The organism is Streptomyces sp. NPDC093591 (genome assembly GCF_044764885.1).
Classification (GTDB): Bacteria; Actinomycetota; Actinomycetes; order Streptomycetales; family Streptomycetaceae; genus Streptomyces.
In genome coordinates this window covers 225,523-282,911 of the sequence record NZ_JBIWIY010000003.1, presented here as the reverse complement: position 1 = coordinate 282,911, position 57,389 = coordinate 225,523, and the positions used below count along the sequence as shown (strand labels likewise).

Below are 57,389 nucleotides of genomic sequence, written 5' to 3'. Positions count from 1 at the left end.
GGGCAGCACGGGGTGGACTCCGTCGGGTACGCCGACTGCAACGACCCGGCGCTGTTCCTCGCCGAGGCGGAGGGCACCGTCCAGGTCGTGGTCCCGCTGGACGACCACGTCATCAGCCCGCGCCACTACGACCCGATGACGGCGTTCCTGCTCAGCGAGGCGGGCCTGGCCGAGTAAGGGGGCGAGCAAGGGGGTCCGAAGGGGGTTGTACTCGACCTCGTTGACCGGAACGCCCGGCGGCACGGCTGCTGAAGAGGGGGCTGGACACGTCGTTCGCGCGCCTGCGGAACGCGCGTGCGTGACCGACCGGCCCCGGGATCAGCGAGCCGTCACCGCGGTATGCGGACCACGCCCTCCTGGATCACGGACACCGCCAGCTGCCCGTCCTGCGTGTAGATGCGGGCCTGTCCGAGGCCGCGCCCGCCGTGCGCCGACGGCGACTCCTGGTCGTACAGCAGCCACTCGTCCGCGCGGAAGGGGCGGTGGAACCACATCGCGTGGTCCAGCGAGGCGCCGACCACGTCCCCGACGGCCCAGCCGCCCCGCCCGTGCGCCAGCAGCACCGAGTCGAGGAGGGTCATGTCCGAGACGTACGTGGCGAGTACGACATGCAGGAGCGGGTCGTCGACGGCGCCGTCGAGCTTGCCGTTGGTGCGGAACCAGACCTGGGAGTGCGGCTCGCGGGGCTCGCCGAACCTGCCGTACGGCGGCTCGTCCACGTAGCGCAGGTCGACCGACTGGCGGGCCTCGAGGAACCTCTCCACCACCACCGGGTCGAGATGGCCGTAGTCGCGCAGCCGTTCCTCGGAGGTGGGAAGCGTCTCCGGGTCGGGCGCGGGCGGCATGACGGCCTGGTGGTCCATCCCCTCCTCGTGGACCTGGAAGGAGGCCGACAGGGCGAAGATCGGCTTGCCGTGCTGGACGGCGACGACGCGGCGGGTGGTGAAGGAGCGGCCGTCGCGCATGCGCTCCACGTTGTAGACGATGGGCGCGCCCGGGTCGCCGGTGCGCAGGAAGTACGCGTGGAGGGAGTGGGCGTGGCGGTCCTCCGGGACCGTACGCCCGGCGGCGACCAGCGCCTGGGCCGCGACCTGACCGCCGAAGACGCGCGGGACGACGGCGGAGCGGGACTGGCCGCGGAAGATGTTCTCCTCGATCTGCTCCAGGTCGAGCAGATCGAGGAGACCCTGTAGTGCCTCGTTCATGGCACCTTTTCCACTGTCCGGTAATTTCTTGCCGGTTGACGTCCGGACCTTACAGGCCCATGTCCTTCGCGATGATCGACTTCATGATCTCGCTGGTACCGCCGTAGATGCGGTTGACGCGGTTGTCCGCGTACAGGCGGGCGATCGGGTACTCGTTCATGAAGCCGTAGCCGCCGTGCAGCTGGAGGCAGCGGTCGATCACGCGGTGCGCGACCTCGGTGCAGAAGAGCTTCGCGGACGCGGCCTCGGCCGGGGTCAGCTCGCCGGCGTCGAGGGCCTCGAGGGCGCGGTCGGCGACGGCCTCGGCCGCGTCGACCTCGGCCTGGCAGGCGGCCAGCTCGAACTTGGTGTTCTGGAAGGCGGCGACCGGCTTGCCGAAGACGGTGCGCTCCTGGACGTACTGCTTGGCGAACCGGACGGCGGCCTTGGCCTGCGCGTAGGCGCCGAAGGCGATGCCCCAGCGCTCGGAGGCCAGGTTGTGGCCGAGGTAGTAGAAGCCCTTGTTCTCCTCGCCGAGCAGGTCCTCGACCGGGACCTTCACGTCGACGAACGCCAGCTCGGCGGTGTCGGAGGTCTTCAGGCCCAGCTTGTCGAGCTTGCGGCCGACGGAGTAGCCCTCGGACTTGGTGTCCACGGCGAACAGGGAGATGCCGTGGCGGCGGTCCTCGGCGCTGGGCGCGTCGGTGCGGGCGCAGACGATCACGCGGTCGGCGTGCACGCCACCGGTGATGAAGGTCTTGGCGCCGTTGAGGACGTAGTGCGTGCCGTCCTCGGAGAGCTTGGCGGTGGTCTTCATGCCCGCGAGGTCGGAGCCGGTGCCCGGCTCGGTCATCGCCAGCGCCCACATCTCCTCACCGGAGACGAACTTCGGCAGGAAGCGCTTCTTCTGCTCGTCGCTGGCGAGCATCTTGATGTACGGCAGGCCGAGCAGGACGTGCACGCCGGAGCCGCCGAACTGCACACCCGCGCGGGCGGTCTCCTCGTACATCACCGCCTCGAACTTGTACGAGTCGATGCCGGCGCCGCCGTACTCCTCGTCGACGCGGATGCCGAACACGCCGAGCTCGGCGAGCTTGTAGTAGAAGTCGCGCGGCGCCTGGCCGGCCGCGAACCACTCGTCGTAGACCGGGACGACCTCGGCCTCGATGAAGGCGCGGATGGTCTCCCGGAACGCCTCGTGATCCTCGTTGAACACCGTACGGCGCACCGCCGCCACCTCCACAGGTCCATGTCTAAGCGCTTGCTCACTCAACCGTACCGGCGAGTATCAACAGGCGTCCAGAGGTCAAGGTCCGTAACGCTCGTCACGCTCGTCGCGCTCAGAGCCGCACCTCCTCCTCGCTCCGCCGGACCGGCCGCCGCCGCTCCGCGCGCCTCGCCCGCAGCAGCCGTACGCCCACGAAGGCCAGGCCCGCCACGGCCACGATCGCCAGGATCACCTTGGAGTAGAGCCCGACCAGGTCGGTGACCTCGTGCCAGCGGGCACCCAGCGCGTAGCCGGCGGCGATGAAGGCGGTGTTCCAGATGAGACTGCCCGCCGCGGTGAGGGTCAGGAACAGGGGGAGCCGCATGCGCTCGACTCCGGCCGGTATCGATATGAGGCTGCGGAAGATGGGGATGAAGCGGCCGAAGAACACGGCCTTGGTGCCGTGCCGGAGGAACCACGCCTCGGTCCGCTCCACGTCCGCGACCTTCACCAGCGGCAGCCGCGCCGCCGCCGCGATCAGCCGGTCCCGGCCGAAGAGCGCACCGAGCAGATACAGGGCCAGCGCGCCCACCACCGACCCCGCCGTCGTCCACGCGACGGCACTGACGAAGCCCATCCGGCCCTGGCTCGCCGTGAACCCCGCCAGCGGCAGGATCACCTCGCTCGGCAACGGCGGAAAGAGGTTCTCCAGGGCGATGGCCAGCCCGGCGCCGGGGCCGCCGAGCTTCTCCATCAGGCCGGAGGCCCAGCCGGCGACTCCACCGACGGGCACTTCGGACGCAGTAGCGATGATCATGCGCGCCATTTTACGAAGTCTTGACCTAAAGGCGGCATGAGGAGGCTCTCCCTGCGGCCGCCTCCCCGTGCCTGACTATACGGCTCACTCCACCCCGGCCGCCCCGAACGCCCCCCGAGCCATCCGGTGCAGCAACTCCGCCGTGACTCCCCGCCCCGGCAGCGCCCCAGGCCGGCCGAGATGCGGCGTCGAGTTGAGCAGCCCGAACACCGAGTGCACCGCCGAGCGGGCCGTCGGTTCGGTCAGGGCCGGGTAGACCTTGCGGACCACCTCCACCCACAGCTCGACGTACTGCCGCTGGAGCTGCCGTACGAGCTTGCGGTCGCTGTCGCGGAGGCGGTCCAGCTCGCGGTCGTGCAGGGTGATGAGGGGGCGGTCATCGAGGGCGAAGTCGATGTGGCCCTCGATGAGGGAGTCGAGGACCGCCTCGGCCGGCACCCCGTCGGCCTCCGCCAGGCGCCGCTTCGCGCCGGTCAGCAGCTGGCCGCTGATGCCGACCAGGAGCTCGGCGAGCATCGCGTCCTTGCCGGCGAAGTGCCGGTAGAGACCGGGCCCGCTGATGCCCACGGCGGCGCCTATCTCGTCGACACCGACGCCGTGGAAACCGCGCTCGGCGAAGAGCCGCGCGGCCTCCTTGAGGATCTGTTCGCGGCGGGTGGGGGCGTCGGTTCTGGTGGCCATGGAAGCAATTCTAGACAGGGAGGTTAGCGGTCGTTAACCTGAAGGAAATGCGTTAACGCTCATTAACTGGTGGACCACTGGTGAGGGGACCGCACGATGCACGAGGCACCGGAGCTTGTGAGCGCGGCAGATCCCGCGTCTCAGGCCTGGCGGGCCAACGAGGAGGCCCATCGGGCGCTGGTGGAGGAGCTGCGCGGCAAGCTCGCCGCCGCCCGGCTGGGAGGCGGCGAGAAGGCGCGCGCCCGGCACACCGCGCGCGGCAAGCTGCTGCCCAGGGACCGGGTCGACACCCTCCTCGACCCCGGCTCCCCCTTCCTGGAGCTCGCTCCCCTCGCCGCTGACGGCATGTACGAGGGCCAGGCGCCGGCCGCCGGTGTCATCGCCGGGATCGGGCGGGTCGGCGGGCGCGAGTGCGTGATCGTCGCCAATGACGCCACGGTCAAGGGCGGGACGTACTACCCGATGACCGTGAAGAAGCACCTGCGCGCGCAGGAGGTCGCCCTGGAGAACCGCCTGCCGTGCCTCTACCTGGTGGACTCCGGGGGCGCCTTCCTGCCCATGCAGGACGAGGTCTTCCCGGACCGGGAGCACTTCGGGCGGATCTTCTACAACCAGGCCCGGATGTCCGGCGCCGGGATCCCGCAGATCGCCGCCGTCCTCGGGTCGTGCACGGCCGGCGGCGCCTACGTCCCCGCCATGAGCGACGAGGCCGTCATCGTCCGCGACCAGGGCACGATCTTCCTCGGTGGCCCCCCACTGGTGAAGGCCGCCACCGGTGAGGTCGTCACGGCGGAGGAGCTCGGCGGCGGTGACGTCCACGCGCGCGTGTCGGGCGTCACCGACCACCTCGCCGAGGACGACGCGCACGCCCTGCGGATCGTGCGGAACATCGTCGCCACGCTCCCCGCGCGCGGGCCCCTGCCGTGGGAGGTCCGGCCCGCCGTCGAGCCCAAGGTCGACCCCTACGGCCTCTACGGCGCCGTGCCCGTCGACTCCCGCACCCCCTACGACGTACGGGAGATCATCGCGCGCGTGGTCGACGGCTCCCGTTTCGCGGAGTTCAAGGCCGAGTTCGGCCAGACCCTCGTCACCGGCTTCGCCCGCATCCACGGCCACCCGGTCGGCATCGTCGCCAACAACGGCATCCTGTTCTCCGAGTCCGCCCAGAAGGGCGCCCACTTCATCGAGCTGTGCGACCAGCGTGGGATCCCGCTGGTCTTCCTGCAGAACATCTCCGGCTTCATGGTCGGCAAGGACTACGAGGCGGGCGGCATCGCCAAGCACGGCGCCAAGATGGTCACGGCGGTGGCGTGCACGCGCGTGCCGAAGCTGACCGTCGTCGTCGGCGGCTCGTACGGCGCCGGGAACTACTCCATGTGCGGGCGGGCGTACTCGCCCCGCTTCCTGTGGATGTGGCCGGGCGCCAAGATCTCCGTGATGGGCGGCGAGCAGGCCGCCTCCGTGCTCGCGACCGTCAAGCGGGACCAGTTGGAGGCGCGCGGAGAGGACTGGCCGGTGGAGGACGAGGAGTCCTTCAAGGCGCCGATCCGTGAGCAGTACGAGCGCCAGGGGAACGCCTATTACGCGACGGCCCGCCTCTGGGACGACGGTGTGATCGACCCGCTGGAGACCCGCCAGGTGCTGGGCCTCGCGCTGACCGCCTGTGCCAACGCGCCCCTGGGTGACCCCCAGTTCGGCGTCTTCCGGATGTGAGGGGGACTGTGACGATGACGCAGACCATGTTCGACACGGTCCTCGTGGCCAACCGGGGCGAGATCGCCGTCCGCGTGATCCGTACGCTCCGCTCACTGGGCGTGCGCTCGGTGGCGGTCTTCTCCGACGCGGACGCCGACGCGCGGCACGTCCGGGAGGCGGACACGGCGGTCCGGATCGGTCCGGCGCCGGCGGCCGAGAGCTATCTGTCCGTGGAACGACTGCTGGAGGCGGCGGCCCGCACCGGCGCCCAGGCCGTGCACCCCGGATACGGCTTCCTCGCGGAGAACGCCGCCTTCGCGCGCGCGTGCGCGGAGGCCGGGCTCGTCTTCATCGGGCCGCCCGCCGACGCCATCTCCCTGATGGGCGACAAGATCCGGGCCAAGGAGACGGTGAAGGCGGCCGGCGTGCCGGTCGTGCCGGGCTCCAGTGGCAGTGGGCTCACGGACGGCCAACTGGCCGACGCTGCCCGCGAGATCGGCATGCCGGTGCTGCTGAAGCCGTCGGCGGGCGGTGGCGGCAAGGGCATGCGGCTGGTGCGGGACGCGGCCGTGCTGGACGACGAGATCGCCGCCGCCCGCCGCGAGGCCCGCGCCTCCTTCGGTGACGACACGCTCCTCGTCGAGCGGTGGATCGACCGGCCCCGGCACATCGAGATCCAGGTGCTGGCCGACGGCCACGGCAACGTCGTCCATCTCGGTGAGCGCGAGTGTTCCCTCCAGCGCCGGCACCAGAAGATCATCGAGGAGGCGCCGTCCGTCCTGCTGGACGAGAGCACGCGCGCGTCGATGGGCGAGGCGGCCGTGCAGGCGGCGCGGTCCTGCGGCTACCGGGGCGCGGGCACGGTGGAGTTCATCGTGCCCGGCGGCGATCCCGCGTCGTACTACTTCATGGAGATGAACACCCGCCTCCAGGTCGAGCACCCCGTCACCGAGCTGATCACCGGGCTGGACCTGGTGGAGTGGCAGCTGCGGGTGGCGGCGGGTGAGGAACTGCCGTACAAGCAGGACGACATCACACTCACCGGCCACGCGGTCGAGGCCCGCATCTGCGCCGAGGACCCCTCCCGCGGGTTCCTCCCCTCCGGCGGCACGGTCCTCAGGCTGCACGAGCCCCGGGCCGACGGCATCCGCACCGACTCCGGGCTCAGCGAGGGCACCGAGGTCGGCAGCCTGTACGACCCGATGCTGTCCAAGGTGATCGCGTACGGCCCCGACCGCGCCACCGCGCTCCGCAAACTCCGGGCCGCCCTCGCCGAGACGGTCACGCTGGGCGTGCAGACCAACGCCGGATTCCTGCGGCGGCTGCTCGCGCACCCGGCGGTCGTGGCGGGCGAGTTGGACACGGGGCTGGTCGAGCGCGTGGTGGACGACCTGGTCCGCACCGACGTACCGGAAGAGGTGTACGAGGCCGCGGCGGCCGTACGGCTGGAGGCGCTGCGGCCGAAGGGCGACGGCTGGACGGACCCGTTCTCGGTACCGAGTGGCTGGCGGCTGGGCGGCGAGCCCAGGCCCGTCGGCTTCCATCTGCGGATCACCGACCCCGTGGAGTACGTCCCGCGCGGTGCCCACAGCGTCACGGCCGACCGTGTGGCGGTCACGCTCGACGGCGTCCGGCACACCTTCCACCGCGCCGCCGCGCCGGACGGCACCTGGCTGGGCCGCGACGGCGACGCCTGGCACGTGCGCGACCACGACCCGGTGGCCGCCTCGCTCACCGGGGCGGCACACGCGGGCGCCGACTCGCTCACCGCCCCCATGCCGGGGACCGTCACGGTGGTGAAGGTCGCCGTCGGGGACGAGGTGGCCGCGGGGCAGAGCCTGCTGGTCGTCGAGGCGATGAAGATGGAGCACGTCATCTCCGCCCCGCACGCCGGCACGGTCGCCGAACTGGACGTCACGCCGGGCACGACGGTCGCCATGGACCAGGTCCTGGCGGTCGTCGCCCCTCATGAGGAGGCGGAGGAATGACAGTCGAGGGTCTCCCCATGGCCGTACCGGCAACGGGTCTGCCCGCCCGCGTCCGCATCCACGAGGTCGGCGCGCGCGACGGCCTGCAGAACGAGTCGGCGACCGTGCCGACCGAGATCAAGGCGGAGTTCATCCGCCGCCTCGCGGAGGCGGGGCTCACCACCATCGAGGCCACCAGCTTCGTCCACCCCAAGTGGGTGCCCCAACTGGCGGATGCCGAGCAGCTGTTCCCGCTCGTCGGCGAACTGCCGGTGAACCTGCCGGTCCTCGTGCCGAACGAACGCGGCCTCGACCGGGCCCTGGCGCTGCACGCGTCCCGTGTCGCCGTGTTCGCCAGCGCCACCGAGTCCTTCGCGAAGGCCAACCTCAACCGCACGGTGGACGAGGCGCTGGCCATGTTCGAGCCGGTCGTGACGAGGGCGAAGGCGGCCGACGTCCACGTCCGCGGCTATCTCTCGATGTGCTTCGGCGACCCCTGGGAGGGCGCTGTCCCGGTCCCCCAGGTCGTCCGGGTCTGCCGGGCCCTGGTCGACATGGGCTGCGACGAGCTGAGCCTCGGCGACACGATCGGGGTGGCGACCCCAGGGCATGTGACAGCCCTCCTGACCGCACTGCGGGAGGCCGGCATCCCGACGGCTGCGGTGGGCGTCCACTTCCACGACACCTACGGCCAGGCCCTGGCCAACACCTACGCCGCCCTCCAGCACGGTGTCACCACCGTCGACGCCTCCGCGGGCGGCCTCGGCGGCTGCCCCTACGCCAAGTCCGCCACCGGCAACCTCGCCACCGAAGACCTCGTGTGGATGCTTCAGGGCCTCGGCATCGACACCGGGGTCGACCTCGGCCGCCTCGTCGCCACGAGCGCGTGGATGGCCGCACAACTGGGCCGACCCAGCCCGTCCCGCACCGTACGAGCCCTCTCCCACAAGGAGCAGTGAACAGCCATGGACCACCGTCTCTCCCCCGAACTGGAGGAACTCCGCCGCACGGTGGAGGAGTTCGCCCACGATGTCGTGGCGCCCAAGATCGGTGACTTCTACGAGCGTCATGAGTTCCCGTACGAGATCGTGCGGGAGATGGGCCGCATGGGCCTGTTCGGTCTGCCGTTCCCGGAGGAGTACGGCGGCATGGGCGGCGACTATCTGGCGCTGGGCATCGCGCTGGAGGAGCTGGCCCGGGTGGACTCCTCGGTCGCCATCACCCTCGAAGCGGGCGTCTCGCTCGGCGCCATGCCGATCCATCTGTTCGGCACCGAGGAGCAGAAGCGGCAGTGGCTGCCGCGCCTGTGCTCCGGCGAGATCCTCGGCGCCTTCGGCCTCACCGAGCCGGACGGCGGCAGCGACGCGGGCGCGACCCGTACGACGGCCCGTCTCGACCCGGAGACGGACGAATGGGTGATCAACGGCTCCAAGTGCTTCATCACCAACTCGGGCACGGACATCACCGGCCTGGTGACCGTCACGGCGGTCACCGGCCGCAAGCCGGACGGCCGGCCGCGGATCTCCGCGATCATCGTCCCGTCCGGCACGCCGGGCTTCACGGTCGCCGCCCCGTACTCCAAGGTCGGCTGGAACGCCTCCGACACCCGTGAGCTGTCCTTCGCGGACGTCCGCGTCCCCGCGGCCAACCTGCTGGGCGAGGAGGGCCGCGGCTACGCCCAGTTCCTGCGCATCCTCGACGAGGGCCGCATCGCCATCGCGGCGCTGGCGACGGGCCTGGCGCAGGGCTGCGTCGACGAGTCGGTGAAGTACGCCAAGGAACGCCACGCCTTCGGCCGCCCCATCGGCGCCAACCAGGCCATCCAGTTCAAGATCGCCGACATGGAGATGAAGGCCCACACGGCCCGGCTCGCATGGCGCGACGCGGCCTCCCGTCTCGTCGCGGGAGAGCCGTTCAAGAAGGAGGCGGCGCTGGCGAAGCTGTACTCGTCCACGATCGCGGTGGACAACGCCCGCGACGCGACGCAGATCCACGGCGGCTATGGCTTCATGAACGAGTACCCCGTCGCCCGCATGTGGCGCGACTCCAAGATCCTGGAGATCGGCGAGGGCACGAGCGAGGTGCAGCGGATGCTGATCGCGCGGGAGTTGGGGCTGGCGGGCTGACGGCTCGGGAGGCTGCGCTCGGGGTCGGCCGGAGGAAGGCCGGCCCCATGTGACCGCTTCTTCACCACATGGTCACCGCGTGCCGTCAGAGACTCAACTTCGCTCGATTGCAAGGAAATTGGGGCTCGCTGACAGAGTCACAGGGCCGCACAGGGTGCCCACAGCTTGGAAAGCAAGGCCCCCACCCCTGGACATCAGCTCAGGTTAGGCTAACCTACCTTCGAATTGTCCGGCGGGTGATCCGCCCTGTTCGAAAGCAGCGTACTCATGCCCAACGCCAGAGCCACCCACCTCACCCGCCGCGGCATCCTCGCCGCGGGCGGCGCCCTCGGCCTCGGTGCCGTGCTCGCGGCCTGCGGAGACGACGACGCGAAAAACGAGGGCTCCAGCGAGGCCACGACCGCTGCCAAGTCCGGCCCCTGGACGTTCAAGGACGACCGCGGCACCACGGTGAAGCTCGACAAGGTGCCGACGAAGATCGTCGCCTTCGTCGGTGTCGCCGCGGCCCTCTACGACTACGGCATCGAGGTCAAGGGCGTCTTCGGCCCGACCAAGACGCAGGACGGCAAGGCCGACGTCCAGGCCGGCGACATGGACGTCAGCAAGCTGACCGTCTTCGGCAACGTCTGGGACCAGTTCAACGTCGAGAAGTACGCGGCGTTCGCCCCCGAGGTCCTCATCTCCACGACCTTCGACAGCGCCGGCACCCTCTGGTACGTTCCCGAGGCCTCAAAGGACAAGATCGCCAAGCTCGCCCCGAGCGCCGCCATCTCCGTCTACGACCGCCAGCTGACCAAGCCGCTGGAGCGGATGTGGGAGCTGGCCGAGTCCCTCGGCGCGGACATGAAGGCCGACAAGGTCGCCCAGTCCAAGAAGGACTTCGAGGCCGCCGCCGAGCGCCTGCGCAAGGCCGCGAAGGCTCGTCCCGAGATCAAGGTGATGGCCGGTTCCGCCAGCCAGGACCTCTTCTACGTCTCCGGCACCAACCTCTCCGTCGACCTCGAGTACTTCAAGGCCCTCGGCGTGAACTTCGTCGAGCCCTCGGAGAAGGCCAAGAAGGCCACCGGCGGCTGGTTCGAGTCGCTGAGCTGGGAGAACGTCGACAAGTACCCGGCCGACATCATCATGATGGACGACCGGTCCTCGACGATTCAGCCCGCTGACATCACCGAGGCGACCTGGAAGAAGCTGCCCGCGGTGAAGGCGGGGCAGATCATCGGGCGGTCGCCCGAGCCGATTCTGTCCTACGACAAGTGCACGCCGCTGCTGACGAGCCTTGCCGAGGCCATCGAGAAGGCCAAGAAGGTCTCCTAATAGAGGGCCACTTGAGGTCGTGGGGCGACTGCGGGTCCGGCGGTGGCTGGTCGCGCCACGCGGCGGAGCCGCACATCGATACAGCCCCGCGCCCCCAAACAGGTCGACCTACCTGACGTCGATTCAGGAGTTACCCCCATGACCACGGCTGTAGCCGCCCCGTTCCGCTTCTTCTCCCTCCAGGTCGTACGGACGAGGCGGCTCGGTCCGTCTCTGGTCCGGGTCACCTTCGGCGGCGAAGATCTGCAGTACTTCTTCTCCGACGGGCGGGACCAGTCCCTGTCGCTCTTCCTGCCGCACCCCGGTCAGAGCGAGCCGCAGGTTCCCCTCGAGCTCGGTGACGGCTGGTGGCAGGGGTGGCGTGAACTGCCGGACGACGTACGGGCCGTGATGCGGTCGTACACGCTCCGCGCGCTGCGCCGGAACCCCGACGAGATCGACATCGACTTCGTCCTGCACACCCCGGCCGGCCCCGCCTCCCGCTGGGCCTCCGGAGCCGCCGCCGGTGACCGCGTCCTGCTGCTCGGGCCGGCGATCGCCGACAACCGGGCGATCCGGTTCCGGCCGGCCGACGACACCGACCTCGTGGTGATCTGGGGCGACGAGAGCGCCGTACCCGCCGTCTCCGCCATCCTCGAAACCCTGCCGGCCGACGCCCGCGCCCGGGTGTGGCTGGAGGTGCACGACGCCGGGGACATCCAGGACCTGGTGACCGCGGCGGACGCCGAGATCACCTGGCTGGTCCAGGAGGAAGCGCGTGCCGAGGGGTCCCCCATGGCCCTCGACGCCATCCGGGCCGCCGAACTCCCCGCCGCCGAGCGCCCGTACGTCTGGATCGCGGGCGAGTCCGGCTGCGTGAAGGCGCTGCGCCGGCACTTCGTCGGTGAGCGCGGTATCGACCGCCGCCGGGTCACCTTCGTGGGGTACTGGCGGCAGGGGCTGAGCGAGGAGCAGCTGCGCGAGCAGGAGTGACAGCCCTCAGCGGTAACAGCCCCTGAAAGCAAGGCGATCGGGCGGCGACTGCGACTCAAGTGACCGTAGTCACCCTTGATGCTGCCCTGAATCGAAGGAACTTAGGTTAGGCTAACCTAAGTTACACCGCCGGATCCCCGCACTTCACGGCCCGTCCCCACCGGAGGACCTCCCCATGCGCTCGCACCTGCTCAATGACACGACCGCGGAGCAGTACCGCCGCTCCGTGACCGAAGGAGTAGAGCGGGTGGCAGCCAAACTCGCCGCCACCGACCGTCCGTTCACCGGTGTCACCGTCGACGCCCTCGCCCCCGCCATCGACGCGATCGACCTCGACAAGCCGCTGCTGGACACCGCCGCGGTCCTGGACGAGCTGGAGGACGTCTACCTCCGGGACGCGATCTACTTCCACCACCCCCGCTACCTCGCCCACCTCAACTGCCCGGTCGTCATCCCGGCCGTGCTCGGCGAGGCGATCCTCTCCGCCGTCAACTCCTCCCTGGACACCTGGGACCAGTCGGCGGGCGGCACCCTGATCGAGCGCAAGCTCATCGACTGGACGACGGCCCGAATAGGCCTCGGCGAGAACGCCGACGGTGTCTTCACCTCCGGCGGCACCCAGTCCAACCTGCAGGCCCTGCTCCTCGCCCGCGAGGAGGCCAAGACCGACAGCCTGGCCAAACTGCGCATCTTCGCCTCCGAGGTCAGCCACTTCAGCGTGAAGAAGTCGGCGAAACTGCTGGGCCTCGGCCAGGACGCCGTGGTCTCCATCCCCGTCGGCCACGACAAGCGCATGCAGACCGTCGCGCTCGCCCATGAGCTGGAGCGCTGCAAGAAGGACGGCCTGGTCCCCATGGCGGTCGTCGCCACCGCCGGCACCACCGACTTCGGCTCCATCGACCCGCTGCCCGAGATCGCCGAGCTGTGCGAGCAGTACGGCACCTGGATGCACGTCGACGCCGCCTACGGCTGCGGGCTGCTCGCCTCCGTGAAGTACCGGGGCCGCATCGACGGCATCGAGCGCGCCGACTCGGTCACCGTCGACTACCACAAGTCCTTCTTCCAACCGGTGAGTTCCTCCGCCGTGCTGGTCCGCGACGCCTCGACCCTGCGCCACGCGACGTACCACGCCGAGTACCTCAACCCGAAGCGCATGGTCACCGAGCGCATCCCCAACCAGGTCGACAAGTCCCTCCAGACCACCCGCCGCTTCGACGCCCTCAAGCTGTGGATGACCCTGCGCGTGATGGGCGCCGACGGCATCGGGCAGCTCTTCGACGAGGTCTGCGACCTGGCGATGGAGGGCTGGCAGCTGCTGGCCGCCGACCCCCGCTTCGACGTCGTGGTCGAGCCGACCCTGTCCACCCTGGTCTTCCGCTACATCCCGGCGGCCGTCACCGACCCCGCCGAGATCGACCGCGCCAACCTGTACGCCCGCAAGGCCCTGTTCGCCTCCGGCGACGCGGTGGTCGCGGGCACCAAGGTGGGCGCCCGTCACTACCTGAAGTTCACCCTGCTCAACCCCGAGACGAAGGCGGCCGACATCGCCGCCGTCCTCGACCTGATCGCCGGCCACGCCGAGCAGTACCTGGGAGAGTCCCTTGACCGCGCGTCCTGAAAACCCGACCAAAGCCCATGATTTCGTGGGGATCGGGCTCGGCCCGTTCAACCTCGGCCTCGCCTGCCTGACCGAGCCGATCGACGAGCTCGACGGTGTCTTCCTGGAGTCGAAGCCGGACTTCGAGTGGCACGCGGGCATGTTCCTGGACGGCGCCCACCTCCAGACCCCGTTCATGTCGGACCTGGTCACCCTCGCCGACCCCACCTCGCCGTACTCCTTCCTGAACTACCTGAAGGAGAAGGGCCGGCTGTACTCGTTCTACATCCGCGAGAACTTCTACCCGCTGCGGGTCGAGTACGACGACTACTGCCGCTGGGCCGCGAACCGGCTGAGCAGCGTCCGCTTCAGCACGACGGTGACGGAGGTGACGTACGACGACGCGGCCGAGCTGTACGTCGTACGGACGGCCGCCGGTGACACCTACCGCGCCCGCCACCTCGTCCTCGGCACCGGCACCCCGCCCTACATACCCGAGGCCTGCCAGGGCCTGGGCGGCGACTTCATCCACAACTCCCGCTATCTGCGGCACAAGCAGGAGCTGCAGAAGAAGGAGTCGATCACGCTGGTCGGCTCGGGCCAGTCGGCCGCCGAGATCTACTACGACCTGCTCAGCGAGATCGACGTCCACGGCTACCGGCTGAACTGGGTCACCCGCTCCCCGCGCTTCTTCCCGCTGGAGTACACCAAGCTCACGCTGGAGATGACGTCCCCGGAGTACGTCGACTACTTCCGCGAGCTGCCGGAGGCGACCCGCTACCGCCTCACCGCCGAGCAGAAGGGCCTGTTCAAGGGCATCGACGGCGACCTCATCAACGAGATCTTCGACCTGCTCTACCAGAAGAACCTCGGCGGCCCGGTCCCCACCCGTCTGCTCACCAACTCCTCGCTGAACGGCGCGCGGTACGAGAACGGCACCTACACCCTGTCCTTCCGCCAGGAGGAGCAGGAGAAGGACTTCGAGCTCGACTCGCAGGGCCTGGTCCTGGCCACCGGCTACAAGTACGCCGAGCCGGAGTTCCTGAAGCCCGTGCGCGACCGCCTGGTCTACGACTCCCGGGGCAACTACGACGTCGCCCGCAACTACGCCATCGACGTCACCGGCCGCGGTGTCTTCCTGCAGAACGCCGGCGTCCACACGCACAGCATCACCAGCCCCGACCTGGGGATGGGCCCGTACCGGAACGCGTACATCATCCGCGAGCTGCTCGGCACCGAGTACTACCCGGTCGAGAAGACGATCGCGTTCCAGGAGTTCGCCGTATGAGCACCACCGCCACGGGCACCTTCACCTTCCGCCCGCTCGACCCCCTGAAGGACGCCGGGCTGCTGCACCGCTGGGTCACCCACCCCAAGGCGGCCTTCTGGATGCTGCAGGACGCGAGCCTGGTGGACGTCGAGCGCGCCTACATGGAGATCGCGGCGGACGAGCACCACCACGCGCTGCTCGGACTCCAGGCCGGCGAACCGGCCTTCCTGATGGAGTACTACGACCCCGTCCACCGCGAACTGGTCGGTCTGTACGAGCCGCAGCCGGGCGACATCGGCATGCACTTCCTCACGCCGCCCACCGACCACCCGGTCCGCGGCTTCACCCGGTCCGTCATCACCGCCGTGATGGCGCACCTCTTCGAGGACCCCGCGGTCAAGCGCGTCGTCGTCGAGCCGGACGTGGCCAACAAGGCCGTCCACGCCCTGAACGAGGCCGTCGGGTTCGTGCCCGAACGGGAAATCCAGAAGCCGGAGAAGCGCGCGCTGCTGAGTTTCTGCACGCGCGATCAGTTCTTCGCCGCCCGAGGAGTAGCTGTATGACCCTGTCCGACGCCGTGGCGCATCTGTCCCCCCACCGCTGGGCGCGGGCCAACCGCCTCCTGATCCGCAAGGCGCTCGCCGAGTTCGCGCACGAGCGCCTCATCACGCCGGAGGCCACCGGCGCGGGCGAGTACGTCGTCCGCAGCGACGACGGCCTGACCCGGTACACCTTCACGGCCGTGCTCCGCGCCCTCGACCACTGGCAGGTCGACGCCGACTCGATCACCCGCCACCGCGACGGCGCCGAACTCCCGCTCGCCGCCCTGGACTTCTTCATCGACCTGCAGAAGTCCCTGGGCCTGAGCGACGAGGTCCTGCCGGTGTACCTGGAGGAGGTCTCCTCCACCCTCTCCGGCACCTGCTACAAGCTCACCAAGCCGCAGGTCCCGGTCGCCGAGCTCGTCAAAAGCGACTTCCAGGCCATCGAGACAGGTATGACCGAGGGCCACCCCTGCTTCGTCGCCAACAACGGGCGGCTCGGCTTCGGCATCCACGAGTACCTGTCGTACGCCCCGGAGACCGCGAGCCCGGTCCGGCTGGTATGGCTGGCGGCGCACAAGTCGCGCGCCGCGTTCACGGCGGGTGTCGGCATCGAGTACGAGACCTTCGTACGGGACGAGCTGGGTTCGGAGACCGTCGAGCGCTTCCACGGCGTCCTGCGCGACCAGGACCTCGACCCCGCCGACTACCTCTTCATCCCGGTCCACCCCTGGCAGTGGTGGAACAAGCTCACCGTCACCTTCGCCGCCGAGGTAGCCCAGCAGCACCTGGTCTGCCTGGGCGAGGGCGACGACGAGTACCTGGCCCAGCAGTCCATCCGGACCTTCTTCAACAGCTCCAGCCCCGAGAAGCACTACGTGAAGACGGCTCTGTCCGTCCTCAACATGGGCTTCATGCGCGGACTCTCGGCCGCCTACATGGAGGCCACCCCCGCCATCAACGACTGGCTGGCCCAGCTCATCGACAACGACCCGGTGCTGAAGTCCACCGGCCTGTCGATCATCCGCGAGCGCGCCGCCGTCGGCTACCGGCACCTGGAGTACGAGAAGGCCACCGACCGCTACTCGCCGTACCGCAAGATGCTGGCGGCCCTGTGGCGCGAGAGCCCGGTCGCCTCCCTCCAGGACGGCGAGTCGCTCGCCACCATGGCCTCCCTCGTCCACGTCGACCACGAGGGCGCGTCCTTCGCGGGCGCGCTGATCGCGCAGTCGGGCCTGACCCCGACGGAGTGGCTGCGCCGCTACCTGAAGGCGTACTTCACCCCGCTCCTGCACAGCTTCTACGCCTACAACCTGGTGTTCATGCCGCACGGCGAGAACGTCATCCTGGTCCTGAGGGACGGCGTCGTGGAGCGCGCGATCTACAAGGACATCGCCGAGGAGATCGCCGTCATGGACCCGGACGCGGTGCTGCCGCCGACGGTCGAGCGGCTGCGCGTGGAAGTCCCCGAGGACAAGAAGCTCCTGTCCATCTTCACGGACGTCTTCGACTGCTTCTTCCGCTTCCTCGCCGCGAACCTCGCCGCCGAGGGGATCCTGAAGGAGGACGACTTCTGGCGCACGGTCGCCGAGGTCACCCGGGACTACCAGCACTCGGTGCCCGAACTCGCCGACAAGTTCAAGCAGTACGACATGTTCGCGCCCGAGTTCGCGCTGTCCTGCCTCAACCGCCTCCAGCTGCGCAACAACAAGCAGATGGTGGACCTCGCGGACCCGGCGGGCGCGCTCCAGCTGGTCGGCAACCTGAAGAACCCCATCGCAGGGCTGTAGCCACGGCCCCATGAAGCTGGCGGGCACCCCCGGAGTACGGTCCTCCGGGGGTGCCCGTCCAACGTTCCGCAGACGAACTACCAGGGCACCTGAGGCGATCGGTAGTAGTTGATCCCCAACGCCTCCCACCGCGCCCCCTGCGCGGCAAGCCGAACCTTGTAGCCCTCCCAGCCATGTGTGGAAGCCGGCGACCACCCCAGCTCAGCCACCCCCGCCAGCCTCGGGAACGCCATGTACTCGATGTCGTCCGACTTGGTGATCGTCTCCGTCCACAAGGGCGCCTCGACACCCCGGATCGCCGAAGCCGGCGCTCCCGGCAGATAGTTGCCCGGATCCCAGTCGTACGACCGCTTCACCTCCACCAGACCGGCCCAGTCCAGCCCCAACGGGGTGTCGGCCGTGTACTTCATGTCGAGGTAGATCCGGTCGGCCGGAGACAGAATGATTCCGGTCCCGTTCCGCGCGGCGGCCGCAACCTGCTCCTTCTCCCCGGCACTCGTACCGTCCAGCCCCCAGTACTGCGCCAGAGCGCCCGCCGCCGGAGTCGCGCCGGTCAGCTGGTGCCAGCCGATCACGGTCTTGCCGTACTCGGCGACGATCGGCTGCACCCGGTCCATGAACTTCACATAGTCCTCGTGGCTGGTGGAGTGCGCCTCGTCGCCCCCGATATGGAGGTACTTGCCCGGCGTGAGCGCGACCAGCTCCCGGACCACGTCGTCCACGAAGTCGTACGTGATCTCCTTGCCGACACACAGCGAGCTGAAGCCGACCTCGGTGCCGGTGTAGAGCGGGGGTGCCACGCCGTCGCAGTTGAGCTCGGCGTACGAGGCCAGCGCCGCGTTCGTGTGGCCCGGCATGTCGATCTCGGGGACGACCTCCAGGAAGCGGGAGGACGCGTACCGGACGATCTCCCGGTAGTCGGCCTTGGTGTAGTAGCCCCCGGGGCCGCCGCCGACCTGCGTCGAGCCGCCGTACGTCGCGAGGCGCGGCCAGGAGTCGAGGGCGATGCGCCAGCCCTGGTCGTCACTGAGGTGCAGATGCAGCTTGTTGATCTTGTAGAGGGCGAGTTGGTCGATGTAGCGCTTGACCTGGTCGACGGTGAAGAAGTGCCGGGAGACGTCGAGCATTGCGCCGCGCCAGCCGTAGCGCGGGGTGTCCGTGATCGTGCCGCCCGCGACCAGCCAGGGACCGGGCTGGACGGAGTCCTTCTCGACGGCCGGCGGGAGGAGTTGGCGCAGGGTCTGCACGCCGTGGAAGAGGCCGGCGGGCTTGGCAGCCGTGATGGTGACGCCACCACGGCCGCTGTCCAGGCGGTAGCCCTCCGCGCCGAACGGGCCCTGCGCCAGGCGCAGTCGGACGCCCCGGCCGTGCGAGGTGACCGGCAGGGGGTACCCGGTGGAGGGCCGCAGCACGTCCGCGAGGTATTCGCCGACGCGCCGGGCCTCGCGGGAGTCGTCGACGACGATACGGGTGCCGTCGGTGATGCGGTACGGGGATCCGCCCGGCGCCACCGACGCGGGCGCCGGGACCACCCGGCCCAGCGGTGTCGCCTCGCCGGACGCCGGTGCCGCGCCGGCCGTGAAGGCGCCGGCCGCCGCGACGAGCAGCAGGGACCCGAGGATCCGGGTCATACGGGGAGTCGTTCTGTGGTGCCGTCTCACATGCGCTCCCTTCAGGATTGGTAGAGACCACTCTGCCGCAGAACCGGTGAAACAATCCCCCCATGGCGGAAATCATCCAGAAGGACGGCACGTGGGTCTTCGACGGCGACGCTCTGCGACTGACCCCCGGACGGGACAAGAACGTCAGCCTTTTCCGCAAGACACTGGGTGAACTCGTCGTCCCCCTGGGGGCGTTGGCGGGTGTCTCCTTCGAGCAGGGCAAGAAGGCCGGGCGGCTGCGACTGCGGCTGCGCGACGGCGCCGACCCACTGTTGCACGCCACGGGCGGCCGGCTCACCGAGCCCCACGACCCGTACCAGCTGATCGTCGAGTCCGACCGCTACGGTGTCGCCGAGTACTTCGTGGAGGAGGCGCGCAACGCCCTGCTGCTGGACGAGGTGCCGGGCGACCCGGTCGACGAGTACCTGCTGCCGGGCCCCTCCCTGCCCCTGTCGGTCTCCGCCGGGGACGGCACGGCGACCTTCGACGGCGAGCACATCCGCCTGGAGTGGAACTGGAAGACGGAGGACGCCAAGGCCGCCGCCGGCACCCGCTCCCTCGCGCTGGCCGACATCGTGGCCGTGGAGTGGCATCCGGCGGCGGGCCTGGAGAACGGCTACCTCCGCTTCACCGTCAGGAACGCGCCCACCAAGGCCCCGCCCAAGTACGACCCCAACTCCGTGGAGCTGTGGGGCTTCAAGAAGGACCCGCTGATGGCGCTGGTCGCGGCGGCGGTGCAGGCCCGCCTGCCGCACCCGGCCAGGGCCGGCGCCGCGGACGTACCGGACGCGCGACCGGAACCGCCTTCCCCTCCGGTCGCGTCCGCCGAGGACGACCACGACGCCCTCCTGCGCCGCCTGCGCGAACTCGGCGAGCTGCACCGCACGGGCGTGCTCACGGACGAGGAGTTCACGATGGCCAAGCAGGCCGTGCTCAAACGGATGTAGGGCCGGATCGTTCTACTTGGCCCGGCGGGCCACCGTGAAGTGGTCGATCCGGTCACCCGTCTCGGCGATGCCCTGGACCTTCAGCGTGGCGTACCGGCCCCTCGGCGCGGGCGTGACGTCCACGCGCAGGAAGGAGTAGTTCAGGTAGCGGACGCGCGACCAGGCGACCGTCTCGTTCTGCTTGCCGTCCTTGAGATTGACGAAGGAGGCCACGGAGTCGACCTCGTGCTCGTGCCCCTCGTAGGAGTCCGGCGCGCTGAACGCGTACAGGCTGCGGCCGGCCGCCCCCGCCGTCACGTACACCACGCCCTCGGTCTCGGGGTACGCCGTGCCGCCGATCGGCAGCTTCTTGACGACCTCGTTCCCCTTGATCACATCCGTGCGCTCGTACTGGTGGTTGTGCCCGTTGATGACGAGGTCGACCGTGTACTTCTCGAACAGCGGCACCCACTCCTGGCGCACACCGCCTTCCGAGGCGTGCGCCGTGGAGGTGCAGTACGCGCAGTGGTGGAAGAACACGACGATGAAGTCGATGTCCTTCGCGGCCCGGTACTTCTTCAGCTGCGCCTCGAACCACTTGGTCTGGGTGCCGCCGGAGAGGCCGAGGTTGGCCGGGATCTCGAAGGAGACGTCGTTGGGGTCCAGCGAGATGATCGCCGTGTTGCCGTGGACGAAGGAGTAGACGCCCGGCAGGTGCTTCTTGTCCGGCCCGTTGTCGGGGAGCGTGAAGCGGGCCTCCTCGCCGCCGTAGCCGTTGGGCGAGTACCAGGCCTCCATGTCGTGGTTGCCGTACGAGACCATCCACGGCACGGACTTGGCGACCGACTCGGTCTGGGCGAGGAACTGGTCCCAGGTGCGCGAGTCGAAGCCGGTGTCGGAGGCCTTGCCCTGGCCGGTGGGGTCGCCGTACGCGATGTCACCGGCGTGCAGGTGGAAGACCGGGTTCTGGCCGAGGATCAGGCTGTCGTTGGCGAGCGCGTGGTAGCTGACGCCCTGGTCGCCGAAGGCCGTGAAGGTGAAGGGGACCTTGTGCGCGGGGGCGGTGGTGAAGGTGCCGAGCGTGCCCAGCAGGTGTGGCTCGGCGGGGTCGAAGCCCGTGTGGCCGACGCCGTAGTAGTACGTCCGGCCGGGGCGCAGGTGGGTCAGCTTGGCGTGGACGTAGTACTGGGTGTGGTCGGCGCTCGCGCCGACGCCGGCCGGGGTGTACAGCGTGCGCACCTCGGCCTCGATCTTGCGGGAGAGGTCCCAGGGGTGCGCGCCGATGCGGATGAACGGCTTCCGCACGGCGACCGGGACCTGCCAGGAGACGGTCATCTCCGTGCGCGGGTCGTTGCCGTAGGCGAGGTGGCGGCCGAAGGGGGCGACGAGGGCCCCGTCGACGGTCTCGGTGGCCGCGGCGGTGCGCTGGGTCGGTACGGCGGCCTGTGCGGTGGCGCCCGGCACGAACGCGCCACCCGCGACGGCGCCCAGCGTGACGGCGCCGCCCCTGATCATCGTGCGCCGCGAGAATCTGGCGCGCAGGTACTCGTGCTGCTCGGCCATGCTCATGCGCTCGGCGAGCTGCTGGGGTACTCCCATGCGAGGAATGTCCATGGCGTCCGAAACTCGTCCCCTCAGGCAACGGGATGCGAGCCGACGCATGGACAGCTCCGGAACAGGCCCCCATGAGACCCTCAACGTTCTGCCAAGAGTTTCAACAGCCGGTTGCCAACCAGTTGCCCGAAATCGGGCAGAAATCTTGCGAACGAGTCTCCGATAACCCAGGATCTACCGAGTGCACGACGACCTTGTTGATCACCTGACCCGCACCACCCCTCTCCACCGGGGCGAGGCGCTGCGGGTGATCCAGGATGTGCTCGCCTACTTCGACGAGACGACCGAGGAATACGTCCGTCGCCGCCACCGCGAGCTGCAGGCCCAGGGCCTGGTGAACGCGACGATCTTCGAACAGATCGAGGCGGACCTGAAATACCGGGCAGTGGCCCCGGCGGAGCTCACCCTCCGCCAGCTGCGCCGGATCGTCTACGGCTAGGAATACACATATGTGCGGAATCGTCGGATACATCGGGAAGCGTGACGTAGCGCCCCTGTTGCTGGAGGGCCTCCAGCGCCTGGAGTACCGCGGCTACGACTCGGCGGGCATCGCCGTCACCTCCCCGAAGGCGGCGGGCCTGAAGACCGTCAAGGCCAAGGGCCGGGTCCGCGACCTGGAGGCCAAGGTCCCGGCGCGCTTCAAGGGCACCACCGGCATCGCCCACACCCGCTGGGCCACCCACGGCGCCCCCTCCGACGTGAACGCCCACCCGCACCTGGACGCCGAGGGCAAGGTCGCCGTCGTCCACAACGGCATCATCGACAACGCCTCCGACCTGCGCCGCAAGCTGGAGGCGGACGGCGTCGAGTTCCTCTCCGAGACCGACACCGAGGTCCTCGTCCACCTCATCGCCCGCTCGCAGGCGGAGAAGCTGGAGGACAAGGTCCGCGAGACGGTCCGGCTCATCGAGGGCACGTACGGCATCGCGGTGCTGCACGCCGACTACCCGGACCGCATCGTCGTGGCCCGCAACGGCTCGCCGGTCGTCCTGGGCATCGGCGAGAAGGAGATGTTCGTCGCCTCGGACATCGCCGCGCTGGTGGCCCACACGCGGCAGATAGTGACGCTGGACGACGGCGAGATGGCCACCCTGAAGGCCGACGACTTCCGCACCTACACGACGGAGGGCACCCGCACCACGGCCGAGCCCACCACCGTCGAGTGGGAGGCCGCGTCGTACGACATGGGCGGCCACGACACCTACATGCACAAGGAGATCCACGAGCAGGCCGACGCCGTGGACCGCGTCCTGCGCGGCCGCATCGACGACCGCTTCTCCACCGTGCACCTCGGCGGCCTCAACCTGGACGCCCGCGAGGCCCGCCAGATCCGCCGCGTGAAGATCCTCGGCTGCGGCACCTCGTACCACGCGGGCATGATCGGCGCCCAGATGATCGAGGAGCTGGCCCGCATCCCCGCGGACGCCGAGCCGGCCTCCGAGTTCCGCTACCGCAACGCGGTCGTGGACCCCGACACCCTCTACGTGGCGGTCTCCCAGTCGGGCGAGACCTACGACGTCCTGGCCGCCGTCCAGGAGCTGAAGCGCAAGGGCGCCCGGGTCTTCGGCATCGTGAACGTGGTCGGCTCGGCGATCGCCCGCGAGGCGGACGCCGGCATCTACGTCCACGCGGGCCCCGAGGTCTGCGTGGTCTCGACCAAGTGCTTCACCAACACCACGGTCGCCTTCGCCCTTCTCGCCCTGCACCTCGGCCGTACCCGCGACCTCTCGGTCCGCGACGGCAAGCGCATCATCGAGGGCCTGCGCAAGCTGCCCGCGCAGATCGCCGAGATCATGGAGCAGGAGGCGGAGATCGAGAGGCTGGCCAAGCTGTACGCCGACGCCCGCTCGATGCTCTTCATCGGCCGTGTCCGGGGCTACCCGGTCGCCCGTGAGGCCTCCCTCAAGCTCAAGGAGGTCTCCTACATCCACGCCGAGGCCTACCCCGCCTCCGAGCTCAAGCACGGCCCGCTGGCCCTGATCGAGCCCGCCCTCCCGACGGTCGCGATCGTCCCCGACGACGACCTCCTGGAGAAGAACCGCGCCGCCATGGAGGAGATCAAGGCCCGCAGCGGCAAGATCCTCGCGGTCGCCCACCAGCCCCAGGAGAAGGCCGACCAGACCATCGTCGTCCCGAAGAACGAGGACGAACTCGACCCGATCCTCATGGGCATCCCCCTCCAACTCCTCGCCTACCACACGGCCTTGGCCCTGGGCAGGGACATCGACAAGCCGAGGAACCTGGCCAAGTCGGTAACGGTGGAGTAGGAACCTAAGGGGCGCGGGGCCGTATCGATTTGCGTCTCCGCCGCGCGGGCGCGAGCAACCCCCACAAGCCCGCAGAGGCCCCCCAAACAGGAACGGACCCCCACGTGATGCCACCATTCACGGGGGGTCCGTCCAGTTCGCCGGGGAGCCGCCCAACCCCCCAGCCCGCGCAGCTACCCGGTGGCCGTCACGCCCCGGCCCGCAGCGCGTCGCGGAAGCACGGTCGGCCAGTGGGCCATCGCCGCGGTCGCCGCATACCAAGCCACCGCACCCGCGGCGACGGCGAACCAGCCACCCACCTCGGTGAGCCCGTCATTGCCGGCGAAGTGGGCGATCGCCATGAGCACCAGGGACACGAAGAACAACCCGTACGCTCCCTGCCCGAGTTGATCCCCACCCGCGAGCGTGAGGGACAGCGCCACAAGGGCGAACAGCAGCAGGAACAGTCCCGCCGCGTTGTCGGAGACGGCCGCGTCGGCGGAGACCGCCCAGGTGAACCAGAGGGCGCCGAGCGTCACGAACGCGGTCCCGTTCGCGGAGTCACGATCGCGCAGGGCCATCAGCCCGGCGACGAAGAGGGCAATTCCGCCCACGTACTGGGCGATTGATACGGCGTCAGCGGCTGACACACCGTCGATCACATCGGTGTACCCCAGCCCGAAGGCCAACAGGGTGATTCCGAGGGCGAGTCGGCCGACCACGGTAGTGGTTCCGCTTCCCGCAGAGACGTCGTTGTCCACGGCGGGCTCCCTTCATGCATGTGCAGTTGTGCGGTGACCCGTATATGCCCTTCACAAAGGCACAAACACCTCTACGCGTCAGTAGATTTGCGCACTGCACAAAGGAGACCGGCGCTTCCCAGGCGGCATCTCACCTGGGCCAACGGCGAGTTACGGAATGACAACGACGGGACGCTTGGCCCGCTTGGCGAGCCGCCCCGCGACCGACCCGAAGATCCGCCCGACGATGCCGTGCGTGGAGCCGACGACGATGGCGTCCGCCTCGTACTCCCGCCCGACCTCTTCGAGTTCATGGCAGATGTCACCGCCGCGCTCGACGAGGATCCAGGGCACCTCGGCCAGGTAGTCGGCGCACGCCAACTCCAGCCCGAGCACTTCGGTGCGATGGTCCGGCACGTCGACGAAGACCGGCGGCTCGCAGCCGGCCCACACCGTGGTGGGCAGCCGGTTGGCGACGTGGACGATGATCAGGCCCGACCCGGAGCGATGGGCCATGCCGATGGCGTACGCGAGGGCGCGCTCACTGGAGGTGGAGCCGTCGAAGCCGACGACGACGCCGTGCTTGAAGGCGGGGTCGCAGGCTTGGCGGGACTCGTCCGCCGCCAGGGGATCGGCCGCAGTCGGGTCGGCGACCTGGCGCTTGCGGTCCGCGGGTTCGAAGAATTCGTGACCGGCCATGGCTGTCTCGGCGTATTGATCCTTTATGGGTGGGCCCGCGAGCGGAGCTCGCCGACGGATGCAGCAGTGTGGCGGAGCTGTGTCCGGGAATGGTCTTCCCAACCCCATACCCCCAAGGGTACGGCGGCACGCCTCCTTAGCCCCGGATCCCCGCTCACGGTCGTACGGGTTCCAGGGAGCATGCACGAGGGGACGCCCGTAACGCAATGGTTGCTGCGGTGTACAGGCGGTTTGCACAGGGTTCACCCACGCCCACTGCCGGAACGTTCCCGCACCAGTGACCGACCGCTCGAACACGCGTTGATCTCCCTGAGCCACCACCCCAGGCGAACCCCAGGAGTACCCACCCATGCCCGGACCCCGCACGCCCTCCGACGACAGCGCCACCGATGTGGTCCGCTGGGCGGCCTTCAGCTGCGTCCTGGTCCCCGTGGTGCTCCTCTGGTACGGCACCTCCCTCGCCGGCGCCGCGGGCACGGCCTTCGGCCTCGCCGCCGTGACGGCCGTCTGCCGTCTGCTGCTGCGCCAGTCGGAACGCGGCGCGGCACGGCTGAAGGACGAGGACCGCACCACCCCGTCGCCCTCGCGTCGCGGACGCCACCACAGGACCGGAACCGGGGCCCATAGAGGCGGACGTCACACTGGTTGAAATACACCGGTCGGCTGACCGGTTTCCGTGCACGGGCACGCTGCTTTTCAGCCAACTTCTGGCGCGCATGCATCCCCTGCCCAGAACACCCCCCAACCCCCGTTCCACCTGCACGGAAAGGGCCTCAGGGGCCCTGCGCACCCTACGTGGATTGGCCACTGCGACAAGGCGCACTTCCCTGCACGGCCCGTGAGTGCAACGCTTCGTGATCGAATGCTTCACGCCAAGTTGCCAAGTCGACAATGTGCCGAGTGTCGAACCGGCCACTGAGGCGCGACGCGACACAGTAGATTCGATCTTGACTGTCTACGGCGGGGGACTCGTGCAGGACCGAGGGGAAACGTGCAGGAGCGACACAACCGAGGAGCCGCGACCACCGAGGGGGGCTTAGCAGGATGAGCCACGACTCCACTGCCGCGCCGGAAGCCGCGGCCCGGAAGCTTTCCGGGCGACGCCGCAAGGAGATCGTCGCGGTGCTGCTGTTCAGCGGCGGTCCCATCTTCGAGAGTTCCATACCGTTGTCGGTGTTCGGGATCGACCGCCAGGACGCCGGCGTGCCGCGCTACCGCTTGCTGGTGTGCGGCGGCGAGGAAGGCCCACTGCGGACCACAGGGGGCCTGGAACTCACCGCGCCACATGGCCTGGAGGCGATCTCGCGGGCGGGCACGGTCGTCGTGCCGGCCTGGCGTTCGATCACCTCTCCACCGCCCGAGGACGCGCTCGACGCTCTGCGTCGGGCGCACGAGGAAGGCGCCCGCATAGTCGGGCTGTGCACCGGTGCCTTCGTCCTCGCCGCGGCGGGCCTGCTGGACGGCCGCCCCGCGACAACGCACTGGATGTACGCACCGACGCTGGCCAAGCGCTACCCGTCGGTGCACGTCGATCCGAGAGAGCTGTTCGTCGACGACGGCGACGTCCTGACGTCGGCGGGTACGGCGGCCGGAATCGATCTCTGTCTCCACATCGTGCGGACGGACCACGGCAACGAGGCGGCCGGGGCCCTGGCCCGCCGTCTGGTGGTCCCACCGCGCCGATCCGGCGGTCAGGAGCGCTACCTCGATCGATCTTTACCGGAGGAGATCGGCGCCGACCCGCTGGCCGAGGTCGTCGCCTGGGCGCTGGAGCACCTCCACGAGCAGTTCGACGTGGAGACGCTGGCGGCACGCGCGTACATGAGCCGCCGCACCTTCGACCGCCGATTCCGCTCGCTGACGGGCAGCGCCCCGTTGCAGTGGCTGATCACCCAGCGGGTCCTGCAGGCACAGCGTCTGCTGGAGACGTCGGACTACTCGGTGGACGAGGTGGCGGGCCGCTGCGGCTTCCGCTCGCCGGTGGCGCTGCGCGGCCACTTCCGCCGCCAGCTCGGCTCGTCGCCGGCCGCGTACCGCGCGGCGTACCGTGCGCGGCGCCCCCAGGCCGAACGGCAGACGGACATGGAGCCCACGACGGGCCCCGCCGTCCAGCAGGGCCCGCCTCCCAGCCCGTACCCGGAGAGCGGCCCGGTCCCGCCGCAGACCCGCCGCACCCCGGCGCCCGTCGGCCCGTCCGCGCCGTCGGAGAACGGGCGTGAGCTGTACGTCGGCGGCCGGGCCAGCCTGCCGGGCCAGCGCAGCGGAGCGTGACCTTCTGACGCCGGGCGGGTGCATTTCAGCCCGTCCGGCGTTTGAGGACGAGGCCCGCAGGGCCGATGGCGGGGGTCCAGGGGGCGGCAGCCCCCTGGTACGCCGCCTGCGACACCGGGCACCCCAAAAGCGGACGTCAGCCGTAGGGTGTTCGCATGAACGATCGCATGGTGTGGATCGACTGCGAGATGACCGGCCTCTCGCTGTCCGACGACGCGCTCATCGAGGTTGCCGCCCTCGTCACCGACTCCGAGCTGAACGTACTCGGCGAAGGAGTGGACATCGTCATCCGCCCGCCGGACGCGGCGCTGGAGACGATGCCGGAGGTGGTGCGTCAGATGCACACCGCGTCCGGGCTGCTCGACGAGCTCGCCGGCGGCACGACGCTGGCGGACGCCGAGGAGCAGGTCCTGGCGTACGTACGCGAGCACGTGAAGGAACCCGGCAAGGCCCCGCTGTGCGGCAACTCCGTCGGCACGGACCGCGGCTTCCTGCTGCGCGACATGCCGACGCTGGAGGACTACCTCCACTACCGCATCGTCGACGTCTCGTCGGTCAAGGAGCTGGCCCGGCGCTGGTACCCGCGCGCCTACTTCAACAGCCCCGAGAAGAACGGCAACCACCGCGCCCTCGCCGACATCCGCGAGTCCATCGCCGAACTCCGCTACTACCGCGAGGCCATCTTCGTAGCGCAGCCCGGCCCCGACTCGGACACCGCGAAGTCGATCGCCGCGAAGCACGTTCTGCCTGCTCAGTAGGCGTATGCGAGGGGTCTGCCAGGGGCGCCGCAAAAGCTGTGCGCGAGCACCCCTTCGGACCCTGTACACTTTTTCTCGGCCGGTCGGGGACTCCACAAAGTCGATCGCCGGTCATGGTGGGTGTAGCTCAGCTGGTAGAGCACCTGGTTGTGGTCCAGGATGCCGCGGGTTCGAGTCCCGTCACTCACCCCAGGCCTTCAGCCGGTGACTTCATCAAGAAGTCACCGGCTGAAGCTTTTTCACGCCGCTCCTTCCTGGGGCAGGCCATAGGCTGCGCACGATGCCGCAGCCCCGCGTACCCGCCGAGCCCATCCGCACCGCCCGCCTCGACCTCCTCCCGCTGCGCGTCGAGCACGCCGAGGAGATGGCCGTCGTCCTGGCGGACCCGGCGCTGCACACCTTCACCGGCGGCACGCCCCACTCCCCCGCCGACCTGCGCGCCCGTTACGAGCGGCTCGTCGCCGGATCCCCCGACACGGGCGTCTCCTGGTGCAACTGGGTACTGCGGCCGCGCGCGGAGTCCCGTCTCGTGGGCACGGTCCAGGCCACGGTCACCGGGGACCACAGCGCCGAGATCGCCTGGGTGGTCGGCACACCGTGGCAGGGGCGGGGGTTCGGGTCCGAGGCGGCGCAGGGGCTGGTCGCCTGGCTCGGGGGACGGTCGGTGCGTACGGTCGTCGCGCACATCCACCCCGACCACCTGGCCTCGGCGGCGGTCGCCGCGGCGGCCGGGCTCGCCCCGACCGCGGAGGAACAGGACGGGGAGAGACGGTGGCGGCTGGTGCTGCATCCCTGAGAAACAGGGCGGCGACCGCCGCTACCCCGCCGACGTCGCCTCCCGCCACGCCCGCACCAACTCCCGTACGGTCGCGAAGCGTTCGCCGGGGTCGGCGCGGGTGGCCCGGTCGAGCACCGCAAGCTGGGCGGGCGTCCCCCGCCACGCCCGCTCCTCGTCGCCGGCGTCCATCAGGAGGCGGGTGGCGCGGCCGAGGGCGTGGACCGTGGTGCGGAGGTCGATCAGCGCGCCGCGGCGGAACTCCTCCGGGGCCATGAAGCGGCGTGAGCCGGGGAGCCGGTCCTCGGTCAGTGAGAACGGGCCGGGGCGGTATTCGTCCAGGTCGATCAGGTGGAGTTCGTCGCCCGCGAAGTCGTACAGGAACGTGCCGTCGTAGAGGTCGACGGCGACGTGCCCCGCGGCCTCCACCGCCAGGTGGGCGTCCAGCACGCGGTCCACGGCACGGTGGACCCGGTCGAGCGGCAGGGCTCGGAAGCGGGCGAGGGGGCTGTCGGGGTGGGCTCGGCCGCCGTGAGTGCGGAGGGTGGGGTGGTAGAGGACCTCGCCCGTGTGCCATGGCATCACCACCGCCGTACCGGCACCGCCCCGCACTCCGAACCGGTGCAGCTGCGGGACGATCACGGGATGGCGTACCGCCCGGTGGAACGCCCAGGCCCGGTCCAGGGAGCGCCGGGCCGGGCCGGTCGCCGCCTCCTTCACGAACCAGCGGTCGCCGTCCGGGAGTCGGACGCCGTACGACACACAGCCCGAGTCCTGGTCGCGGAAGGCGCGCAGCACCTCGCCCACGGAGCGCAGGTACGGCTCGACCTCGCCGACCTCGGTGAGGTCCAGCAGGGCGTGGCCGCTCACGACGACGCCCGCACCACCAGTTCCGTCGCCAGCACCATCTGCGGGCGTTCCAGGCCCCGCGACACCGCCGGCCGGCGATCCGCGATCTCGGCGAGGAGGAGGTCCAGCATCCGGCGGCCCATCTCCTCGATCGGCTGGCGGACGCTGGTCAGCGGTGGCTCCATGTGGCGGGCGATGGCCGAGTCGTCGTAGCCGACGAGGGCCACGTCGTCGGGGATACGGCGACCCGCCTCGCGCAGGGCCTGGCGGGCGCCCGCCGCCGTCACGTCCGATCCGGCGAAGACCGCGTCCAGGTCGGGGCGGCGCTGAAGGAGTACCTTCATCGCCCGGGCACCGCCCTCCTCCGTGAAGTCGCCCGCCTCGATCAGCCCCTCGTCCACCTCGTGCCCCGCGTCCCGCAGGGCGTCGCGGTAGCCGTCGACGCGGCGCTGGGCGCCGTAGACGTCGAGGCGGCCGGTGATGTGGGCGATCCGTGTGCGGCCTCGGGACACCAGGTGCTCGACGGCCGAGCGGGCGCCGCCGTAGTTGTCGGAGTCCACCGAGGTCAGGGTCTCCGCGGCGGAGCGAGGGCCGCTGATCACCGCGGGGATCTCCAGCTGGGCCAGCAGGTCCGGCAGGGGGTCGTCCGCGTGGACCGAGACCAGCAGGACGCCGTCGACGCGGTGGGCCGCCAGGTACTGGGCCAGGCGACGCCGTTCCCGGTCGCTGCCGGCGAAGATCAGCAGCAGCTGCATCTCCGTCTCGGAGAGCTCGGCGCCCACGCCTTTGAGCATGTCCGAGAAGTACGGCTCCGCGAAGAACCGCGTCTCCGGCTCGGGCACGACCAGCGCGATCGCGTCCGTGCGGTTCGCCGCCAGGGCGCGGGCCGCCGTGTTCGGGACGTAGCCGAGCTCCGCCACCGCCGCTTCCACCGCCGCGCGGGTCGCGTCACTGACCCGGGGCGAGCCGTTGATCACCCGGGAGACGGTGCCCCGGCCCACGCCTGCGCGGGCCGCCACCTCTTCGAGGGTGGGCCGACCACCGCTTCGGCCCCGCGCTCCGTGGGTTGCCATGGGCTCCGCCTTTCCCGCCGATCCTCACGCTGGCCTGGAATCTAACAGTCCCGTCTGTTGGACTGACCCCGTCCGGAAGCTGCCGCCCCCGGGCCCCTGCCTCGGCCGGATCGCCTCGTCCTCCGCCGCCGGACCGGATCAGGCAAGTCCAGTTAACGGCCCGATAACTGAACGCATCTCTCCGCCCCCACTCCCTTGACACCCCCGCTCGGACCGACGAACCTTCAACTCATCACCTGTGGGAGCGCTCCCACAGTACCTGACACATACACATCCCGCACGTTCCCCGCCCGAGCCGCAGCGAGAACAACGAACGGGCCCAACAGTGCAGTTGGCCGGGGGGTCGGCACGTCAGGCAACAGGAGGACGCAATGCGCACGAGTACCCGTGGGTCCCGCCGGCTGGTGGCCCTCGCGGCCGCGGCCGCGCTGACGACAGGGCTGCTCGCCGGCTGCGCCGAGGACTCGGACGACGGCACTCCGAACGAGGGCGGTGGCAACGGCGGCGGTGGCAAGACCACCCTCACCATCGGCACCTTCGGCACCTTCGGCTACAAGCAGGCCGGCCTCTACGACGAGTACATGAAGCTCAACCCCGACATCTCCATCAAGGAGAACGTCACCACCCGTACCGACGTCTACTGGCCGAAGGTCCTCACCCGGCTCCAGGCCGGCGCGGGTGCCGACGACATCCAGGCGATCGAGGTCATGAACATCACCGAGGCCGTGCAGACGCAGGCCGACAAGTTCGTCGACCTCGGCAAGGAGGTCGACAAGTCCCAGTGGCTGGACTGGAAGAACGCCCAGGCCACCACCGAGGACGGCAAGCTGATCGGACTCGGTACCGACATCGGCCCGATGGCGATCTGCTACCGCAAGGACCTGTTCGAGAAGGCCGGCCTGGAGACCGACCGCACCAAGCTCGCCGCGCAGTGGAAGGGCGACTGGGGCAAGTACGTCGACCTGGGCAAGGAGTACATGAAGAAGGCGCCGAGCGGCACCAAGTTCGTGGACTCGGCCTCCTCCGTCTACAACGCGGCCCTCGGCGGTGCGCCCGAGCGCTACTACAAGGACGACGGCACCGTCGACTGGGACAAGTCGCAGGGCGTCAAGGGGGCCTGGGACGTCGCCATGGACGTGGCGACCAGCGACATGTCGGCGAAGCTGAAGCAGTTCGACAAGCCGTGGGACCAGGGCTACGCCAACGGCACCTTCGCCACGGTCGCGTGCCCGGCCTGGATGATGGGCTACATCCTGGAGAAGTCCGGTGAGTCGGGCAAGGGCAAGTGGGACGTGGCGGCGGCGCCGACCGCGGCCAACTGGGGCGGTTCGTTCCTCGGCGTGCCGACGGCGAGCAAGCACCAGAAGGAGGCCGTCGCGCTGGCGAAGTGGCTGACCGCGCCCGAGCAGCAGGCGAAGGTCTTCGCCAAGCAGGCCAGCTTCCCGTCGACCCCGTCGGCGTACTCGACCCTGAAGCCGGCGGCCGCCACCACCGAGTACTTCTCGAACGCGCCGATCACCCAGATCTTCTCCGACTCGGCGAAGACCATCCCGACCCAGTACTTCGGCATCAAGGACCAGGCGATCAACACCGCGCTGACCGACGTCGGCATCCTCCAGGTCGAGCAGAAGGGCAAGAGCCCTGACGAGGGCTGGGACGCGGCCTCCGAAGAGATCAAGGACGTGCTCGGCCAGTGAGCAGCTCCAAGCAGGCCCTCGCGCATCCCGCGTCGAGCGCCGACGCCGCGCCCGGTGACCAGCCGGGCGCGGCCGGCCGCGCTCGCGGTCGCGGTACGCCGCCGCCGGGCAACGGTTCCTGGCGCAGCCGGCTGTACCGCTGGGACATGAAGGCGTCGCCGTACGCGTTCATCGCCCCCTTCTTCATCGTCTTCGGGGCGTTCTCGCTGGTCCCGCTGCTCTATACGGCCTGGTACTCGCTGCACAACGTGCAGCTGGCCGACCTGGACGGTCAGACCTGGACCGGCCTGGACAACTACCAGAACCTGCTGTCCTCGGACTTCTTCTGGAACGCGCTGTGGAACACCTTCACCATCGGCGTGATCTCCACGGTGCCGCAGCTGCTGATGGCGATCGGTCTGGCGCACCTGCTCAACTACAAGCTGCGCGGCTCGACCGTGTGGCGGGTCGTGATGCTCACCCCGTACGCCACGTCGGTGGCGGCGGCGACGCTGGTGTTCGTGCTGCTGTACTCGTGGGACGGCGGCATGATCAACTGGCTGCTGGAGTCCGTCGGCATAGACCCGGTCAACTGGCGTGAGTCCGACTGGGGTTCGCAGTTCGCGGTCTCGTCGATCGTGATCTGGCGCTGGACGGGCTACAACGCGCTGATCTACCTGGCGGCGATGCAGGCGATCCCGGCCGACCTCTACGAGTCCGCGGCGATCGACGGCGCCAACCGCTGGCAGCAGTTCCTCCACGTGACGATCCCGCAGCTGCGGCCGACGATCCTGTTCACGGTGGTCGTCTCGACGATCGGCGCCACCCAGCTCTTCGGTGAGCCCCTGCTGTTCGGCGGGGTGAGCGGTTCGAAGGGCGGCTCCGAGCACCAGTACCAGACGCTCGGCCTGTACATGTACGACCAGGGCTGGATCATCGGCAACCTGGGCAAGGCGTCCGCGATCGCCTGGTCGATGTTCCTGATCCTGCTGATCGTCGCCGTGATCCAACTGCTGGTGACCCGACGGCTGAGGAAGTCCCAATGACGGCAACTGAACTGACGGCTCCTCGGGCCGAGAAGGTACGGCAGCCCCGGCGGCCGCGGGTCATGGGTGCCGGCAAGCAGCTGCACGCCGGCCCGCTCACGTACGTCGTCCTGTCCGTCTTCGCGCTGGTCTCGCTGGCCCCGCTGGTGTGGACGGCGATCGCGGCCTCGCGCACCGACCAGCGGCTCGCTCAGACCCCGCCGCCGCTGTGGTTCGGCGGGAACCTGTTCAAGAACATGGAGCGGGCGTGGGATGAGGCCGGGCTCGGCACCGCGATGTTCAACACCACGTTCGTCGCGGGCACGATCACCATCAGCACCGTGCTGTTCGCCACGCTCGCCGGTTTCGCCTTCGCCAAGCTGCGGTTCCGGTTCTCCGGCGTCCTGCTGATGCTGACGATCGGCACGATGATGATCCCGCCGCAGCTGGCGGTCGTACCGCTGTATCTGTGGATGGCGGACCTCGGCTGGTCGAACCAGCTCCAGACGGTCATCCTGCCGACGCTGTGCACGGCCTTCGGTACGTTCTTCATGCGCCAGTACCTGCTGCAGGCGCTGCCGACCGAGCTGATCGAGGCGGCGCGGGTGGACGGCGCGAGCAGTCTGCGGGTCGTCTGGCACGTGGTCTTCCCGGCGGCGCGGCCCGCGATGGCCGTCCTCGGCCTGCTGACCTTCGTGTTCGCCTGGAACGACTTCCTGTGGCCGATCATCGCCCTGAACCAGGAGAACCCGACCGTGCAGGTCGCTCTCAACTCCCTCGGCACCGGCTATGTCCCCGACCAAGCGGTGATCATGGCGGGCGCCCTGCTCGGCACGCTGCCGCTGCTGATCGCGTTCCTGCTGTTCGGCAAGCAGATCGTGGGAGGCATCATGCAGGGCGCGATCAAGGGTTGACGCGCCCTGCCTCACCTCGGTCGTCTCAGTCGTACGTCCTCGGGGGCCGGGTCACCGCCGCCCCGGCCCCCGCGCACCGCCTTCCCCCCTCCGCCTCTACACCCGTCGGTCTCCACGACCCCCTATGGGAGCGCTTCCATGCCTGAACCCATGTCCTCCGTGTCCTTTCCCCCCGCCTTCCTCTGGGGCGCGGCGACGTCCGCGTACCAGATCGAGGGGGCGGTGCGGGAGGACGGCCGCACCCCGTCCATCTGGGACACCTTCAGCCATACGCCGGGCCGGACCGCCGGCGGCGAGCACGGTGACATCGCTGTCGACCACTACCACCGCTACCGCGAGGACGTGGCGCTGATGGCCGAGCTGGGGCTGTCGGCGTACCGCTTCTCGGTCTCCTGGTCGCGGGTGCAGCCGACGGGCCGGGGCCCCGCGGTGCAGCGGGGTCTGGACTTCTACCGCCGCCTGGTGGACGAGCTGCTGGCGCACGGCATCAAGCCCGCCGTCACCCTCTACCACTGGGACCTCCCCCAGGAGCTGGAGGACGCGGGCGGCTGGCCGGAGCGCGACACGGCGTACCGGTTCGCCGAGTACGCGCAGATCGTCGGCGAGGCGCTCGGCGACCGCGTGGAGCAGTGGATCACACTCAACGAGCCGTGGTGCAGCGCGTTCCTGGGCTACGGGTCGGGGGTGCACGCGCCGGGCCGCACCGAGCCGGTGGCGACGCTGCGGGCGTCCCACCACCTCAACCTGGCGCACGGGCTGGGCACGTCGGCCCTGCGCTCGGTGATGCCGGCCCGCAACTCGGTGGCCCTCAGCCTCAACTCCTCGGTGGTACGGGCGCTTTCGCAGGACCCCGCGGACCTGGCGGCGGCCCGGAAGATCGACGACCTGGCCAACGGGATCTTCCACGGCCCGATCCTGCACGGCGCGTACCCGGAGAGCCTGTACGCGGCGACGGAGCTGGTGACCGACTGGTCGTACGTCCTGGAGGGCGACCTGGCGGCGATCAACCAGCCGTTGGACGCGCTGGGGTTGAACTACTACACCCCGACGCTCGTCTCGGCGGCCGAGACCGAGGTCAACGGCCCGCGGGCGGACGGCCACGGGGCGAGCGAGCACTCGCCGTGGCCCAGCGCGGACGACGTGATGTTCCACCAGACCCCGGGCGACCGCACGGAGATGGGCTGGACGATCGACCCGACCGGCCTGCACGAGCTGATCATGCGCTACACGCGCGAGGCGCCGGGCCTGCCGCTGTACATCACCGAGAACGGCGCGGCCTACGACGACAAGCCCGACCCCGACGGCCGCGTCCACGACCCGGAGCGCATCGCCTACCTGCACGGCCACCTCTCGGCGGTCCGCCGCGCGATCGCCGACGGCGCCGACGTCCGGGGCTACTACCTGTGGTCCCTGCTGGACAACTTCGAGTGGGCGTACGGCTACGAGAAGCGGTTCGGGGCGGTGTACGTCGACTACTCGACGCTCGCCCGGACGCCCAAGTCGAGTGCGTACTGGTACGGGAAGGCGGCACGGACGGGGGTGTTGCCCGCGGTGGAGACGCAGGTCTAGCCGAGGGCGGCCGGGCGGGGGCGGGGCGCGGCACGCGGAGGGGACGTGCCGCGCCCCGCGGCTTTCCTGCGGGCGAGCTCGGCGGACGGCGTCTCAGTCGTGGATCCCGACGTGGGCGAAGACGACGTCTCGTACCGCGCGGACCGCGTCGGTGTCGATGGCCGCGAGGACCGGGACCGCGTGGTGCCAGCCGTCGGGGGTCAGCGCCTCGGCGAGGAGGGCCCTCGCGTGGGGAAGGTCGGGGCCGGCGGGCGGGGGGAAGAAGTGGGCGGCGAGGCGGCGGGCGGTGCCCTCGTAGTCCAGGAACTCACGGCTGAGTGGAGCGACGGGGACACACGCCACGTACTCCGCGAGAGCGACGAGCGCCTCCGCACGCGCGTCGTCGACCGCCATGGAACGGATGACCGTCTCGGCTGCGGCGAGGTCGCCCAACGCGGCATGGGCGAGGACTTCTATCTCTGCCGGCCGGTAGAACGGCGGGCGCTCGTGTTCCGCGGCCACCTGATCGAGGAAGCGGGGGGCTACGGCCGGCTCGACAATGGCCTTCAGCAAGCCCAGCAGCGCCCGGTCCGTGATGAGGTGGTCCCACGCGTCATCCAGCTCGCGGACGAGCTCCTGGACGTACCGGCTCCGCTCGCTGTCGTACGGCGCCACCGTGGCGAGGAGCCTTCCGAGTTCCGGCACGGGCACGTGCAGCGCGGCCGACATCGCTTCCTGGGCGAGGCGGTCCGCCGTCTTCGGGTCGTGGCGCCACAGGCCGGCCGCCGCCTCCGCGTGGGCATGCAGGGATGGCATGACCGAACCCCTGACTTCGAGCTTTCCCCTCAGCTGCTCCATGGCTTCCAGCGCGCGATCCGCCGCGCCCACGGACGCCCATGCCTGGACGACAGCTGTCACGAGAGCGTGGCCGTGGATCTCCTCCATGGTGGAGATCACTCCTGCGGCGGCCTCGGACGCTCGTTCGGCCAGCCGCGATGCCAGGGCGGCGTCCTCACTCCCGACCGCCCTGGCGACGGCGGCGAATCCCCATGCTCGTACGTCGGGGGTTCCGATGGTCTCGACGAGACGCTCGGCGTCATGGGGCATGCCCGCCGTGGCGAGCGCGCTCGCGAGGTGAACCAGCCGCTCACCCTGGGCCGAGTCGGCCACCTCACCCGTCAGGTCATGGGCGTTCTCGGCCTGTTGGAGCAGTCGCAGCGCCCGCTCGGGCTCGGTCTCGGCAAAGCTCTCGGCGAGCACGGCCAGTGCTGTGGCGACGCTCCGCCACTTGCTGTCCTCCGTCGTGAGCAGCAGGGCCTCCAGGTCATCGGCGGATCCGGACGCGACAAGCAGGCGAGCGACGCGGGCTACGGATCGGTCGCTCTCCCGCTCGTACTCGATGACGGGGTCGTCGAAAACGTCCACCTCAGCCCATGCTTCGGCGACTCGCCCGGCACGCGCCCATGCTTCGGCGACCGCCCTGCTGGTGTCCAGCGCCATGATGTGCAAGTGGTGCCACACCGAGCTCTTCGCGAGGTTCAACCTCTGCCGCAGCCGTAGGGCCTCGTCCACCCGACCGGTCGCGGCGAGCGCTGTCACGGTTCGGTGGACGCCGTACCCGTCGCTCCAGCGTGCCGAGTTGCCGGGCGTGCCGGGCTTTCGCAGGACGCCCTCGGCGTACGCCAAGGACAGTTGCAGGGCCCGCTCGGCCTGACTCGGGCGAACGGTATGGAGGACCTCCGCGACAACCGCGGTCACGTTGCCGAGGTGGGCCGAGGGGCCTTCGGAGAGCGCGACCACCGCGTCGTAGAGCACTGCCGCACGGCCCGGTGCGCCGCGGGCAGTCCACTCTGCGGCTATGCCGGCCCGCGCGTACGCCGCGTCGCACAGGTCGTCCATCTGCTCCGCCAGGCCCTCCGCCTGCTGCAGCAGTTGCTCGGCGCACTCGGCGTCGTCGGCCGCACGGGCGGTGGCCAGGACGGCTTCGATCCCCTGTGGGGAGGCGGGTTCCCGCAACTCGCCGAGCCGACGCAGCGCCTCGCTGTGGTTCCCCGTCCCCATCAGCACCGCGGCCAGGGTGCCCAACGCGGCGTCGATCTCCTCGTCGGCCACTTCGTCGTAGTACGTCGGTCTTTCCGCCACCAGCTGCCGGATCAGCCGCACGGCCTCCTCCGCCAGTCCCACCGCCCGCCGGTCTCCCGTGCCGGCCAGCACGCGCGCGACGGATGACAGTGCCCGTGCCCGGTCCACCGGTTCGAAGATGCTGTGGGCGAGGCCGATGGCGTGGCGGACCCGGCCGAGACCGGCGTAGACCGCGGGGATCTCGGGATGGAGCTGTTTGTTGCGCCGGGCCAGTAGGTCCCCGGCGGCCACCAGGCTCGCCAGGGTGCCCAGGTCGTCGGGGGCGACGCGGCGCACCACCTGACCGGCCGCCGCGATCTCCGCGAGGCAGGCCGCGTCGCTGCCCGTCACTTCCCTCAGCCGGTCCCGTCGTCGTACGTCCGTCGCGAGCGCGGCGGCGCGGTGCGCGTCGTTGAGGAAGGTGACCAGACGGCCGTACGGCTGGAGCAGGTAGAGCGGGGTGTGCTGCGGCCAGCCCTGTCGCCGGTAGCTCTCCGCCCAGGCATGCAGCCGCTCCCAGTAGGCGTCCACGTCCCGTCCCAGCGCTTCCTGCGCGGCGGCCAGGAGTGTCTCGTGCGCGAAGAGGAAGCCGCGGCCGGCCACATAGAGGGTGACGTCTCCGCCGCTGTCGGTGCCACCGCCGGTGCCGCGCTCGCGAAGGATCCGGCCGAAGGCGCTGCCGAGCCGCCGATCCAGTTCGTGGGTCTGTGCGGCGGTCAGTTCCCGCAGATCGTCGACGGTGAGCGTGCCGCGCGCCGCCGTGAGCAGGCCGACCAGATCGACCTGCAACCGGTCGCCGGACAGCGCTCGCCGGAGGTCCAGCTTGGCCTCGTGCTCGATGTGCCGGGCCTCCTCCGTCGCGGTGAGGCCGAGGACTCGGCAGTGGCGCAGGGGGTGTTCGTCCTTCAGGTCCGGGGGGAGGTCGGGGCTCGGGCGGCCGGTCACCAGGACACGGACGTTCGGGGGAGGCCGCCTGGGCAGCAGCGAGGCGATGCTCGGACCGTTGCCGCCGGGTGTCAGGGACTGGTCCTCGTCCAGTCCGTCCACCACGAGGAGCAGGGTGCCGCCCTGCTGCGCGACGCGTTCGGCGGCCTTGCCCAGGAGCAGGTTGCGCAGCCCGTCCCGGGCCGCCGGCGAGTGAGGGCCGGAGGGTGCGTGGCCCGCGATCGCCGCCAGTTGATCGATGAGGGCGCCGGTGAAGGCGTCGCTGTCGGACTGGCGGGCGTTGCGTGAGGTGATGAAGAACCACACCGGGACGACACCGCGGGGTGGGTGCAGGGCGAACCACGCGGCCAGCGCCGTCTTCCCGGCCCACGGCCGCCCCTGAAGCCTCAGGTACTGCTCGGGGCCGCTGCAGAAGGCTACGAGGTCACGGAGTTCGGACTCCCGGTCCTTGAGTTCCTCGGGGGCGAAGTCCTCGGTGAGCTGAGCCCGGTAGGCCTCCTGGATCAGGTCGAACGTGGTGGCGGGCAGCGCTTCGGGCAGCGCCCCGGGGGACAGGGCGCAGCCCAACGACTTTTCCAGTGCCGCCAGTTCCGCGCCGGAGAGCGCCTCGGCCCAGCGGTCCACGCGGCTCGCCGCGATGCGTCCGGTGCCGTCACCGCCATGGCGACGCGCGACGATCCCGACGAGCCGGCTGTTGCCGAAGACGGCCGCTCCGGACATGCCTTCCCAAGGGTCCCGGTCGGGATCCGGGTCGTCGGCGGGTGGCGGGGAGACAGTGAGGTCGAGGGTGCCCTCACGTCGGTTGGAGAGGACGGCGCACTTCGTGTGGATGTGCTCCGCGTCACGGAAGCGCGAACCGTCGTCGTCCGTGCGGAGCTTGAAGCGGGGGAAGCCCATGGTCGTGCAGGGCAGCACCGCGTCCTGGTCGCCGACCCAGCCGAAGACGGCGGGCACGATGTCCGTCGCCGGCTCCGCCGTGAAGGCGAGGACCGCGACGTCGATGGCCTGGTGCCGGTACCGCACCACGGCTTTGAAGGTCCGCTCCCCCGGCCGGTCGGCCTGTAAGCGGACTTGGACGTCGTCCGTGCCGTCGACGACATGGGCGGCGGTGAGCAGCCTGCCGGGGGCGAAGACGTAACCCGTGCCGCGTCGGGCCTCACCGTGCTCCGATGCCGCGACGACGATCTCGGCGACCTGCCCGGGCCGAAGCCCGCCCTCAGCGCTCCCCGTCAACCTCGCCGCCCGCGATCAGCACCGTCCGTGCCGTGTCCCCGCCCGCCGGAACGACCTTCGGGGTGAGGGTGACGGTGACCCGCTGCGTCTGCGCCTGCGCGTACTTGCCGTTCGCCCCGGCATCGACGACCCAGAGCCGTACCTTGCCGTCCGCGCCCGCCTCCCGGCTGACGGCGACCGTCGCCTCGAGCTCGACGGGGCCGAGCTCGAACCGCAGGGCCTCACCCGCTCCGTCCGTCAGGGCAGTGCTCAGCTGCTGCCTCAACTCACGGATCATGTCGGACAGTTCGATCACGTTTCCCCCTTGCCCACGGTGCTCAGATGCTACAAGTCCGCGCACGGGCGACCGGCCGCGAGCATCGACGTCCGAGGTCGGCATGACCGGCGGGCGCCGCACACCTCTCGTCAAGCGCGCGTGCCCCGGCCGGATGGGGGAAGACCGGCCGGGGCACGCCCCCCGTGGTTCGAGAGGCGACCTGGGTCAGTTGTAGGCCGCGAACGCCTTCGAGAACGCGAACTTCTCCTGGAGGATCGAGCTGCACGTCGCGTCCGCCGCCGGCTTCTCGCCGCCCGCGCACTGCTTGTCCCGCGTCGCCGACCACATCGACAGCCAGCCGAGGCCCTTGGACCGGGCGAAGTTCACCAGCTGGGTGGCGTCGTCGACCTTGAAGATCTCGGTGGTGACGTCGTTGACGCCGATCATCGGGGTGACCGCGACCGTCTTCCAGGCGGCGCTGTCGGAGAGGCCGAGCACGCTCTTGACCTGGGCCTGGGTGGCGGTGGCCGCCTGCTCGGCGTAGGTGCCCATGTCGCCGCTGTACGCGGGGCCGTAGTCCATCGCCATGATGTTGACGGTGTTGATCTTCACGCCGTTCCGCTTGGCGTCGGCGAGGAGGTCGACGCCCGGCTGGGTGAGGCCCTCCGGCATGACGGGGAGGGTGAAGGAGACGTCCAGGTCGGGGTGGGCCGCCTGGAGCTTGGCTATCGCCTGGGCGCGGCGGGTGTTGGCCGCCTTGTCCGGCAGTGCGCCGCCCTCGACGTCGAAGTCGACCTTGGTCAGCCGGTACGCGTCCACGACCTTGCCGTACGCCGCCGCCAGCGCGTCCGCCGAGGAGCAGGTCGTCGCCAGCTCGCTGCCGGCCGCACCGCCGAAGGAGACCCGGACGTCGCCGCCCTTGGCGCGCAGGTCGCCGATCTGCGCGGCCACCGCGTCACCGCCGAGGTCCGTGACACCGCCCCACTTCGGGGTGCAGCCGCCGCCGTCGGTGACGAAGGCGAGGTTGTAGTCCTTCACGCCGGTCGCCTCGACGCTCGCCGACAGGTCGAAGGCCGGGTAGAGGGAGGTGTCGATGTACGGGGCGAAGCCGGCGGTGTCTCCGGTGCCGGTGCCGGGGCTCTCCGAGGGCTCGGTGGAGGGGGTCGCGCTCTGGGTGGGTGTGGCCGTCGGCTCCGGTGTGGCCGTGGGCGTGGCGGATTCGGTGGACGTCGGGCGGCCGCTCGGCTCGGGTGTCGCGCCGTCGTCCGTGGAGCACGTCACGTCGTCGATCAGGCAACCCGTTGGCGCACCCGTGCCGTTGACCACGAAGCCGACCGTCACCGACTCACCGGCGGCCAGCCCGTCCGTGTCCCACTTCGGCGGTGTGACGGTGACGTGCTGCCCGCTCACACTCGACTCGGCGTTCCACAGGGAGCTCAGCTTCGAGCCCGACGGCAGGTCGAACTCCAGCGTCCAGTCCTTCTCCGCCCCGCCGCTGTTGTTGGTGACGACGTACTGCGCGGTGTAACCCGTCGACCAGTCACTGGTCTTCGTGTACGCCGCCCCGATCCCGGCCGCCTGGGCGGTACCCGTGAACAGGATCGCGCCACCGCCGACCACGGCCGCGGCGACGAGACCGCCGATCGCCTTGTTCCTGCCGCTGACCTTGCGCCGGTGCGTACTCATCACGTGCCTGCCTTCGCTCATCACGGGGGTTCCCGGGGGTGGGGTGCGGCAGCACGCTAGCGATCCGGAATCGGGCAAAGTGCCTGATCCGGACGGTGATTGAGGACCTTAGGGTGCGCTTAAGGAAGGGATCGGGGACGGTTAAAGGCAGAGACCAATCTGCCGGGCCGGCGTCTTCGTACCGTCCCGCGATGCCCCCTTCGCACAGGTGCCCCGCCCAGCTGGATCCAGATCCGCACCTCCGTCCCGCCGAGCACCGACGACCCGATTCGCACGTCACCGCCCGTCGACTCCGCGAGCCGCCGCACGATGTCCAGCCCGAGGCCGGTCGAGCCGGCGCTGCCCGAACCCCGCCCGCGCGCCATCGCCGCCTCGGGGTCGGATATGCCGGGCCCCGCGTCCGAGACGAGCACGATCACCGCGTCCTCGCCGTTGTGCACGTCGACCGCGAAGGCCGTGCCCTCAGGCGTGTGCCGGAAGACGTTGCCGAGCAGGGCGTCCAGCGCGGCCGCCAGATCCGCCCGGGCCACGGGTATGCGCACCGGCCGGTCCACGCCGGCCACCCGTACCTTGCGGTCCTCGTCCTCCGCCAGCGCCGACCAGAACGCCATGCGCTCGCGCACCACCTCGGCCGCGTCGCACCCGGCGCCGGGACCGGCCGCCACCGTCTGCGGCTTGGCATCCCGGGCCGTACGGATGATCGTGTCGACCTCACGCTCCAGCTGGGCAACGGCGGTCCGGGTCTGCTCGGCGGCCGGACCGTCCCCGAGCGAGGCCGCGTTCAGCCGCAGCACGGTCAGGGGCGTACGGAGGCGATGGGACAGGTCGGCCGCCAACTCACGCTCGTTCGCGAGGAGTTGTACGACCTGGTCGGCCATCGAGTTGAACGCCACCGCCGCCAGCCGCAGTTCGTCGGGCCCCTCCTCGGGGACCCGGGCGCCCAGCTTGCCCTCCCCCAGCTCGTGCGCGCCCTCGACCAGGCGCTGCGCGGGCCGCACCATCCGCACGCCCAGCCGGTCGGCGACCGCGACCGACCCGACGACCAGCGCGAGGCCGACCCCGGCGAGCACCGCCCAGGCCGTGGTGAGGCCGTTGGTGACCGCGGAGTCGGGGACGTACACCTCGACGACGGCGATCTCACCGGAGCTCAGCGCGACCGGCTGGAGCAGGGTGGACCCGCCGGGCACCTCGCTGGTCGAGGCACGCCCCAGCCGCCGTACCGTCGCGATGTCGTCGGCGGCGGCGCGCCGGCGGCCGAGGTCGACGGCGGCCGTGTCGCCGGACGCCGGTATGTGCACGGCCATGCCCGCGTCCGAGCCGGCCGAGGCGACGACCCGCTCCAACTGGTCCCGGTCGGTGGTGATGGACAGCGCCGGGGCGACGGCCGCGGCCTCCCGCTCGGCGTTGGAGAAGGCGCGGTCGCGGGCCATCTCCCGGATGACGAGTCCGAGCGGGACGGCGAAGGCGACCACGACCATGGTGGTGACCGCCAGACAGACCTTGACGAGTGCCCACCTCATCGCGGCGGCTCCCCGACGGGTGGTTCCAGCTTCACGCCGACGCCCCGCAGGGTGTGCAGATAGCGCGGGTTGGCGGCCGTTTCACCCAGCTTGCGACGCAGCCAGGACAGATGGACGTCGATGGTCTGGTCGTCGCCGTACGACTGCTGCCATACCTCGGCGAGCAGTTCCTTGCGCGGTACGACGACTCCGGGCCGCCCGGCCAGGAAGGCGAGCAGGTCGAACTCGCGGCGGGTGAGGTCCAGGCTCACGCCGTCCAACTCGGCCTGGCGGCGCAGCGGATCGACGGTCAGGCCGCCGACGCGCAGCACGCTGGAGGGGGCGGCCTCCCCGCTGCCCGAGCGGGCCCGGCGCAGGACGGCGGCCATCCGGGCCGACAGGTGCTCGACCGAGAACGGCTTGGTCAGATAGTCGTCCGCCCCGGCGTTCAGCAGCCGGACGATCTCCGCCTCGTCGTCCCGTGCCGTGGCGATGATCACTGGCACGTCCGTGATGCCGCGCAGCATCTTCAGGGCCTCGGAGCCGTCCAGGTCGGGCAGTCCGAGGTCCAGGATCACCACGTCGAAACGGAAATGGGCGACCTCGCGCAGCGCCTCCAGTGCCGTGCCGACGCTGCGCACCGTGTGGGCGGCGTCGGTCAGGTGCCGGATGAGCGCCGAGCGTACGAACTGGTCGTCCTCGACCACGAGCACACTTGCCATGCGCCGCAACCTACGCCATGCGAGCGAGCCGGGTCCGGGCCTGTGGACAACTGGATGACTGGAGACTGGATGGCTCGCCGGCTGTGGACAACCGCACCGTGTGGGCAACTCCACCCCGCGCACAACCGCGCGACACGCCCGGGACGCGTGAGGCAGTATGGCCCGCGATGCGCAGAGGTCTCGTACACGTACTGGCTTGGTCGCTCGCCACGGGCGCGGCGGTCACGCTGTCGTGGTGGGGTGTTCACACGGTGATGGCGGGCACGGTGTACGACCGGCCGCGCGCCCTGCCCATCACGGCGGCCGACGCGACGACCCAGGAGTCGAAGCCGCTGGCGTCGTCGACGAATCGGCCGACACCGTCGAAGAGCGCCTCGAGCCCCTCGATCACCTCACCGAAGCCGACCGGGACCCCCCGCACACCGTCCCCCTCGAAGGCACCGACGAGGAGCACCGGTCCGTCCCCCACCACGTCGGGCCAGGTCAAGGGCTACGACACCGACGGCGGCCGTGTGGTCTTCGACATCGGCGAGACCTCCGCGACCCTCGTCTCCGCCACCCCGGGCGCGGGCTGGTCGATGCAGGTGTGGAAGACGGAGACGTGGATCCGGGTGGAGTTCAGCGCGGGCGCGGACCGGGTGTCGGTGTTCTGCACGTGGCACGACGGGCCGCCGCGGGTGGAGATCGGGAACTACTGACTCACCCGCAGGACGCCGAACGCCGAGCTACCTGAAAACCGAGGGCGGCGGCGCCGGTGACGCGACCGCCGCCGCGTCCGTGACCGGTACGGCACCACCCGTGAAGTCGGTCAGGGACCTGCCGTGTTCGACCCGGCCGGGGTGCGGGTCGGACGCGGCGCGGCGGGTCAGTTCCGCGACCGGGAGCGGCAGGTCGGCGGCGAGGAGGACGGCGTTGCCGAAGCGCTTGCCGCGCAGCACGGTCGGGTCGGCGACCAGTGCCAGCTCGGCGAACCGGGCGGCGGCGGTGGCGATCTGGCCGCGCAGATGCGCCAGCGGCGGCCCGTCGGCGAGGTTGGCGGCGTACCAGCCGCCGGGTTTCAGCGCCCGGCGGACCTCGTCGAGGAACTCGGTCGAGGTGAGGTGGGCCGGGGTGCGGGCGCCGCTGAAGACGTCGGCGATGACGAGGTCGGCCCATCCGTCGGGCACCTTGGCGAGCCCTTCACGCGCGTCGACGGACCGCACCCGGATACGGGCGCCTCGGTCCAACGGCAGCTCGCGGCGGACCAGTTGGACGAGGGCCGCGTCGCGCTCGACGACCTGCTGGGTGGAGCGCGGGCGGGTGGCGGCGGCGTAACGGGCGAGGGTGAGGGCGCCACCGCCGAGGTGTACGGCCTGTACGGGTCTGCCGGGCGGGGCGACGAGGTCGATGACGTGGCCGAGGCGGCGCTGGTACTCGAAGGAGAGGTAGGAGGGGTCGTCGAGGTCGACGTGCGACTGCGGGGCGCCGTCGATCAGCAGCGTCCAGGCCCGCGCCCGGTCCCGGTCGGGTATGAGCTCGGCGAGTCCGCCGTCGACGGTCTCGACGACGGAGGCGACGTCCGCGCCGGAGCGCCGGGGGTTCCTGGACTTTCCCACGAGGCCATTATCAGGGGGTACGGGCACTCCCACCCGCCCGCCTCGGCGGCCACGCGTCACCGACAGTTGTCGGCCGCCTCGATCAGCCGTGCCGCCTCGCCCAGCGCCGCCCGCAGCACCGCGGGATCGGTCGCCAGGTCCGCTTCTCCGGGCGGCAGGAGCCAGTCCGAGCCCTCGACCGGCGGCTCGGGGTTCAGGTTCAGGCTGAGTCCCCGGCCGTCGGTCTCCGTGCAGGTGCTTCCGGGCACGTCCCAGGCGGCCGCCGTGCCCGGCGGGACCACGAAGCCCAGCGTGTCGCTGCCGTCGTCGTGCAGTACGGGCCCGACTCCGTCACAGGCGCCCCGCCGCAGGATGTCGACCGCCTCCAGGCCCTGCCGCGCCGGAACCGTGACCACGTCGCAGCCCACCTCCGGCGGCTCGCTGAACTCTGCTGTCGGCGCGTGCCCCGCCGTCGTCGATGGCGTACGAGGAACGACGCTCTGGCTGGTCTCCATCCCGACCTCCACCACGGAACCCCTTGTGCAGTCCGAAGAGTTCAACGCGTCGCGACGTCAACGGCTACGGCGGAAGTCCGCCGCAAAGGATGGCAGTTCATGGCAGATCACGTATGAGATATCCGGTTTGTAGCCAAACACAGCGTGGCGGGTCCGCTACAGCAGGTACGTTCATGCCCGCCGGAGACAAGGGCACCACACGGATATTCGGTTCAACTCGTCCTCGTTCCGGCATGGTTCGACGGTTCGCACGGGAGGACCCGGCCATGGCGTCGTCAGAGCTGACCTCGTCCCAGCAGTACCCCAGACCACCGCGGCCGAATCTCGCGTTCCGGCAGTTGCGCGGACAGCGCTCGCCGGCCGAGTTCGCCGCGGCGGTACGACGGGCCGCCCGCGAGATCGGCGAGCGGGTCAGCTGTGACGCGCGTTATGTCGGACGGGTCGAGGCCGGTGAGATCCGGTGTCCCAACTATGCGTACGAACGGGTGTTCCTGCACATGTTCCCCGGCCGCACGCTCACCGACCTCGGCTTCGCGCCCCGCTCGTCCGTACGCGGACGCCGGGCGCGCACCGACGAGGACGCGCCCCTCGTGCACACCACGATCCCGGCGCACGCCACGAGTGAGACGTGGGGAGGCGACGAGCCGTATGTCCCACGAGACCCGCAGGACCCGTACGAGCCGTACGGCGCACAGCAGAACCACGAGAACGACGAGATCCACGAGGAGAGCGACGTGCTGCGTCGCGCATTCATGACCGGCGGGGGCGCCACGGTGGCCGCCGCCTCGCTGGGCCCCCTGGGGCTCACCTTCGACGCCGCGGCCGCGCCGCGTCCCGTCAGACGTGCCGGAGGGCACGAGGCGAACGCGCTCGAGGAAGCCGTACGCCGCATCCGGCTGCTCGACGACCGGCACGGCGCCGACGGCCTCTACCGGCGGGCGGCCGCCCCGCTGCGCGCCGCCTACGCGCTGCTCGACGCCGGTACGACCCGGCAGGCGACCGGCGACCGGCTCCACTCGGGCGCGGGGGAACTGGCCATCTCGGTGGGGTGGCTGGCGCACGACTCGGGGCGGTTCGACGACGCGCGCTCGCACTACGCGGAGGCATTGGCGACAGCCCGGATGGCGGGCGACCCGGCGCTGGAGGCGCACGCCTTCTGCAACACGTCGTTCCTCGCGCGCGACGCGGGCCGGCCACGCGAGGCGGTCCGGGCGGCGCAGGCCGCGCAACGTGTCGCGCGTCCCCTGGGCTCCCCCCGTCTGATGTCGCTGCTCGCGCTGCGTGAGGCGGGCGGCTGGGCGGGGCTCGCCGACCGGACCGGCTGCGAACAGGCCCTCGCGCGCGCGGTGGCCTTCTTCGGGCGGGGCCGCTCCGACGCCGACCCCGAGTGGATGAGCTTCTACGGGGAGGCCGAGCTGGAGGCCTTGGAGGCGCAGTGCTGGTCGACGCTGGGCAACTGGCGGCGGGCGGCGAGGCACGCCGGCCGCGCGGCCCAGCTGCAGGACCCGCACTTCACCCGCAACATCGCGCTGTACACGGCGGAACTGGCGGACGACCTGGCCCGCGGGGGCCTTCCCGACGAGGCCGCGGCGGCCGGGATGCGGGTGCTGGACCTGCTGGACCAGGTGCAGTCGTCGCGGGTGCAGACGATGCTGGCGGGAACGGCACGGGTGCTGCTGCCGCACCGTCGGGCGAGTGGGGTGTCGGCGTTCCTGGAGAGGCACGCGAGCGTGCCGCGCACGGCCTAGCCGGCGGGAACCCGCGGGCGTCCGGCCGCCCTTACGCCGCCAAGTGCCCCACGTCGTTCCAGCTCTCGATCGCCGGCTGCCCGTACGCCCATCCCAGCACCGACAGCGACGTCGGGTTGAGCCGGATCCGCGCCGCGAAGTCCAGCGGCAGTCCCAGCCAGCGCGCTCCTATGGAGCGGAGTATGTGCCCGTGCGCGAACACCAGCACGTCCCGGTCCGCCTCGCGGGCCCACGTCACCACCTCGTCGGCCCGGGCGGTCACCTCGGCCAGGCTCTCGCCCTCGGGCACGCCGTCGCGCCAGATGAGCCAGCCGGGCCGTACGGCCTGGATGTCCGCCGGGGTCATGCCCTCGTAGGCGCCGTAGTCCCACTCCATGAGCGTGTCCCAGGTACGCGCGCGTTCGCCGAAGCCGGCGAGTTCGCACGTCTCACGCGCGCGTGTCAGGGGGCTGGTGCGGACCTCCACCCCTGCCAGCCCGTCGAACGGAGCCCGGTGCAGGCGTTCGCCCAGCAGCTTCGCGCCGCCGCGGCCCTCCTCCAGGAGCGGCACATCGGTCCTGCCCGTGTGCTTGCCGGCCAGCGACCATGCCGTCTGTCCGTGCCGGGCCAGCAGGATGCGCGGTGCCATGGAGCGACCTTCCGGAAGAAATGAGAGGCGGAACCCGTCCATCATCGCGCACGCTGTGCGCGGGCAACCCGGGGGGCGATCTTTGCGTCTTGAGGGCCGGGGGCGCCCGAAGGAGGCGCACGCGTACACCGTAAAGTGGTTCGACCGGTCCACCGGGCGCCGCGACAAGAAGGGGGAGGCGATCGGATGCCACACGCCGAGACAGCTGGCGTGGAGGCGACGCCGCGGACCCGCCTGCGCTGGTGGACCGAGCTGCCGCTGATACTGCTGGTCTACGCCTGCTATTCGGCGGGCCGGCTCCTGGCCCGGGGCGATGTCAGCACGGCCGTCGACCACGGCCTGGCGATCCTGGACATCGAGAAGGCCCTGTACCTCAACGCGGAGCACCCCCTCAACCGCCTCTTCACCCGCGAGCCCTGGCTCGGCGTCCCGGCCGACTTCTGGTACGCGTCGCTGCACTACCTGGTCACCCCCGCGCTCCTGGTCTGGATCTTCCGGTCCCGCACCGTGCACTACCGCGCGGCCCGCACCTGGCTGATGACGTCGACCTTCATCGGCCTGATCGGCTTCACCCTGCTGCCCACCTGCCCGCCCCGGCTGCTCGCCGCGAGCCACGGCTTCGTGGACACGATGGCCCAGTACAGCTCGTACGGCTGGTGGGGCGGCGCGGCGAGCGCGCCGAAGGGCATGGGCGGCATGACGAACCAGTACGCGGCCATGCCGAGCCTGCACGTCGGCTGGGCGCTGTGGTGCGGGGTGATGCTGTGGCGGTACGGCGGGACGCGCCTGACGAAGGTGGCGGCCGTCGCCTACCCGCTGATCACCACGATCGTGGTGATGGGCACCGCCAACCACTACTTCCTCGACGCGGCCGCGGGCGCCGCCGTGATGGGCGTCGGGCTGCTGATGGCCCCGTACGTCATGCGGACCGCGGACCGGGTCCGGGCGCGGTTCGGGGTGGAGACCGCGCCGGTCGCCACGGCCTCCCGCGAGGCTGTCCCGGTGGGCTCCGGTGACGCGGCTTCCTCAATTGTCAGTGGCGGATGCCAGACTTCCGCGGGTGAGCGAATTCCACGGCAGCGCGAGTCCCGGTTCGGATCCGGAGCCGAGCCGAGTGCCTCTCCCCAGGACGCGGGGGACGGCGCTCCGGCACCGGCTCGCTGAGCTGCGCGGTCCCGACGTACCGGCCAAGGCGCTGGACGCGCGCGCCCTGGCCGCCCTCGCCGCCAACCCCGGCTGCAAGCGGCGCGCGATCCTGGACGGCGCCGGGGTGAACAAGGCGGCACTGGCGAGCGCGCTGGGTGCGCCGTCGGTGTTCGGGCAGTCGCAGTTCGCCTTCACGCGCGGCAACGCCTTCGAGGCCAAGGTCAAGGCGGACGGCGGCGCGGAGCTGCTGCGGCTGGTGCACGAGAGACTGGACCGCACGGCCGAGCCGCCCGCCCACGCGCGCGTGCCCGAGCTCACCGCGACCGGGCCCGAGGGCCGCACCGCCCGTACGGCACTGGCGCTGCGGGAGGCCACCGAGGCGCGCGGCGAGTGGACCCTGCTCGACCATCCGATGCTCGCGCTGGACGTCGCCGGCTCGCCCGCCTTCCTGGAGCCGGACGCGGTGGTCGTGCACCCGGACGGCAGCTGGACGGTCGTGGAGATCAAGTCCTTCCCGATGCTGGACGGTTCGGCGGACCCCGCCAAAGTCGGCGCGGCCGCCCGGCAGTCGGCGGTGTACGTCCTGGCGCTGGAGCAGATCGCCGCCCGGCTCGGCGCGGAGCCGGAGGGGCGCACCGGTGTCGAGGAGACGAGCGCGCGGAGGCCCGAAGGGTCGAGCACGGTCGTCTCCTCGACACCGGCTGAGGCGCCCCGGAGGCGGAGCGCCCCAGAAGGTGCCCCGCCTCCGCGCGTGCGCCACCGAGTCCTCCTGGTCTGCCCCAAGGACTTCTCGAACCTCCCCACCGCCTCGGCCGTCGACGTCCGCAAGCAGCGCGCGGTGACCTCCCGTCAGCTGGCCCGCCTCACCCGCATCGAGGACATCGCCGACACCCTCCCCGCCGGCACCTGTTTCTCCCCCGACCTGCCCACCGCCGACCTGACGGCGGCCGTCGAGTCGGTCCCGGCGACCTACGCGCCCGAGTGCCTGTCCGCCTGCGAGCTGGCCTTCCACTGCCGCGCCCGCTCCCGCGCGTCCGGCGCGGTGACGTCGCTGGGCCGCTCGGTGCGGGCCGAGCTGGGCGGCCTGACGACGGTCGAGGACGTGTTGTCGGCGGCCCGCGGCGAGTCCGGCGACCCGGACGACCCGGCGGTGGCGGCCCTGCGCCGGGCGGCGCTGCTGCGGGCCGAGGCCCTCGGCCGGGAAGCCGGGGCGCTCGGCCGTGCGGCGGAAACCCCCGGCCATGAGCCGGGAACCCTCGGCGCGGAGGCGGTGGCCCCGTGTCGCTGATCTCCACCCTCGCCCGCCTCGAAGCCGTCAGCACCGGCCGCGCCCAGCCCGCCGCCACCGTCCGCCACCGGCACCTGTCCGACCGCCCCCTGGTATTCGTACCGCTCACCACCGCGGGGGAGGCCGGTGCCCCACTCGGCGCGCTGGTCGGCACCGACCGGAATGCCCCGCACCTGCTGGTCGTACCGCAGCCCCGCGACCGCGACCTCAGGTTCGCGTTCCTGTCCGAGCTGGCGGACGTCGTCCTGCCGTACATCGACGCCCACGCCGAAGTCGTCGAGGCGGCCGAGCGCAATGAGACCGACCCGGAGACCGGAAAGCGGGTCAAGGTCGAGGTCGAGCTGTGCGCGGACGCCCCGCAGCTGATCGTGCCGAGCCGCGCGGGCATCGACTTCGTACGGCTCCTGGGCCGGTCCATGCGCTTCAGGCGTACGGCGGAACAGGACCCGGAGGCCCCCTATCCCGCGCCCCCGCGCGTGCCGCTGCTCGGCCGCTGGCTGACCCACTTCGGCGAGCGGGCCCGCGTACCCGGCTCCTCGCTGCTGCTCGCCATGACGGACGTACTGTCCCGGCACTGGGCGACCGGCCAGTCCACCCTGGAGGACCAGCACTTGGGCGCGCTCCTCGCCTGGATCGACCCGCCGGAGGACGAGACGGGCGCCGAGGCGGCCCTGCGGGCTGAACTCGCACGCGACCGCGAGGGCCAGTTGCTGTGCCCGCCGGCCGGTCCCGCAACCGACCCGGCGTTCGACAACAAGCTGCTCGCCCCCGCCATCGAGCGCTACGACCGCGCGCGTACCGCCCTCGCCGCCGCCGAGGACGGCTTGGAGGCCGACGACCGGCTCGGTGACCTCACCGCCGCCGAGCGGGAGATCCGCGCCCTCGTCGAGACCCGGACCCGGCCCACCTGGGACGCGGTGTGGCGCGGCCTGGACCTGCTGCGGTCCCACCTGCCCGAGGCCGGGCAGCATGTCGAGGAGCGGTGGACCCGCGACCGCTGGTCCTTCACCGGCCACCGCGACCGTGTCCTGGCCGGTGAGCCCCCGCAGCCGCGCCGCGACGACGCGGTCACCGCCGCCAACAAACTCGCCGCGCGCGAACGCGAACAGGCCCGCCTGGAGGCGCAGGAGGCGCTCGACGACCCGCTGGTGATGGCGGGGCGGCGGCTGGCCGGGGAGGCGTTCGCGGGCGAGGTCACCGAGGTCGTCATGGCGTACGGCGAGGGCAAGCGGCCGAGCCCGCGCCCGCTGGTCACTGTCCGCACGGACGACCGGCCGCATCTGGGCGAGCGGGCCAAGGTGTTCCGGTCGCTGGGCGGGAAACCGCAGTCGGCGGAGTTCGTCGGCCACGAGGCGGCCCCCGACGACAGCGGCGAGGACGGCGGGGCGCTGGTCGTGCTGCGCGTGCTCGACAAGATGGGCCGCGGCAAGGAGCCGGAGGCGGGATCCGTGCCGGAGAAGGGCGACCTGGTCTGCTTCACGCTGTTCGAGCACGAGCAGCGGGGCGGGGCCAAGCTGCCCGACCCGGAGCAGACGCCGTGGACGCACGGCGGGCCACCCGGGGAGCAGGAGTCCGAGGCCGCCGATCCCCTGACCGAGGAGGATGTGCTGTGACCGCCGTGTTCGACCCGGGTGCCGCGGCGACCGAGGCCACCGACGCGATCCTGAGCGACACGCTGCACGGCACCGCGCGCGGTGTCGTCGTCGACTCCCCGCCCGGTGCCGGCAAGTCCACGCTCGTCGTCCGCGCGGCCCTCGAACTCGCCGACGCCGGACGCCCGCTGATGGTCGTCGCGCAGACCAACGCCCAGGTCGACGACCTGGTGCTGAGGCTCGCCGAGAAGAACCCCGAGCTGCCGGTGGGCCGGCTGCACAGCAGCGACGCCGACCCGTACGACAAGGCGCTGGACGACCTGCCGAACGTGCGCAAGTCGGCTAAGGCGGGCGACCTGACCGGCCTCTCGGTCGTCATCTCCACGGCGGCCAAGTGGGCGCACGTCAAGGTCGACGAGCCCTGGCGGCACGCGATCGTCGACGAGGCGTACCAGATGCGATCGGACTCGCTGCTCGCCGTGGCCGGGTTGTTCGAACGGGCGCTGTTCGTGGGCGACCCGGGCCAGCTGGACCCCTTCTCCATCGTCGGCAGCGAGCAGTGGGCGGGCCTGTCGTACGACCCCTCGGCCTCCGCCGTGACCACCCTCCTCGCCCACAACCCCGAGCTGCCGCAGCACCGCCTGCCGGTGTCCTGGCGGCTCCCCGCGTCCGCCGCGCCCCTCGTCTCCGACGCCTTCTACCCGTACACGCCGTTCCGCAGCGGTACGGACCACGGCGACCGCCACCTCTCCTTCGCGGTTCCGTCGGACGGCTCGGGGCCGGACCGGGTGATCGACGAGGCGGCCGAGGCGGGCTGGGGCCTGCTGGAGCTGCCCGCCCGGCACACGCCGCGCACGGACCCCGAGGCGGTACGGGCGGTGGCGACGGTCGTACGGCGCCTCCTGGACCGCGGCGGCGCGGCGACGTCGGAGCGCTCGCCCGACCCCGCGCCCCTCACCGCCGACCGGATCGCGGTCGGCACGGCGCACCGGGACCAGGCGGCGGCGGTCCGGGCGGCACTCGCCGAGCTGGGCGTGACGGACGTCACCGTCGACACCGCGAATCGCCTCCAGGGCCGCGAGTACGACGTCACGGTCGTCCTCCACCCCCTCTCCGGCCGCCCCGACGCCACCGCCTTCCACCTGGAGACGGGCCGCCTGTGCGTCCTCGCCTCCCGCCACCGCCACGCGTGCATCGTGGTGTGCCGGGCCGGGGTGAGCGAGCTGCTGGACGACTATCCGTCGACGGAGCCGGTGCAGCTGGGGACGGTGGTGAAGTTTCCTGACGGATGGGAGGCGAATCACGCGGTGCTGGCGCGGCTTGCGGAACATCGGGTCGCGTGGCGGTCGTGAACGGACACGGCACGCAAGCGACCGACACGCGCCACAACGCCCCCATCCGCCTGAGGCGGCCGGGCCGGGGGGCGGCAGCGCGGCTGACCTGTCACGGCGCCCACTTGCGCGGGCGCGGGACAATGGAGTGTGGACCGGTTCACCGGGGGGTGCCGGGTTGCGGGGGTTGGTCGCCGGGGAGCAATGAGATCGGTGACGTACCAGATCGGTGATGCGGGAGAAGGAGAAAACATGGCGGAGCCCACGCCGCGTCGGAACGAACCGCGGCTACGCCCCGCGCCCCTGCTCTTCGAGCCCGCGGAGGTGGCCGCCGACCCGGAGCACTTCTTCGACCTGGAGTCGATCGACGACCCGCGGGCGCTGCTGGCGCGGGCGACCGAGCTGACGCAGGCGTTCCGGGCGGCGACGGACCGTGCGGTGGAGTTCCAGGCCATCGCGGCGGCCCAGCTGGCGGACCCCCGGCGGTTCGACCGGCTGACGCCCGCCGACATCGCCGCGCGGGCCGAATGGACCGAGGACTACGCCAAGAAGATGGTCGAGTTCGGCAGGGATCTCATGCGGGGGGTCGAGGGGCCCGGGCACGTCGACCCGGTGTGACCGGAGCCGGGCGGACTGGCGCGGGTGCCCCAAGGGCATATGCCAGGCGGGCAAGATACGCCCTGCCACCCCGCCCTGTCCCGTTTTCCGAGAACTCTCAGGAACCGCGCGCTCACGTTCGGTAGATGTATCTGCCATGAGCAGCACACGCAACGCCCCGCCCTCTCCCGCCCCCCTCACCGCCGCCTCCCTCACCACGGACGGCGCCGCCTGGCTCGCCTCCGCGGAACCGTATCCGCGCAGCATCCGGGCGCTCTGGGACGAGCGGCCGACGGCCCCCGTGGTCCTGGCCTGCGGTTCCGTGTTCGACATCGTGAGCGCGCCCGCGGTCTTCGGGCGCCGCATGGTCGACCAGCTGTGGGAGGAGGGGCCCGGCTCGGGACCGGTGGCGATGTTCCGGGGCCGGATGCTGCTGTTCGCCGCGCCCGGCACCGCCCAGCGGCTGCCGTCGCTGCTGCGGTGGGAGGAGTTCGGCCGTGCGGGCGACGTCCCGCCGCTGCTGTGCCACGGCACGGGAGACGCGGTGACCGTCCCGGCCGGGTCCGACGCGGACGACCGCTCCGGCTCCCGCTGGCTGGTCGCCCCCGACACCCGTAATCCCTGGTTACCGGGCCCCGAGGTCCTGCTCTGGGCGGCCGTGCGGGCGGCCCGCGCGGCCGTTCGGATATCGATTTTTCCCCACGCCGACCAGGGTGCTAATGTCTACGACGTCAGCAGGCGCCGCTAGCTCAGTTGGTTAGAGCAGCTGACTCTTAATCAGCGGGTCCGGGGTTCGAGTCCCTGGCGGCGCACAGACAGTGAAAGCTCCTCGCGAAAGCGAGGGGCTTTCGCATTTGAGATGGGCTCTCCTGGTCCAAGCAGGGGCGGCTGGGGGTCCCGGGGCCGGCGGCGAAGCCGCAGACGGTGAGATTCCCTCGCGGAAGCGAGGGGCTTTTCGCGTGCGCCCCGGCGTACCGTTTCGCCCCGGCGCACCGCCCTGCCGGCACGCACCCCTCCCTCCGGCGCAAGCGGTACCCGAACCCGGCGCAGGCGCTATCCGACCGCCGTGATCTTCACCGTCCACGCCCCCGAGGCCGTACGCCCCTCCACCTCCACCCGCACACCGTCCCCGGGGACGGTGAAGCTCTCCCCGAGCCCGACCGGCGCGTCCGCGAGCGGCGGATACACGGATTCCTCCCAGCAGGCCTCGCTGCGCGGGTGCGCGTCGATCACCTCGACCGGCCCGCCCCCGGAGTCGGCCTGGCTGCGCACCCGGTACACCAGCACCCCCTGCCGGCAGGCCTGCGCGTCGTTGCCCATCGGCCCGCGCACCTCGAAGGCGAGGGCGCTTTCGGGTCCGGTGCGCACGACGGCGAGTTTGGCGCCGTTGCCCAGCCCGAAGCCCGGCACGGCCCCGAGCGCACCGACCCCGCCGAGCGCGCCGGACGCACCGGCCGGGCCGAGCCCTCCGACGCCATCGAACGCCCGTGGCGGCCAGGGCGCCCCGGCCGCACCCGTGCGCCCGGGCATGGCACCCGGCCCCACCGACAGCGGCTCCAGCGTCAGCCGCGTGCCTTTGGTGCCGCTCCCCCGCACGCACACCACCTGCCGCGGCTCCAGCCATCCCAGCTTCCACTTGTGCCAGCCGAACAGGTCCGGTGCCATCCCGAACTGGCTGCCCATCAGGTCCCAGTCGCCGACATACGTGTCCCAGTCACCCTTGCCGTCCGCCGGGCGGTGGTACAGGTCCGGCAGATCGAAGACGTGGCCGGTCTCGTGCGCGAGGACCAGCCGGTCCGGCGGATGGTCCTCGAACACCGTGACGACGCGCCGGATGTCCGTGCCGTCGGCCCGCAGCGGGGTGTCCAGGTTGACGACCTTCGTGGCGTCCGAGTCGACGCCGGGGGCGTCCGGGTCGGCGACGAAGTAGACGACGTCGTAGCGGGAGAAGTCCACCTTCCGGTCCGCGGCGGCGAGCGCGTCGCGCAGATAGGCGGCCCGGTCGTCGACGTGCCAGTCACGCTGTATGGCGTATGCGGTGGACGGCTTCGGCATCGGGATCCAGTGCCGCAGCGGATGCGGGCGCAGGGTGAATCTGCCGTAGGAGGCGCGTTCGAAGAAGCGGGTGGTGGCCGGGAAGTGGTCGGCCGTCAGTTCGGCGGGTGTCGTCCGGGGTGCCGAGTCGGGGAAGGACAGGAACACCATGACCGCGTCGAGTCCGCGGGTCGGGCGCGGATAGGCGGCGTTCCAGGTGTCCAGGCCCTCGGAGTGATGGGCCTCCGTGCGCTCCAGGGCGCAGGGTGTCGTGTCGAACGGTTCGGCGATCGAGGGGTCGGCGACCAGGGACGTCGCGGCGAGTGCCGACATCGTGGTGAACAGTGCGGCGGTGCTGCGCAGTCGGGGCCACTCCCACAGCCGGCCCATGCCGGGGAGCAGGGGGAACTGACGCGGCACGTCGACCTCCGGGAGCGGTTCACGGGACACCGCACCCAGCCTCAGTCAGATTGTCGTACTACGCCCTGTTTGCCTGCACCGGATGGGTGAGAGGGCCGAGGCGTCGCCAGAATGGAC

General features: G+C 71.0%; 49 protein-coding genes and 2 tRNA genes (1 of these 51 running past the window's edge). 32 read left to right on the top strand and 19 right to left on the bottom strand.

From position 1 onward, the window contains the following. On the top strand, positions 1-177 hold the 3' end of the coding sequence (locus ACIREI_RS07925) for a phosphatase (RefSeq protein WP_403328669.1). 615 nt of this gene lie to the left of the window's left edge; the window shows 177 of its 792 coding nt (coding positions 616-792); its start codon lies beyond the left edge, outside the window; the stop codon is at positions 175-177. 152 nt (positions 178-329) lie between these two features. On the opposite strand, the gene ACIREI_RS07920 is transcribed toward ACIREI_RS07925, so the two are convergent. The 4 genes from ACIREI_RS07920 to ACIREI_RS07905 form a co-directional block, all read right to left on the bottom strand. Beyond that, the gene (locus tag ACIREI_RS07920) at positions 330-1,205 is read right to left on the bottom strand and encodes an acyl-CoA thioesterase (RefSeq protein WP_403328666.1); all 876 of its coding nucleotides are present in this window, start codon (positions 1,203-1,205) and stop codon (positions 330-332) included. 49 nt (positions 1,206-1,254) lie between these two features. After that, positions 1,255-2,412 (bottom strand): acyl-CoA dehydrogenase family protein, encoded by a 1,158-nt coding sequence (locus ACIREI_RS07915; RefSeq protein WP_403328663.1) that lies wholly within the window; start codon positions 2,410-2,412, stop codon positions 1,255-1,257. Positions 2,413-2,524: 112 nt separating this feature from the next. Next, a complete protein-coding gene (locus tag ACIREI_RS07910) occupies positions 2,525-3,145 on the bottom strand; it encodes a DedA family protein (RefSeq protein ID WP_403329444.1) in 621 nt (206 codons plus the stop codon). A 147-nt stretch (positions 3,146-3,292) separates the two neighbouring features. Beyond that, a complete protein-coding gene (locus ACIREI_RS07905) occupies positions 3,293-3,889 on the bottom strand; it encodes a TetR/AcrR family transcriptional regulator (protein WP_403328660.1) in 597 nt (198 codons plus the stop codon). A gap of 96 nt (positions 3,890-3,985) precedes the next feature. Here ACIREI_RS07905 and ACIREI_RS07900 point away from each other — a divergent pair, with 96 nt between their 5' ends. The 10 genes from ACIREI_RS07900 (at position 3,986) to ACIREI_RS07855 (ending at position 17,162) form a co-directional block, all read left to right on the top strand. After that, entirely contained in the window at positions 3,986-5,602 is a 1,617-nt protein-coding gene (locus ACIREI_RS07900) for a carboxyl transferase domain-containing protein (protein WP_403328657.1), read from the top strand. Positions 5,603-5,628: 26 nt separating this feature from the next. Then, a complete protein-coding gene (locus ACIREI_RS07895; protein WP_403329442.1) occupies positions 5,629-7,572 on the top strand; it encodes an acetyl/propionyl/methylcrotonyl-CoA carboxylase subunit alpha in 1,944 nt (647 codons plus the stop codon). Then, positions 7,569-8,510 (top strand): hydroxymethylglutaryl-CoA lyase, encoded by a 942-nt coding sequence (locus tag ACIREI_RS07890; protein WP_403328654.1) that lies wholly within the window; start codon positions 7,569-7,571, stop codon positions 8,508-8,510. Before ACIREI_RS07895 ends, ACIREI_RS07890 begins: the two co-directional genes overlap by 4 nt. 6 nt (positions 8,511-8,516) lie before the next feature. Next, the gene (locus ACIREI_RS07885) at positions 8,517-9,677 is read left to right on the top strand and encodes an acyl-CoA dehydrogenase family protein (protein WP_403328651.1); all 1,161 of its coding nucleotides are present in this window, start codon (positions 8,517-8,519) and stop codon (positions 9,675-9,677) included. Between the two features lie 267 nt (positions 9,678-9,944). Beyond that, a complete protein-coding gene (locus ACIREI_RS07880) occupies positions 9,945-10,991 on the top strand; it encodes an ABC transporter substrate-binding protein (protein WP_403328648.1) in 1,047 nt (348 codons plus the stop codon). 138 nt (positions 10,992-11,129) lie between these two features. Beyond that, entirely contained in the window at positions 11,130-11,963 is an 834-nt protein-coding gene (locus ACIREI_RS07875; RefSeq protein ID WP_403328645.1) for a siderophore-interacting protein, read from the top strand. A 175-nt stretch (positions 11,964-12,138) separates the two neighbouring features. After that, positions 12,139-13,581 carry a lysine decarboxylase DesA gene (gene desA / locus ACIREI_RS07870; protein WP_403328643.1) on the top strand — a complete coding sequence of 481 codons (1,443 nt, stop codon included), beginning with the start codon at positions 12,139-12,141 and terminating at the stop codon, positions 13,579-13,581. After that, on the top strand, positions 13,565-14,848 hold the full coding sequence (locus tag ACIREI_RS07865) for a lysine N(6)-hydroxylase/L-ornithine N(5)-oxygenase family protein (RefSeq protein WP_403328640.1): 1,284 nt from the start codon (positions 13,565-13,567) through the stop codon (positions 14,846-14,848). Before desA ends, ACIREI_RS07865 begins: the two co-directional genes overlap by 17 nt. Then, positions 14,845-15,393, top strand: coding sequence for a GNAT family N-acetyltransferase (locus ACIREI_RS07860; protein WP_403328637.1), 549 nt, complete (start codon positions 14,845-14,847; stop codon positions 15,391-15,393). The genes ACIREI_RS07865 and ACIREI_RS07860 overlap by 4 nt, the downstream gene beginning before the upstream one ends. Next, on the top strand, positions 15,390-17,162 hold the full coding sequence (locus tag ACIREI_RS07855) for an IucA/IucC family protein (RefSeq protein WP_403328634.1): 1,773 nt from the start codon (positions 15,390-15,392) through the stop codon (positions 17,160-17,162). The genes ACIREI_RS07860 and ACIREI_RS07855 overlap by 4 nt, the downstream gene beginning before the upstream one ends. 77 nt (positions 17,163-17,239) lie before the next feature. Here the strand turns inward: ACIREI_RS07855 and ACIREI_RS07850 are convergent, their stop codons facing one another. Then, complete coding sequence (locus ACIREI_RS07850) at positions 17,240-18,823, bottom strand: beta-N-acetylhexosaminidase (protein WP_403328631.1); 1,584 nt, start codon at positions 18,821-18,823, stop codon at positions 17,240-17,242. A gap of 62 nt (positions 18,824-18,885) precedes the next feature. On the opposite strand from ACIREI_RS07850, the gene ACIREI_RS07845 reads away from it, so the two are divergent. Next, positions 18,886-19,770, top strand: a complete 885-nt coding sequence (locus ACIREI_RS07845; RefSeq protein ID WP_403328628.1) for a DUF4429 domain-containing protein — start codon at positions 18,886-18,888, stop codon at positions 19,768-19,770. Between the two features lie 12 nt (positions 19,771-19,782). Here the strand turns inward: ACIREI_RS07845 and ACIREI_RS07840 are convergent, their stop codons facing one another. Then, positions 19,783-21,348: a fibronectin type III domain-containing protein gene (locus ACIREI_RS07840; protein ID WP_403328625.1), complete on the bottom strand. Its 1,566-nt coding sequence runs from the start codon at positions 21,346-21,348 to the stop codon at positions 19,783-19,785. A 196-nt stretch (positions 21,349-21,544) separates the two neighbouring features. On the opposite strand from ACIREI_RS07840, the gene ACIREI_RS07835 reads away from it, so the two are divergent. Both ACIREI_RS07835 and glmS read left to right on the top strand, forming a co-directional pair. Next, the gene (locus tag ACIREI_RS07835; protein ID WP_403328623.1) at positions 21,545-21,802 is read left to right on the top strand and encodes a hypothetical protein; all 258 of its coding nucleotides are present in this window, start codon (positions 21,545-21,547) and stop codon (positions 21,800-21,802) included. A 10-nt stretch (positions 21,803-21,812) separates the two neighbouring features. Then, entirely contained in the window at positions 21,813-23,630 is a 1,818-nt protein-coding gene (gene glmS / locus ACIREI_RS07830; RefSeq protein ID WP_403328620.1) for a glutamine--fructose-6-phosphate transaminase (isomerizing), read from the top strand. Between the two features lie 173 nt (positions 23,631-23,803). Here the strand turns inward: glmS and ACIREI_RS07825 are convergent, their stop codons facing one another. Both ACIREI_RS07825 and ACIREI_RS07820 read right to left on the bottom strand, forming a co-directional pair. After that, complete coding sequence (locus tag ACIREI_RS07825; RefSeq protein WP_403328617.1) at positions 23,804-24,370, bottom strand: GPR1/FUN34/YaaH family transporter; 567 nt, start codon at positions 24,368-24,370, stop codon at positions 23,804-23,806. Between the two features lie 150 nt (positions 24,371-24,520). Continuing rightward, entirely contained in the window at positions 24,521-25,048 is a 528-nt protein-coding gene (locus ACIREI_RS07820; protein WP_302000523.1) for a universal stress protein, read from the bottom strand. A gap of 349 nt (positions 25,049-25,397) precedes the next feature. Here ACIREI_RS07820 and ACIREI_RS07815 point away from each other — a divergent pair, with 349 nt between their 5' ends. From ACIREI_RS07815 to ACIREI_RS07795, 5 genes are all read left to right on the top strand, one after another. Then, a complete protein-coding gene (locus ACIREI_RS07815) occupies positions 25,398-25,697 on the top strand; it encodes a hypothetical protein (RefSeq protein ID WP_403328614.1) in 300 nt (99 codons plus the stop codon). Between the two features lie 395 nt (positions 25,698-26,092). Continuing rightward, positions 26,093-27,319, top strand: coding sequence for a GlxA family transcriptional regulator (locus tag ACIREI_RS07810; RefSeq protein ID WP_403328612.1), 1,227 nt, complete (start codon positions 26,093-26,095; stop codon positions 27,317-27,319). Positions 27,320-27,474: 155 nt separating this feature from the next. Next, positions 27,475-28,077 (top strand): oligoribonuclease, encoded by a 603-nt coding sequence (gene orn, locus ACIREI_RS07805; protein ID WP_403328609.1) that lies wholly within the window; start codon positions 27,475-27,477, stop codon positions 28,075-28,077. Between the two features lie 116 nt (positions 28,078-28,193). Continuing rightward, a tRNA-His gene (locus ACIREI_RS07800) sits at positions 28,194-28,269 on the top strand. Between the two features lie 88 nt (positions 28,270-28,357). Beyond that, positions 28,358-28,873: a GNAT family N-acetyltransferase gene (locus ACIREI_RS07795; RefSeq protein ID WP_403328606.1), complete on the top strand. Its 516-nt coding sequence runs from the start codon at positions 28,358-28,360 to the stop codon at positions 28,871-28,873. A gap of 21 nt (positions 28,874-28,894) precedes the next feature. On the opposite strand, the gene ACIREI_RS07790 is transcribed toward ACIREI_RS07795, so the two are convergent. Next, positions 28,895-29,722 (bottom strand): serine/threonine protein kinase, encoded by an 828-nt coding sequence (locus ACIREI_RS07790; protein ID WP_403328603.1) that lies wholly within the window; start codon positions 29,720-29,722, stop codon positions 28,895-28,897. After that, entirely contained in the window at positions 29,719-30,774 is a 1,056-nt protein-coding gene (locus ACIREI_RS07785) for a LacI family DNA-binding transcriptional regulator (RefSeq protein ID WP_403328600.1), read from the bottom strand. The genes ACIREI_RS07790 and ACIREI_RS07785 overlap by 4 nt, the downstream gene beginning before the upstream one ends. Positions 30,775-31,145: 371 nt before the next feature. On the opposite strand from ACIREI_RS07785, the gene ACIREI_RS07780 reads away from it, so the two are divergent. From ACIREI_RS07780 to ACIREI_RS07765, 4 genes are all read left to right on the top strand, one after another. Beyond that, a complete protein-coding gene (locus ACIREI_RS07780) occupies positions 31,146-32,471 on the top strand; it encodes an ABC transporter substrate-binding protein (protein ID WP_403328597.1) in 1,326 nt (441 codons plus the stop codon). Then, positions 32,468-33,496 carry a carbohydrate ABC transporter permease gene (locus ACIREI_RS07775; RefSeq protein WP_403328594.1) on the top strand — a complete coding sequence of 343 codons (1,029 nt, stop codon included), beginning with the start codon at positions 32,468-32,470 and terminating at the stop codon, positions 33,494-33,496. Before ACIREI_RS07780 ends, ACIREI_RS07775 begins: the two co-directional genes overlap by 4 nt. Then, on the top strand, positions 33,493-34,389 hold the full coding sequence (locus ACIREI_RS07770; RefSeq protein ID WP_403328591.1) for a carbohydrate ABC transporter permease: 897 nt from the start codon (positions 33,493-33,495) through the stop codon (positions 34,387-34,389). Before ACIREI_RS07775 ends, ACIREI_RS07770 begins: the two co-directional genes overlap by 4 nt. Before the next feature lie 150 nt (positions 34,390-34,539). Beyond that, positions 34,540-35,958, top strand: coding sequence for a GH1 family beta-glucosidase (locus tag ACIREI_RS07765; RefSeq protein WP_403329440.1), 1,419 nt, complete (start codon positions 34,540-34,542; stop codon positions 35,956-35,958). A 93-nt stretch (positions 35,959-36,051) separates the two neighbouring features. Here ACIREI_RS07765 and ACIREI_RS07760 read toward each other — a convergent pair whose 3' ends face one another. The 5 genes from ACIREI_RS07760 to ACIREI_RS07740 all read right to left on the bottom strand — a co-directional run bounded on the left by ACIREI_RS07760 (position 36,052) and on the right by ACIREI_RS07740 (position 44,399). Beyond that, a complete protein-coding gene (locus tag ACIREI_RS07760) occupies positions 36,052-40,236 on the bottom strand; it encodes a trypsin-like peptidase domain-containing protein (RefSeq protein WP_403328588.1) in 4,185 nt (1,394 codons plus the stop codon). Further along, complete coding sequence (locus ACIREI_RS07755; protein WP_403328585.1) at positions 40,220-40,531, bottom strand: trypco2 family protein; 312 nt, start codon at positions 40,529-40,531, stop codon at positions 40,220-40,222. Before ACIREI_RS07755 ends, ACIREI_RS07760 begins: the two co-directional genes overlap by 17 nt. Positions 40,532-40,717: 186 nt before the next feature. Then, positions 40,718-42,178 (bottom strand): cellulose binding domain-containing protein, encoded by a 1,461-nt coding sequence (locus tag ACIREI_RS07750; protein ID WP_403328582.1) that lies wholly within the window; start codon positions 42,176-42,178, stop codon positions 40,718-40,720. A 119-nt stretch (positions 42,179-42,297) separates the two neighbouring features. Continuing rightward, positions 42,298-43,698, bottom strand: a complete 1,401-nt coding sequence (locus ACIREI_RS07745; RefSeq protein ID WP_403328579.1) for an ATP-binding protein — start codon at positions 43,696-43,698, stop codon at positions 42,298-42,300. Next, entirely contained in the window at positions 43,695-44,399 is a 705-nt protein-coding gene (locus tag ACIREI_RS07740) for a response regulator transcription factor (protein ID WP_403328576.1), read from the bottom strand. Before ACIREI_RS07740 ends, ACIREI_RS07745 begins: the two co-directional genes overlap by 4 nt. Before the next feature lie 167 nt (positions 44,400-44,566). Here ACIREI_RS07740 and ACIREI_RS07735 point away from each other — a divergent pair, with 167 nt between their 5' ends. Beyond that, the gene (locus ACIREI_RS07735; protein ID WP_403328573.1) at positions 44,567-45,097 is read left to right on the top strand and encodes a hypothetical protein; all 531 of its coding nucleotides are present in this window, start codon (positions 44,567-44,569) and stop codon (positions 45,095-45,097) included. A 27-nt stretch (positions 45,098-45,124) separates the two neighbouring features. On the opposite strand, the gene ACIREI_RS07730 is transcribed toward ACIREI_RS07735, so the two are convergent. After that, positions 45,125-45,994: a spermidine synthase gene (locus ACIREI_RS07730; protein ID WP_403328570.1), complete on the bottom strand. Its 870-nt coding sequence runs from the start codon at positions 45,992-45,994 to the stop codon at positions 45,125-45,127. A 56-nt stretch (positions 45,995-46,050) separates the two neighbouring features. Continuing rightward, positions 46,051-46,488: a hypothetical protein gene (locus tag ACIREI_RS07725; protein ID WP_403328568.1), complete on the bottom strand. Its 438-nt coding sequence runs from the start codon at positions 46,486-46,488 to the stop codon at positions 46,051-46,053. Positions 46,489-46,754: 266 nt separating this feature from the next. Between ACIREI_RS07725 and ACIREI_RS07720 the strand changes: the two genes are divergently transcribed. Continuing rightward, positions 46,755-48,236, top strand: a complete 1,482-nt coding sequence (locus ACIREI_RS07720) for a hypothetical protein (RefSeq protein ID WP_403328565.1) — start codon at positions 46,755-46,757, stop codon at positions 48,234-48,236. A 31-nt stretch (positions 48,237-48,267) separates the two neighbouring features. Here ACIREI_RS07720 and ACIREI_RS07715 read toward each other — a convergent pair whose 3' ends face one another. Continuing rightward, positions 48,268-48,864 carry a histidine phosphatase family protein gene (locus tag ACIREI_RS07715; protein ID WP_403328562.1) on the bottom strand — a complete coding sequence of 199 codons (597 nt, stop codon included), beginning with the start codon at positions 48,862-48,864 and terminating at the stop codon, positions 48,268-48,270. 186 nt (positions 48,865-49,050) lie between these two features. On the opposite strand from ACIREI_RS07715, the gene ACIREI_RS07710 reads away from it, so the two are divergent. From ACIREI_RS07710 to ACIREI_RS07680, 7 genes are all read left to right on the top strand, one after another. Beyond that, the gene (locus ACIREI_RS07710) at positions 49,051-50,028 is read left to right on the top strand and encodes a phosphatase PAP2 family protein (protein ID WP_403328559.1); all 978 of its coding nucleotides are present in this window, start codon (positions 49,051-49,053) and stop codon (positions 50,026-50,028) included. Next, on the top strand, positions 49,979-51,298 hold the full coding sequence (locus tag ACIREI_RS07705; RefSeq protein WP_403328556.1) for a hypothetical protein: 1,320 nt from the start codon (positions 49,979-49,981) through the stop codon (positions 51,296-51,298). The genes ACIREI_RS07710 and ACIREI_RS07705 overlap by 50 nt, the downstream gene beginning before the upstream one ends. Next, a complete protein-coding gene (locus ACIREI_RS07700) occupies positions 51,289-52,911 on the top strand; it encodes a hypothetical protein (RefSeq protein WP_403328553.1) in 1,623 nt (540 codons plus the stop codon). The genes ACIREI_RS07705 and ACIREI_RS07700 overlap by 10 nt, the downstream gene beginning before the upstream one ends. Beyond that, positions 52,908-54,242 carry an AAA domain-containing protein gene (locus ACIREI_RS07695; RefSeq protein WP_403328550.1) on the top strand — a complete coding sequence of 445 codons (1,335 nt, stop codon included), beginning with the start codon at positions 52,908-52,910 and terminating at the stop codon, positions 54,240-54,242. Before ACIREI_RS07700 ends, ACIREI_RS07695 begins: the two co-directional genes overlap by 4 nt. A gap of 231 nt (positions 54,243-54,473) precedes the next feature. Next, a complete protein-coding gene (locus ACIREI_RS07690; RefSeq protein ID WP_403328547.1) occupies positions 54,474-54,839 on the top strand; it encodes a hypothetical protein in 366 nt (121 codons plus the stop codon). Positions 54,840-54,975: 136 nt separating this feature from the next. Further along, on the top strand, positions 54,976-55,566 hold the full coding sequence (locus tag ACIREI_RS07685) for a bifunctional DNA primase/polymerase (protein WP_403328544.1): 591 nt from the start codon (positions 54,976-54,978) through the stop codon (positions 55,564-55,566). Continuing rightward, positions 55,557-55,630 (top strand) — tRNA-Lys (locus ACIREI_RS07680). Before ACIREI_RS07685 ends, ACIREI_RS07680 begins: the two co-directional genes overlap by 10 nt. A gap of 241 nt (positions 55,631-55,871) precedes the next feature. Here the strand turns inward: ACIREI_RS07680 and ACIREI_RS07675 are convergent. Further along, positions 55,872-57,302 (bottom strand): M6 family metalloprotease domain-containing protein, encoded by a 1,431-nt coding sequence (locus tag ACIREI_RS07675; protein ID WP_403328543.1) that lies wholly within the window; start codon positions 57,300-57,302, stop codon positions 55,872-55,874. Positions 57,303-57,389: the final 87 nt, after the last annotated feature.

Bases quoted from the DNA above. Each gene is read 5' to 3' on its own strand.
- ACIREI_RS07920 (WP_403328666.1), bottom strand. From the start codon at position 1,205: ATGAACGAGGCACTACAGGGTCTCCTCGATCTGCTCGACCTGGAGCAG.
- ACIREI_RS07910 (WP_403329444.1), bottom strand. From the start codon at position 3,145: ATGGAGAAGCTCGGCGGCCCCGGCGCCGGGCTGGCCATCGCCCTGGAG.
- ACIREI_RS07905 (WP_403328660.1), bottom strand. From the start codon at position 3,889: ATGGCCACCAGAACCGACGCCCCCACCCGCCGCGAACAGATCCTCAAG.
- ACIREI_RS07900 (WP_403328657.1), top strand. From the start codon at position 3,986: ATGCACGAGGCACCGGAGCTTGTGAGCGCGGCAGATCCCGCGTCTCAG.
- ACIREI_RS07895 (WP_403329442.1), top strand. From the start codon at position 5,629: ATGTTCGACACGGTCCTCGTGGCCAACCGGGGCGAGATCGCCGTCCGC.
- ACIREI_RS07890 (WP_403328654.1), top strand. From the start codon at position 7,569: ATGACAGTCGAGGGTCTCCCCATGGCCGTACCGGCAACGGGTCTGCCC.
- ACIREI_RS07885 (WP_403328651.1), top strand. From the start codon at position 8,517: ATGGACCACCGTCTCTCCCCCGAACTGGAGGAACTCCGCCGCACGGTG.
- ACIREI_RS07880 (WP_403328648.1), top strand. From the start codon at position 9,945: ATGCCCAACGCCAGAGCCACCCACCTCACCCGCCGCGGCATCCTCGCC.
- ACIREI_RS07875 (WP_403328645.1), top strand. From the start codon at position 11,130: ATGACCACGGCTGTAGCCGCCCCGTTCCGCTTCTTCTCCCTCCAGGTC.
- desA (WP_403328643.1), top strand. From the start codon at position 12,139: ATGCGCTCGCACCTGCTCAATGACACGACCGCGGAGCAGTACCGCCGC.
- ACIREI_RS07860 (WP_403328637.1), top strand. From the start codon at position 14,845: ATGAGCACCACCGCCACGGGCACCTTCACCTTCCGCCCGCTCGACCCC.
- ACIREI_RS07855 (WP_403328634.1), top strand. From the start codon at position 15,390: ATGACCCTGTCCGACGCCGTGGCGCATCTGTCCCCCCACCGCTGGGCG.
- ACIREI_RS07845 (WP_403328628.1), top strand. From the start codon at position 18,886: ATGGCGGAAATCATCCAGAAGGACGGCACGTGGGTCTTCGACGGCGAC.
- ACIREI_RS07840 (WP_403328625.1), bottom strand. From the start codon at position 21,348: ATGGGAGTACCCCAGCAGCTCGCCGAGCGCATGAGCATGGCCGAGCAG.
- glmS (WP_403328620.1), top strand. From the start codon at position 21,813: ATGTGCGGAATCGTCGGATACATCGGGAAGCGTGACGTAGCGCCCCTG.
- ACIREI_RS07820 (WP_302000523.1), bottom strand. From the start codon at position 25,048: ATGGCCGGTCACGAATTCTTCGAACCCGCGGACCGCAAGCGCCAGGTC.
- ACIREI_RS07815 (WP_403328614.1), top strand. From the start codon at position 25,398: ATGCCCGGACCCCGCACGCCCTCCGACGACAGCGCCACCGATGTGGTC.
- ACIREI_RS07810 (WP_403328612.1), top strand. From the start codon at position 26,093: ATGAGCCACGACTCCACTGCCGCGCCGGAAGCCGCGGCCCGGAAGCTT.
- orn (WP_403328609.1), top strand. From the start codon at position 27,475: ATGAACGATCGCATGGTGTGGATCGACTGCGAGATGACCGGCCTCTCG.
- ACIREI_RS07795 (WP_403328606.1), top strand. From the start codon at position 28,358: ATGCCGCAGCCCCGCGTACCCGCCGAGCCCATCCGCACCGCCCGCCTC.
- ACIREI_RS07785 (WP_403328600.1), bottom strand. From the start codon at position 30,774: ATGGCAACCCACGGAGCGCGGGGCCGAAGCGGTGGTCGGCCCACCCTC.
- ACIREI_RS07780 (WP_403328597.1), top strand. From the start codon at position 31,146: ATGCGCACGAGTACCCGTGGGTCCCGCCGGCTGGTGGCCCTCGCGGCC.
- ACIREI_RS07770 (WP_403328591.1), top strand. From the start codon at position 33,493: ATGACGGCAACTGAACTGACGGCTCCTCGGGCCGAGAAGGTACGGCAG.
- ACIREI_RS07765 (WP_403329440.1), top strand. From the start codon at position 34,540: ATGTCCTCCGTGTCCTTTCCCCCCGCCTTCCTCTGGGGCGCGGCGACG.
- ACIREI_RS07750 (WP_403328582.1), bottom strand. From the start codon at position 42,178: ATGAGTACGCACCGGCGCAAGGTCAGCGGCAGGAACAAGGCGATCGGC.
- ACIREI_RS07745 (WP_403328579.1), bottom strand. From the start codon at position 43,698: ATGAGGTGGGCACTCGTCAAGGTCTGTCTGGCGGTCACCACCATGGTC.
- ACIREI_RS07740 (WP_403328576.1), bottom strand. From the start codon at position 44,399: ATGGCAAGTGTGCTCGTGGTCGAGGACGACCAGTTCGTACGCTCGGCG.
- ACIREI_RS07735 (WP_403328573.1), top strand. From the start codon at position 44,567: ATGCGCAGAGGTCTCGTACACGTACTGGCTTGGTCGCTCGCCACGGGC.
- ACIREI_RS07725 (WP_403328568.1), bottom strand. From the start codon at position 46,488: ATGGAGACCAGCCAGAGCGTCGTTCCTCGTACGCCATCGACGACGGCG.
- ACIREI_RS07720 (WP_403328565.1), top strand. From the start codon at position 46,755: ATGGCGTCGTCAGAGCTGACCTCGTCCCAGCAGTACCCCAGACCACCG.
- ACIREI_RS07715 (WP_403328562.1), bottom strand. From the start codon at position 48,864: ATGGCACCGCGCATCCTGCTGGCCCGGCACGGACAGACGGCATGGTCG.
- ACIREI_RS07710 (WP_403328559.1), top strand. From the start codon at position 49,051: ATGCCACACGCCGAGACAGCTGGCGTGGAGGCGACGCCGCGGACCCGC.
- ACIREI_RS07690 (WP_403328547.1), top strand. From the start codon at position 54,474: ATGGCGGAGCCCACGCCGCGTCGGAACGAACCGCGGCTACGCCCCGCG.
- ACIREI_RS07685 (WP_403328544.1), top strand. From the start codon at position 54,976: ATGAGCAGCACACGCAACGCCCCGCCCTCTCCCGCCCCCCTCACCGCC.